The organism is Laedolimicola intestinihominis, from assembly GCF_040096155.1.
GTDB classification, from domain to species: domain Bacteria; phylum Bacillota; class Clostridia; order Lachnospirales; family Lachnospiraceae; genus Laedolimicola; species Laedolimicola intestinihominis.
Genome location: NZ_JBBMFE010000017.1, coordinates 1 through 56152, shown reverse-complemented (window position 1 = coordinate 56152; position 56152 = coordinate 1). Strand labels below are relative to the sequence as shown.

Genomic DNA, 56152 nt, shown 5'->3' with positions numbered 1-56152 from the left:
CCTGATTGCGTCTCTGGTGAGCAATTTCGCGGAGCTGGCTGTCGTTCAGCATGCGCTGAAGGGGATCAATGTGGCGGTTTGTATGCTGATGATTTACGCCATCGCGGGACTCTGGAAGAAAAGTGTAAAGAATATTGCGGCGTTCTGTGTGTTTGCGCTGGCCTTTCTTCTGTCGCTTTTTACAGATCTGTCCACCGTATATCTGGTGATTTTATCCGGTGTTCTCGGAGTGATTTTGAGCAAAGCGGGGTGGATGAAGTATGACTGAAATCTTGCGGATTATGTTTGAATTTTTTAAAACGGGCTTATTTGCAGTGGGCGGCGGACTGGCCACGATTCCGTTCCTAGAGGAAATGGGAAGGCATTACGGCTGGTTTACCATGGAGGATCTGTCGGTTATGATTGCGGTGTCGGAATCGACGCCCGGTCCTATCGGCATCAATATGGCCACTTATGTGGGGTATGCCCTGAAGCAGGTAGGCGGCGCGCTTCTGGCCACCTTAAGCCTGGTTGCCCCCAGCATCATTGTGATTTGTATCATCGCGAATTATTTTCAGAAATTCAAGGACGCGAAGCTTGTGAAAATGATTTTCGCGGGACTGAAACCGGCTGTGGTCGCTTTTATTTCGGCCGCGTGTCTGAGTCTCTTTGTCAGTACACTGCTCCATGCGGACGCATTGGCCCAGTGGGATATCGGAAGGCTGTGGAACTGGAAATGTATCCTTCTTTTGCTGGTACTGATGGGATTCCGCCAGAAATACCCCAAGGTGCATCCCATCGTGTTTATCGTGGGTTCCGCGGCAGCGGGCGTGATCTTTTCCTTTTAAAATCGGGCATTTTCATAAAAAGAGCCGTTCGGGGTGATCCGGACGGCTCTTTTGGGTGACATAACTATTGAGCAAAAGAAGAAAAGGTGTATTCGTACAGCTCCGAACGATAGAAGGATGAGGTGTAATAAAAGGGCTGATTCTTATCCAGATAGCGAACGGAAATACTGTTCAGCAGGGCGCGGCTGGTGGACTGCAGAACACGAATCTGTTCATCAGTGCCCTCCACAGCCCGCAGGCGGGTGGCGAAGCCGTGAACGTCATAGCCGCTTTTTTTGATGTAAGCGTCCAGCGAAGTGACCAGCGCATTCAGATCCGGATTGGGAAGATAGCGGGTAGCGATATAGCTGTACTGAAGCGCGATAGGCGTGCCATTTCCGGTGCGGAGACGGGCAATCAGATACAGCGTGTCCTCCGGCTGCAGCTGCAGTTCCCTGGAAATGGCGGGGATCTCCTTGGCGGTGATGACCCGGAATTCCAGAAGGGTGCTGCCGGGTACCATGCCGATACTGAGCATATCCTCTGTAAAGCTGAGTTTTTCCTGAATATTTCGGTTAACCGGGCGGGAAGAAACGAAAGAACCCTTTCCCGGAATTCGTTCGATAATACCTCTTACGGCCAGCTCGGCAAGCGTATTGTGAACCGTCTGGCGGCCAAAATGAAACATTTCCACAAGCTCTGCTTCGGAGGGAATCTGATCGCCTATCTTCAGGTTCCCTTTTTCAATCTCGGAAATCAGATAATTTTCCAGAGCCTGTTTTTTTGATGAGGGGCGTTTGTTGTTATTTGCCATGCATTCGTCCTCCTGTCTGTATCATAGCATATTTTAAAGAAAACGAAAATAATTATGTAGTAAAAAATGGAAAGCCGGGGAATTACCATGAAAATCATCAACTTTCTTCTCCGCGCCGTGTTTGGCGCTATCGGTATTCAGGTTATCAACGCTATCCTTCTATCCCAGAATGTTTCCGTTTTTGTGGGGTTAAATCCATTGACCATTTGTACGGCAGGAACCCTTGGAATCAGCGGGATTGGGCTGCTTTACGGAATCGCGGCCTTCGGAATTTTGTGAACCATTTACAATAGACAAACAGAAGAGCACGGGCTATACTTTAGCTACCGTCAGAGATGGCGGTTCGATCGATCAGAATTCTTACAAAAGACCGGCAGAACGTGAGCCGGTACTGTCTTGGTTTGTGTCAGACCATAATTCCTGAGTGGACAAGGGGTGGAAGGAGGACAAGGAGACATATTGCGTGAAAAAGGGGAAAACGAGAGAAAGAGGCCTGAGCCATTCCTTATGGCGGCGGTATTTCTGGGATTGGAGCTGTGGCTCAGTATGATGACCGGGCTGTTGCTGTGCTCAGGGATGTAGACGATGAGAGGAAGGCAGATGGCGGTCTGCAGCAGGGAAAGGGAGTATGTGCAGCGGTTTACGGAGTATGTGAACCGACGCCCGGCTTCATTGCTGGCAGTCCATGGGTTTACCGACAGCGGGGAGCTTTCCGCATATACGAAAGAACATCCGGTGGATCTGTTGCTTCTGTCAGAGGAGATAGCGGCGGAGCTGCCAAAGAAAAAAGAATATGGAACTGTCATTCTGTTATCGGGGGAAGAGTATCAGACCGGGCCCCAGACAGAATATCCGAGAATCTACAAGTACCAGTCCTGTCCGCAGATCTTAAGGCAGGCCATGGATTTCTATGCGGAACAGGCAGCGGTGGTTCCGGGCGTCATGCTTCGTACAGAAGGGATGAAGCGAATTGCCGTTTATTCGCCCGTGGGGAGAACCGGTAAGACGGGATTTGCCCTGGCTCTGGGGAAGGAGATTGCGAAGAAGAGACGGACGCTGTACCTGAATCTGGAGGAATATTCGGGATTTGCGGAATTGTATCCTGTGGATGGGGGCTGGACTTTATCGGAGCTTCTGTATTTTCTGAAACAGGGAAAGTCAGCCTTTGGTTGGAAGCTGGAGGGGATGATTCGTTCCATGGGGGAAATGGATTATATACCGCCCTTACGTTCTCCTGTGGAATATGAAACTGTGAAACGGGAGGACTGGAAGCAGCTTTTGGAACTGCTTGAAAAGGAGAGCCGCTATGAGGTGGTGATTCTGGATTTAAGTGAAGCCGTGGACGGCTGGTATGAACTGCTGGATGCGTGCAGCGGGATCTATACGCCTGTGGAGCCGGATGAGACCGCGAAGGCGAAAATGAAGCAGTATGAAGAGACGTTGAAGCTGCTTGAGCTGGAGCAGATACTGGAACGGACGCAGAAGCTTGAGCTGTCCGCCTATGACGGACTGGAATTACTGGTGAAGTCCGAAGGAAAAAGGTGGTGCGAGCCGTGAAGAGAAACAGGGAGGAACTGACCCGGGAGCTTCGAGGTCGTGTGCAGGGACGTCTGGATCTGTCGCGGGAACTGTCAGACGGGGAAGTACAGGCGCTGATTGACGAAGAGATTATGCAGAAGAGCCGGGAAGGGTATCTGATGCTGGAAGAGAGGCTGCGGCTGCAAAAAGAACTGTTTAACTCCATGCGGCGTCTGGACATGCTTCAGGAACTGATTGAAGATCCGGAAGTGACAGAGATTATGGTAAATGGACCGGAAAATATCTTTGTGGAGCGTGGCGGAAGGCTGACCCGGTGGGAAAAAAGTTTTTCATCCAAAGAAAAGCTGGAAGACGTGGTACAGCAGATTGTGAGCTTCTGCAACCGGAGCGTATCCAAGGCAAGTCCCATTGCGGACGCCCGATTGGCAGATGGATCCCGTGTCAATATTGTGCTGGATCCGGTGGCGCTGAACGGTCCGGTGATAACGATCCGCCGTTTTCCGAAAGAACCGGTACGGATGCGGCAGCTTCTGGAATGGGGCTCCATCAGTGAGGAAGCCGCAGCATTTTTGCGGAAGGTAGTAAAAGCCGGGTATAACATCTTTGTAAGCGGCGGAACCGGGTCCGGAAAAACCACCGTGTTGAATGCTCTGTCAGAGTTTATCCCGGCAGATGAGCGGATTATTACGATAGAGGATAATGCGGAATTACAGCTTGACCGGGTGGAGAATCTGGTGATACTGGAGGCCAGAAATGCCAATCTAGAGGGTGAACGTGAGATTACCATCCGGGATTTGATCAAAACATCCTTACGAATGCGCCCCGATCGGATCATCGTCGGTGAGATCCGCGGGGCAGAGGCTATCGATATGCTGCAGGCCATGAATACGGGGCATGACGGTTCCTTAAGCACCGGACATGCCAACAGTCCGACGGATATGTTGTCTAGGCTGGAGACCATGGTGCTGATGGGAATGGATCTGCCGCTTACGGCAGTACGGCGTCAGATTGCGTCAGGAGTGGACCTGATCGTGCATCTGGGGCGTCTCAGGGACGGCAGTCGAAAGGTGTTGGAAATTGTGGAGCTTACCGGAATGGAGCAGGGAGAGATCTGCCTGCGATCTCTGTTTCACTTTGAGGAGGAGCCGGGGCACGAAAAAGCAGAAAAGGTGGCGGGACAACTCAGGCGTACAGAAGAACTTTTGCATACGGAGAAGCTTCGGGCAGCGGGAATAAGAGAAGAATAGGAGAAAACAGATGGATTACCGCAGATATTATTTTCGCAGAGAAGAATATATTCGCTATGGACTGGAAGCGGCGGGGCTTAGCATGGTGATTGCGTTCTGCTTCTATAATTCTCCGGTGGCGCTGATTTTGGGAATTCCGGTAGCTTTCTGGTATTTTCGGGAGAAGAGGAAAAAGCTGTCGGAGCGGAGAAAGGCGGCCTTAAAGCTTCAGTTTAAGGACGCGGTGCAGGGAATGGCGGCGGCTCTGGCAGCAGGATATTCTGTAGAAAATGCAGTTCGGGAAACCGGGCGGGATCTGCGAATGATTTATGAGGAAAATGCGGATATGGTGCAGGAGCTGGCAGCTATGCAGCGGCGGATAGATTCAAATCAGACGCTGGAGGAAGCCATGCGGGATTTCGCGGAGCGAAGCGGAATTCCGGAAGCAGAAACCTTTGCGGAAATCTTTACGATGGGGAAGCGAAGTGGTGGCGATCTTATCGAAATTATGGAAGATACGGCCAGAACCATAGCGCAGACAGTGGAAACAGAACGGGCGATTGCGGCGACATTGGCGTCCAGGCGCTACGAGCAGAAGATTATGAATGGAATTCCCTTTGTGATTGTGTTGTACCTGCGGATAGGATGTCCGGGATTTATGGATCCGGTGTATGGAAATATCGTTGGAGTATGCGTGATGACAGGCTGCCTGCTTCTGTATCTGGGCGCCTGGTATCTGGGAAGGAGAATGCTGGAAATCGAGGTGTAGCATGAAGCTGTTAGAAAAGCTTAACCGAAGGCTGCTTGGAAAAGCCGGAAATGGGTATCCCGGAAAAGAAAACGTGGCGGAAAATTTTCGGATATTACATGCGGAGAAAAATGTAGAGGGCAGATTGGAGGCGTTTTATGGAGAGAAGCTGAAGCTTCTTATACTGATTTTGGGAGCCGGCGCAGTTCTGACGGCGGCGTTCTGGGTAAATGAACGCAGCAGTATGCTTATGGAAGAAGGACACTTTCTTCCGCGTAAGGAAAAAACGTATACCCGGGAAATCTGGGCAGTACCCGATAAGGAATCCGGAAAAGACAGGGAAGCCATTGTGGTAGAGGTAGAACCCCAGGGGCTGACAAAAGAGCAGGTGAAGGAACTGCTGGCGGAAGAAACAGCCCGCATGGAAAACTATATTATCGGAGCGAACAGTTCCCTGCAGGAGGTGCGGACGGATTTGAATCTGATTCGGGAAATCGAAGGTACGCCAGTCACCGTGGACTGGGAGCTGGACTCCTATGAAGTGCTGAATCTGGACGGGAGTATCCGCAAGGAGAAGGTAACAGAGGAGGGTACGATTGTAAGCTTAAGAGGCCGCCTGCGATGCGAAGATCAGGAAAGCATCTACGAGGCAAATGTTCGGGTACTCCCTGAGATACTGAGCCCGGCCCGGCAGTGGACGGAGGTACTCTCTCAGACGATTCAGAGCTTTCAGGAGAAGAGCCGTCTGGAGAATCGGAAAGAGTTGCCGGAAAATGTGGATGGAATAAATCTGAACTGGAAGGAAAAGAAAAGCTCCTCCGTGGCAGTAATTCCCATTCTGACAGTGATCAGTCTGATTCTGGTATATACGGCGAAGGATCAGGAGCTTAAAAAGCTGGTGCAGGAACGGGAACTGGAGCTTCGCCGGGATTACGCACAGGTGGTGAGTAAGCTGGTGTTGCTCCTGGGAGCCGGAAGCGCACTCCGGATGGCCTGGGAGACGATGGTGGCAGATTATCAAAAAAAACGGGAAGCGGGAGGACCGCGGCGGTATGTGTATGAGGAAATGGCGCTGGCCTGCCGGGAGATGCAGAATGGCGTTTCGGAAGGAAGGGCGTACGAGAATTTCGGACTTCGTTGTCGGCTGCCCTGTTACCTGAAGCTGGCCGCACTGCTGGAACAAAATTTGAAGAAAGGAAACAGAGGGTTAAGCGGTCTGTTAAGAGAAGAGGTGGCAGAAGCCTTTGAACAGCGGAAAGAGCTGGCGCGTGAGCAGGGTGAAAAGGCGGCCACCAGGTTACTTTTTCCCATGGTGTTGACGCTGGCGGTGGTGATGCTTCTTGTGCTTGTGCCTGCGGGAATGTCGATGCAGATGTAAAAGGAGGAAAGTAAAATGATGAGATTAAAACAGGGATGGAAAAATCTGTGGGAGGATCAGAGAGGAATCGGAACGGTGGAAATGATATTGATTCTGGTGGTTTTGATTGCGCTGGTACTGATTTTTAAGAGTAAGCTGACTTCCCTGGTAAATGAGATTTTTGACAAGATCACAAAACAAAGCCGTCTGGTATAAAAAGAGATGAAAAAACGGGGAGAAATTACCGTTTTTCTGAGTCTGATGCTGTCCGTACTGCTGTTTTTCTTTCAGGCTCTGTTTCAGTCTGCGGAAAATGCCCTGTTTCGAAGCCAGATGGAGGAGGCGCTGGAACTCAGTGAGTATTCAGTGCTTTCGGAATATCACAGGGAGCTTTGGAAGAGGTATGAACTGTTTTATCTGGATCTGAGCTATGGGGGCGGAGCGGAGAAGACGGAGTATCTGGAGCAGCGGGCAGAGGAATTCCTGAATCTGAATTTGAAGCCGGGAAAGGTGAAGGCTCTTGAAACCTGGGATTATGCAAGGGCCACTGATGGACGCGGAGAGGCGTATTATGAGCAGGCGGTGTCTGTAATGAAGGCAAAGAGGGGAGCATCTATTCTGGAAAGCTTTCAGGAGTATGCGGAATACGTACGGCAGGCTGCCGAGCAGGAGGAAAACTACCGGGAAGCGGATGACAGGGAAAGCAGGAATCTGGAAGAACTCAGCCGACGCCGGGAAGAAGAGGAAGAGGAAGGTACGCCAAATCCGGCGGAGCAGACAGAACGGTTAAAGGGGGGAAGTATCCTGCATCTGATTCTTAAAGATCCGGGAAGCGTATCCGGGAAACGCGCGGAGCTGGCCGGGGTTCCATCAGACCGGACGCTGCTTACGGGCTCCGGTGCAAGAGGAAAAAACGCATATGGAGTCTTGAATGACGCCTGGTTTCTGGCGTATCTGCTGGAACATTTTGGAAATGCGGCAGCTTGCCTTACAGGAGAAAAGGAGGGTGGGCCGTGGCTTGATTATCAGCTGGAATATCTTATTGCAGGCCGGGATTCGGATATTGCCAATCTGGAAGCGGTATGTGGAAGGTTATTGGCTATCCGGGAAGGAATGAACTATGCGTATCTGCTTACAGATTCCGCAAAGGTGGCGGAATGTACCGCTATGGCTACGCTGCTGGTAGGAGCGACACTGATACCGGGGCTGGTAGAGGCGGTAAAGCAGATGCTGCTTCTGACGTGGGCTTTTGCGGAAAGTGTTCTGGATCTGAGACTGTTGCTGAACGGAAAGCGGGTAGCATTCCGGAAAGATGCATCGACCTGGAAAATATCTCTGAGTAACGCATTGGAGCTGGGTGATTTATCCGGAATGGACGATAACGAGGATGCGGACGGACTGCTGTACCGGGATTATCTTGGAATCTTACTGACGTTGACCGGGCGGGAAAAGAAAAGTATGCGAAGTCTCGATGTGATCGAGGGCGCGGTGCGGGAAGCATCCGGCGGTCAGTGGTTTTATGTGGATCAGTGTATTGACTCCTTTCGGCTGCGGACCATATGCATGAAAGGGCAGGAGTATACGGCAGAGCGCCAATTTTGCTATGAATGGTAACAGAGGGAAAAGGGAGGTGTACCGGGATGTTCTTTCGTACAGAGATATGTCTGATTAAATTCAAAGCTCTCCAGGCAGTGGACGACGGTGGAACTGTTATTCTTGTAAATTCTGACAAATCTGTTTCTTACTCTGAGCGCGGAAGAACATCCCGGTGCATCTTCCGGAATAAGGGCAGCATGACCGTGGAAGCGGCTCTGGTTTTTCCGATTTTTCTGCTGGCTGTGACGGCGTTTCTTTATCTTCTGGTTCTGACGCAGCTGAAGATAGAGACGGGAGGAAGTCTGACGGATGCGGGAAAGGATTTGGCAGTGCTGGCGGAATATTCGGACACAGCCGGAGGCATGGGATCGACTGCAGCGGTTATACTATATGGAAAACAGGAGGTAAAGGCAGCTCTCTCCGGGAAAGTGGCGGCTGCTGTCTTAAAGGACGGAGCGGATGGACTATCTCTGCTTGGAAGCAGTTGGGATCCGGAAAAGTCCCTGATTACTCTGGAAATCTCCGGACAGGCTGTATTCCCGCCGGGAATTTCATGGTTTCATCCGGTTCGGATTCGGCAGAAACGGGTAGTACGGGGCTGGACAGGCTTTGGCGGACGGGAACGGTCGTCGAATAGTGAGAAAGAAGAAGTGGTATATGTAACGGATTACGGGACTGTCTACCATCGGGAACTGAGCTGCCGCTATCTGAAGCTGTCTATCCGACAGAGCGGACTTTCGGAAGTGGCGGATCTGAGAAATGAATCCGGCGGAAAGTATTATCCCTGTGAAAAATGCTGGAAGGAAGGAGCGGATCCTGTGTTTCTGACAGACGACGGCACGCGGTATCATCAGAGCCTGAACTGTTCGGCGATGGTACGCGGAATTCATACAATTCCGCGTTCAGAAACGATGCTGCCGCCCTGTTCCGTATGCGGAGGTTAAAAAATGTGGAAGGAATATTATGTGGCGATGCTGTTGCTGGTGAACGGTATATGGGACTTTAAGCGGCGGGAAGTCTGTATCCCGGTGATCCTGCTTTCAATGGTTGTGGGACTGGCAGTAAATGTTCGATTTCGGGAGCTGTCTGCGGTTGAAATACTGGGTGGACTGGGAATAGGAGTCGTGATGGTGATCCTGTCTTTTCTTACGAAGGGAGCCATCGGGATGGGAGACGGCTGGCTTTTGTGCGCCACAGGCGTGTTCCTTGGCGCGTCGGGGAATTTTGAACTGTTACTGACAGGAGCGCTAATCTGTGCGGCAGCGCTTGGAATCGGACTGCTTCTGGGTAAGGTACATTGGAAAGATTCGTTTCCGTTTGCGCCGTTTCTGTGTCTGGCGCAGTTCTGGAGGATGTTTCTATGAGTGCAGGGTGGAAAAGAGGAAGTTTTACGGTGGAAGCCTCGATTCTGATGCCGTTTTTGATGTGGATTATTTTCGTGATGCTGTGCCTGGGGCTGTTCTGGCATGATCGGAGTGTACTTTCTGCCTGCGCCTCGGAACTGGCAGGCAAAGGAGCGGCGCGGAAATATGAAACGGAAGCACATCTGGAAAGCTGGCTTTCCACAGAGGCGTCCGCTCTTGTAGAGGATCGTCTTTATCTTCTGAAGGTAACTGACATAACGGTGAAGGTGACGGCTGAACAGGTAACCGTGGCTTATGCGGGAAGCAGTCCGGTTCTGGGCGGACTGCAAACGAAGGAGCAGGAAAAATCCGGACGGAAAAATCCGGTCAACCTTCTTCGAAAAACCAGACTTTTAAAGGAACTGGCAGGAAAGGTGTGAAGAAATGGAGGTTAGTTACAGAAGGGAACTGGATCACAATTATCTGGTTCTGGAAGAAAAGGAATTTCAGGAGAATTATCAGGTAAATATGCTTCTGAAAAATCGGATTCCGGGGTTTCTGGAGTGCCGGATGACCAGGGTTGACAAAAAAGCGTTTTTTTACTATGAGATTACATCCAGACAGAATCTGAGACTGGTGCTGGAACGGAAGCGATTGAGCCTTACGGAGATGATAAGACTGCTGGAGGGGCTTGAGCAGGCGGCGCAGACCTGCGAGGAATATCTGCTGGATGGAGAACGGATTTTGCTGCAGCCGGATTTTATCTATCTGGATCCGGATGAATGGAAGATTTGGGTATGTTTTTATCCTTTTGAGAAGCAAGAGCTGGGTAGTCAGCTTTTGGGGTTGGCAGAGTATCTGCTGGATCATCTGGACCGGCAGGATTCCGGCGCAGTAACGCTTGGATATGAGTTTTACCGAATGGCAGGAGAGGAGAACCCTTCGATTCGCAAGCTTTTGGAAGAGTGGGGGAACGCGGAAGCAGGCGGTGCTCGGAGTGTGAGTGCGGAGGCGGCGGGAAATCAGGAAAATGAAGAAGGAAAATCGGTATTTTCCTATGAAAAATTCGGAGCCGATGGGACGGCAGACAGCTCCGGTGCCTGGGAGGGAGCGCGGGAAAACCGTCTGGCGGAAAACTTCCCGGAGTGGGTGGACGCTTCATCCGGTGGAACAGCCTGCCTTGCAGGCGTCCGGGAACCGGGACTCTTTCTACGAAGCGAGAGCGCAGCTTATCCGGATCTCCGCGTCGGTAAAGAGAGCTTTATGATAGGCAAGAAAAAAGACGCCGTGGACGGCTGGCTGAAAGCCCGTGGTATCTCCCGCATCCATGCCAAAATCTCCCGGGAAGAGGACTGCTACTATCTGACTGACTTAAATTCCACTAATGGCACCTTTCTGAACGGAGGCCGCCTGGGCGTTAACGAAAAAGCCCGTCTGCGACCGGGCGATTCCGTAGGATTCGCGGATATCCGGTATGTGGTGGAAGGGTAAAAGAAGCTTGTAAATAATACATAAATCCGCTATACTGAAGGGGCAGAAAGGCGGTGGAAAGAGTGGAAGAAATGAGTGATAAAGAATTGGTCACTGTTACGATTGACAGATATACGAGTTTACAGCGTATCAAAAAAGCGAATGGAGAAACTGTAAACGAGGAATTGGATTATCAAATCAAAACACTGATGGCCATGCTTGCTTCTATGGGAGTAAACGTAGAAGATTTGACTCTGTAGAATACAGAGGGAAAGACACATGAATCATACAAAAGATAAAAGAATAGAAAAGATAAAATTATGAGGATGCTGCAGATAACAAAAGTTATGCAGCATCCTCGAGTTTTTTAAAACCGGTATCCGAACTTATACCAGCTCTTTTACGATCGCCAGCAGCTTCTTCACATCCTCGATGCGGGTGTTGCCGGTAGCCTTGTCGATGATAGAGGAGTATACGTGCGGAATCACCTTCTCTACGCCGGCGTTCAGAACGATCTCCATGATCTCGCGGAAGTTATCCAGGTCGATACCGCCGGTCGGCTCCATGATGAAGTGGTTTCTTGCACAAGCCTCAGCTACAGCCTTCATCTCATCCTTGCACTTCAGTCCGCCCATGGGGAAGTACTTGATGGAGTTTCCGCCCATCTCCTTGATCATGGCGATAGCGGTATCTACCGGAACGATAGCCGGCTCTGCACACTCCTTGGACAGCGGGCCTGTGGAAATCTTCACGTAGCCAACCTTGCCACAGGGAGCGCACATGGAGTTCAGATGAATCTCATCAGTTCCCAGGTTCGCTCTAGTCCAGCCTACAGCGCAGAACGCCTGGTTGAAGTGGTTTGCCTTTACTTCCTTTGCGATCTCAGCTACTGCTCTCCACTGCGCCGGGTTTCCGCCGCCCAGACCTACGGAAAGGTTGCCCTCCAGCACGTCCATGTACTTCTTCATATCTTCTACTGCGCTCGGTACATCCGGATAATTTGCGGACAGAACGCCTACAGCCACATACTTCTCAGCTGCCTCGTAGATCTCCTTTGCGTTCTCCAGGCTGCCGCCCAGCACGTTTAAGCATACTCTGCCATTATAATAATTTAATCCCATTTTTATGCCTCCATAATCTCTTTTAATTTTGCAACGATCAGTTCCTTATCGCCCTCAACCAACGGTCTCGGGTCAAAATCCAGGCTTCCCAGACTCATAAATTCCGTACGGCAGCGGATAGTCGGCGTACCGGCCTTCAGCTTGCCCTCCAGTTCTGTGGCGGTCATGCCGGCCTTCTCCGGGTCAACGAATACACGCGCACGGAAAATCGCCCGTCCGGCCTCGTCCTGAATCTTCTGTGCCTTCAGGTTCGGGATCTGGTTGATCTCGTCCACCAGCCAGTCCACAATCTTGACATTCTTTTCTACTTCAGCTTTTTTGTCCTTGTTCTCATACTGCTCCAGAGCTGCCAGCAGTCCCATGATGGCCTCTTTTCCCACCTTCATGGCACGTCCTACACCGTGATACTGCTTCTTAATATAGGAAATGAGCTCTTTCTTACCGGTGACAAAGCCGGATGTAGTTGCTTCCAGAGCCTTGGCACCGCTGTAGCATACCAGGTCGGCGCCCATGGCGATGTACTTGCGGAAATCCTCTTCTGCAGCCGCGTCTACCAGCAGCGGCAGATTGTGACGATGGGCAATGTCGATCATGGTCGGCAGATCCAGCATACCCTTCTGTACGCAGTGATGGCTCTTTACATAGAGCAGCGCAACCGTCTTCTCATTGATTAACTCTTCCACATCTTCTACGACTACTTCCGTCGCGCAGCCTGCCTCCACGGGCACGCCGCCGCCCAGACGCAGCATGGTCTCGATGGGCGCGTTAAAATTGATGACATGACCCTTCTGAAGAATAATCTCATTGGCCAGTCCGGTGGAATCCGGCAGACGATCCATGATTGTCTTCTTTCCCTTGGAAATCATTCCTGCTACAGAAAGGGCAATTGCCGCAGACGCGCATACGGTTGGGCAGCTGTCCTCGCCGCCGGTATACTGAGAGATAATCTCTCCGGCCTTATCCATCAAATCTTCTACTACTACATAGGACTGTCCGCCCGCTACGGCTGCCTTGGCCACCTTGTCGCTGATGGTGGATACGCCCAGCACCGTCACGCGGCCACTGGCGTTGACGACCCGCGGAAGTCCGATTTCTTCATAAACTGTCATTCTGTCTCCTTGTGATAGGTTTCTATCAATAAATCATGAATAAAGAGGAAAATGCCGCTCAATCAGTTTTATGATCTTGCGGCACCTCCTTGAACTATATTGGAAAGTAATTGTATCTGTAAGTTATTGTACCGACAGGTATCGGCCGCCGTTTAGAAGATTCCCAGTAGGGATGTGATAACGGAGATGACAACAACGGACAGAAGAATCTTGGTGTAATGAGGTCCCTTTTTGCGCAGGTAAGCATAGATAATGAATACAGCTGCAAGAGGAAGCAGACCCGGAGCTACCATATCCAGGACATCCTGAACTACGACAGTGCTTCCACCGGAGAAGCTGAAGCTCAGCGGTGTGGACAGAGTAACGTAGCTTGCGGACAGCGCGCCCATCATGGTCAGACCGATAACATTTGCGGTAAAGATGATATTCTTCATACGTCCGCCGTGAAGCAGAGATACGATGGATTTCTTACCAAGTGTGTATCCCTGATGAATCAGGTAGTAGGAAATGAGAATCGTGATCAGCGGGTACAGAATCAGCGGCATAATTCCACCGAACGCAGAACCGTTGGATGCGAACGGAAGGAAGATGGAGAAGATAATCGGCATAACCGCTGCCCAGATAATAGCATCACCCATACCTGCAACAGGTCCCATCAGACCTGTCTTAATACCGGTGATAGCGTCATCTGTGATATTCTCACCGTTGGCCTTCTGCTCCTCCATGGAGATTACAATACCCTGGATAATAGCACCGAGGATACCCTCTGTGTTGAAGAATACCAGATGTCTCTTCAGAGCAGCACTCAGCTCTTCGTCAGTGTCATACAGTTTCTTCAGAACCGGGGTCATGGATGCACAGAAGACAAGGCTCTGAAGACGCTCGTAGGAGTTGGAGAGCTCTGCACCGGCATAGTAGATCCACATGGACTTGGTAATATCTTTTTTCGTCAGTTTCTTAGCGGGAACTGCGGGAGTTTCCTGAGTCATCTTTGTCTCTTCCATGGTAATTAAGCCTCCTCCTCTTTCATTTTGAACAGACCCATCAGCAGAGCTGCGCAGGTTGCGAAGATAGCAACTGCCATGGTTCCAAGGTTAAGATACATAACGGCGAAGAAACCGATAAGGAAGAACGGAATCAGATTCTTCTTTCCGATAACAGTCAGTGTGATAGCGAAACCAAGTGCCGGCAGGATACCGCCCATGATTTCGAAAGAGTGAGACAGCCAGGTCGGCAGAATCTCGATAAGCTTCTGAGCTACGGATACTCCGAAGTAATCAATGATGAATACGATCGGGAAACGGATGATGAAGCCTGCGATGGACGGATACAGGAATGCTGCACGCATAATTCCTTTTGTATCAGCCTTCTCTGCGTAGCTGTCAGCCATATGTACCCAGAAAGCGTTGGTGGTTCTTCTCAGCTGGTCAACGAATACGCCGAGAACGCCGAACGGGATAGCCAGAGCAATTGCAGTCTCAGTATTCATTCCGGCAGCCACGCCAAGCGGGATGGCGATACAGCCAGCCAGAGCCGGGTCGCTCGGTACATTTCCACCCGGGGTAGAAGTAACGCCCAGGTATACAAGCTGAAGACCGGCGCCGATCATCATGGACTGTGCCATTTCTCCGGTGATTAATCCAACAAATACAGCGATGGTAACGGGCTGCAGCAAAGCGGAGGACAGGGTATAGCCCAGACGCAGACGGCAGAACCAGTAGTAACAGCCCATAAAAATTGCTATTCCTAAAACACTCATAATTACACTCCTTCGTATGTGATTGAAACGTTAAAAAGTTATTTGTAACGCTTTAAGATATCGTCAAGCTTCATCGGAGTATCCTCCGGAATGGTCTGGAAGATAATGTCAGCTCCCTTGCCCTTCAGGTACTCCAGGGTTTCCACATCCGGATCGTCCAGTGTGATATTCTGGAACACAACCTTGCGGTTCGGTGCGCCGCCCAGGCCGCCGACCTGAATCTGCGGAACGGTAACACCGCCGTCATAGACCTGTTTCATGGATTTGAGATCCGGAAGCAGCAGCAGAACCTTTCCGGCGCCGAACTGATCTTCGTTCCAATGCTTGATGGTATCCTCAATACCGTAGCACTCTACCTTAACTCCTGCGGGAGCGGAAAGCAGATAAATCTGAAGCATGAATTCATCAGCTGCCAGTTCGTCGCTTACGACAACGATTTTGTTGGCGGAAGACTGATTAACCCATTTTGTCATAACCTGTCCGTGAATCAGACGGCTGTCTATTCTGCATAATACAATGTCTGCCATAATTATCTCTCCTTTTTCAGTGATTGTTCTACTTCTTCAATAACATCTTTTACGGCATCTTTTCCAGACTGCAGTACTGCGTCACAGTTTACTGTGCCGGTAAAAGTGATTTGTGAGCACGCTTCCAGAAGCATGGGGGCATTCAGACCGGAATATACTTTGATATGAAAATCGCGGCCCAGCTTAGCGCCCACATTGGTGGTCGTTCCGCCGAATACATCGGTGAGAATGATGGAGCCTTCCGGCAGTTTTTCCACTTCTGCTTTGACCTTTCCTAGGTACTCGGGAAGTGTCATTTCGGGAAGCAGGGGAACTTCGCTTACGAAGTCTACAGCGCCGAGAATCATCCGGACACCCTTTACCAGTGACATGCCCCAACCACCATGCGTCAGCAGTAAAATCTGAGGTTTGTTATCCACTTTCGTAACTCCTTTACTTAGTATTACAAGTGTGAAATGGCCATTTCTGTATTGCAGTTGAATTGTAGCACACTACAAAACGAAATTCAATATAGTAGTAAAACTTTGTATAAATTGACGAACAATGTAGTTTACTACAAAAAAATGGAAAATGGATCCAGAAGGAAATATAAAAGGGGAATACAGGAATACTTTGAAAAAATGCGGTGTTTATGATATGCTAAAAAGAAAATGTGTTTTTTTGAAAAATGAAGGAGCAGAGAAAGGATGAAAGAGCGGAAAAACGGGCTTTTTTCCGTCATGTCGCGGATTGAGGGAATGTCAAACCAGTTTACAAAAACAGACTGGAAAATCGTTCAATATATGAAGGAAAACATGCAGGAATTTGTCTCCTGCAGCGCTCAGGATCTGGCGACCCAGATTGGAGTGTCTGACGCCAGTGTTATACGATTTGCACAAAAAGTGGGATTTTCGGGATTGAATGAATTTCGCTACATTTTGCAAAGCGAGCTGGAGCGGGAGAACACAATTATCAATCAGAATTCCTATACATCCCTGATGCATGATTACAATACCCTGACGGAGACGCTTTTTAAATTTACGAAGCCAGAGTATGTGGACTTGCTGCGGAAAAAAATGCTGAAGGCCAGACGGATTTTTATCGCCGGAATGGATCTGAATAAAAATATTGCCGAGATGGCGGGACATAAATTTATGCTTCTTGGGCTGGATGTGAGGGTGATTACCACCTATGATACGCTGAAGCTGTTCGCAAATCTGGCGACGAAGGACGATCTGTTTATCGTTATTACCCTGTCGGGCGCTCACCAGATGCTGGCGGACGCGCTGGGACGAATCGTGCAGAACGAAAGTTATATTGTAGTGATTTCCAATTACGAGAGATCCTTGTGTTCGGCTTACGCGGATCTGACCTTCTTGATTCCGAAGACGAATCTGTTGGAAAACCACGATACGATTACACGGGAAATATATATCCTGATGCTGTTTGATATTATTTTCCTGAATCTGCTGGAGGAGGATGAGAAGTCCCATGAGGCCTTTCAGAAGATTGCGCCGTTTTCCAGCTGGAATCAGAAGGACAATGATTAAGAAATACAAGGATTAAAATAAAGAAAGAAAAGAGATATAACATGATATTTGAGAGTCATGCTCATTATGACGATGAGGCCTTTGACGCGGACCGGGAAGCGATTCTGGAGCAGTGTCAGAGGGATGGAATCGAATATATTGTAAATGTGAGCGCGAGCCTGAAGACGGTGAAGAGCACCCTTAAGCTGGCGGAGCGGTATCCGTTCATGTACGCGGCGGTGGGCGTTCACCCGGACGAGGTGGGCGAGCTGAATGACGAGAATTTTGCCTGGATGGCGGAGCAGTGCCGGAATCCGAAGACGGTGGCGGTGGGCGAGATTGGCCTGGATTATTACTGGGACAAGGAGAATCATGAGCTGCAGAAGAAATGGTTCCGGGCGCAGATGGAGCTTGCGAAGGAGACAGGCCTTCCCATGATCGTACACAGCCGGGAGGCGGCTGCGGATACGCTGGAGGAGATTCAGAAAGCGCAGGATGAGCGGCTTCGCGGCGTGATTCACTGCTTTTCTTATTCGCCGGAGATGGCCGAAGAGTATCTGAAGATGGGATATTATATCGGCGTCGGCGGCGTGGTGACATTTAAGAACGCGAAGAAGCTGAAAGAGGTGGTGAAAATGCTGCCCCTTGACCGGATTCTTTTGGAGACAGACTGTCCGTATCTGGCGCCGGAGCCCAACCGGGGTAAGCGGAATTCGTCGCTGAACCTACCCTATGTGGCGGCGGCCATCGGGGAACTGAAGGGCGTGGACGCGGACGAAGTAGTTCGGGTAACAAATCAGAACGCGAAGAAAATGTATTTTGAAGGCAGGATTTAAAATACAGATAGAAAATACAATAAAAGCTGATAAAAATCGACTTTGTGAAACAGTTTATTTGAGGAGAATCATATGAGCAGACCTGTTCCCACATTGGGAAACCCAAAGAATACCATCGAAATTTTAAATAAATACAAATTCGTATTTCAGAAAAAGTTCGGTCAGAACTTTCTGATCGACGAGCATGTGCTGAGCAAAATCATTCGCTCCGCGGAGATTACCGAGGATGATTTCGTTGTGGAGATCGGCCCGGGCATCGGTACTCTGACCCAGTATCTGGCGGCGTCCGCGCGGGAGGTGGCGGCCATCGAGATTGACGATGCGTTGATTCCGATTTTGAAGGATACCCTGAGTGCTTACGATAATGTGACAGTTATCCATGAGGACGTGCTGAAGGTAGACTTATGTAAGCTTGCGGAGGAGAAGAATGGTGGAAAACCCATCAAGGTGGTGGCAAATCTGCCCTATTATATTACGACGCCGATTATCATGGGCTTATTTGAAAATCATGTGCCGGTGGAGAGTATCACCATCATGGTGCAGAAAGAGGTAGCGGATCGGATGAAGACCGGCCCGGGCTCCAAGGATTATGGCGCGTTGTCCCTGGCCGTACAGTATTACGCGAAGCCGGAGCTGGTAGCCAATGTACCACCCAACTGCTTTATGCCAAGACCCCGGGTGGGCTCGGCGGTAATCCGTCTGACCCGTCATACGGAGGTTCCGGTGGAGGCGGAGGACGAGAAGCTGATGTTCCAGATTATCCGCGCCTCCTTCAACCAGCGCAGAAAGACCCTGGTCAATGGCCTCGGTAATGCGCCGGAGCTGCATATCCCGAAGGAAATGACCACAGAGGTATTGGAGGAGATGGGCTTAAGTGCCAGCGTGCGCGGCGAGGCGCTGACATTGGCACAGTTCGCGGAGCTGTCCAACCGCATTCTGGAAAAGAGAAAGAACGCATAGAAGAAAAATGATAAAGATAGAAGCATAGAACCGCTGATTTTCAGGCATGAATCTCCCGGGACAGGCATAGAATATTCTAGCAAACGGTAGAAAAGACTACTTTTCACAAGGAAAAAGGGAGGGATTCTATGTCTGACTATAAGCGGTTTGTCTCCTATATCTACGGATATAAGCAGGGCGAAAAGGGCGAGAGTACAGGCTTTGTGAAGGTAAATGCCAGAGGCGGGGAGTGCCGGATCTGGGTGCATGTGCGGGGATTCTACACCCATCATCAGGAGCCCTATCGGGTCTACGCCTTCAAGCAGAAGAAGGAAGGACTGGAGGGCCAGTATCTGGGCGAGCTGGAAAGCCGCAACGGTGCCCTGGAATGGGACGGTGTGACGAAGACGGACAGCCTGATGGGCGGCTTCAGCCTGGAGGAGAGCCGTGGCATCTACATAGAAGGCGGCAATCGGATCTATGCCGCAGAGTGGGATGATTATCCGGTGGATGTGGAGCGGTTTGTGGCGGCGGGAGAGAAAAAGAAGATCGCGCCGCCTGTCAAAAAGGAAAAGACTACAGGAGCTTTGGAAAATAAAGCGGAACGGGTGATTCCCTGGCAGCAGGCGAAGCCGGATATCAAAATCGTAGTTCAGAACAGGGACAATACGCCTGCCACTTCGCTGGCGGTTGATCTCCAGACCGAGCTGGACCGCCGCGCGACGGCCCTCTATGCGGCAGATCTTCCGATGGACGCACCGGAGCCGGGGCTGGAATCAGAAAAATCGGAATCCAAAACCGAAAAAGCAGAGACATCGTCCGAGAAAACGGAAAATCCAGAAAGCTATAAAAGCCCGGAAAAGCAGCCTCCTGTCGACCCTAAGGAAGAACAATGGGAATATCTGGTGAATCATTTCCCGGTCATGCGCTATCAGGATCGAAACGGCGGCGTAATCTCCAGCATCCGCCTGGGCAGCCGGGACTTAAACCGCGTCCCCAGAGACAAGTGGGAGCTTGGCAACAACAGCTTTTTGCTCCACGGCTTCTATCAGTATAAGCATTTGTTGCTGCTGCGCCGTGAGACTGAGGACTATATCGGATACTACCTGGGGGTACCAGGCGTCTACAACGAACGTGAACAGATGCTGGCGTCCATGTTTGGTTTTGAAGAGTTCCGTCTGATGAAGGGTCAGGAGACCAGAGACGGCAGCTTCGGCTACTGGTGCCGGACCCTGCGGTGAGAAACGGTGAGTGAACCGGCATAGGGCAGTTTCGAGAAAATCAGATTTAGCGAAGGAGAGAAAACTGCATGACAGCAGATGAAAAATACATGAAAGAGGCCCTGCGGCAGGCGAAAAAGGCCGAGGCACTTCTGGAAGTGCCCATCGGCTGTGTCATCGTTCAGAACGATAAAATCATTGCCAGAGGCTATAATCGAAGAAATACAGACAAAAACACCTTATCCCATGCGGAGCTGAATGCCATCCGCAAGGCCAGCAAAAAGACCGGCGACTGGCGGCTGGAGGACTGCACCATGTACATCACCCTGGAGCCCTGCCAGATGTGCGCCGGGGCCATCGTCCAGGCCCGGATGGGCCGTGTAGTCATCGGAGCCATGAACCCGAAAGCAGGCTGCGCCGGTTCCATCCTGAACCTTCTGGAAATGTCCGAATTCAACCATCAGGTGAATGTGGAACGGGGCGTATTAGAGAAAGAATGCAGCACCATGCTCAGTGAATTTTTCAAAAAGCTCCGGAAACAGAAGAAGCAGGTTGACAAAGTCAAAGATTAAAGCTATACTGAAAAAGATCGTCTGATCGGCGATCCCAAATATGTCATAAAGCTTCCGCGCAGCCGGGGATTTAGCGGTTCCCTGTACCTGCAATCCGCTACAGCAGGGGTGATGTTCTGCCCCGGACTTTATGGACAGTATGCAGCCCTTTGCAAGCAGCATAGACGCTTGGGTCTTGCGCAACAGGAATCTGTGAATCGAGTCAGGTCAGGAATGGAGCAGCTCTAAGCAGAACCTCTTGTGTGCCGCGAGGTCGCCTGAGCCGAGCCGGCTACAGAGGTAACGGTACTGTTTTCAGGGTTCAAAGCAGAACGCGCGGATTTAAAAAATAAGAAGCAGACAAAGCAATCGTATCAAAGGATACGGTTGTTTTTTTGTGCTCAAAATCTTATTGATAAAATAAATTTGAAAAAACATAAAATTGGGTCTTGCAAAATACCCCATGGGGGTATATAATGAACGCGAAACAGGGAAAGAGTAAGGAGTGAGCAGATGGAAAAAGACATGGGAAAGAACACAGAAAGCATGCAGACAGAAAAAAAAGAATGCTGCTGTTGCAGCCACAAAACCAAAGAGCGTACCGAGAAAGAATACAAGGATCTCCTGAACCGCCTGAGCCGCATCGAGGGCCAGGTCCGGGGCATCCGCAAAATGGTGGAGACCGACTGTTACTGTACCGATATCCTGGTGCAGGTGTCTGCCGTCAACGCGGCCCTGAACAGCTTCAATAAAGTGCTGCTGGCCAACCATATCCGCACCTGCGTAGCCGAGGATATCCGGGAAGGTAAGGACGAGACCATAGACGAGCTGGTAACCGTATTGCAGAAGCTGATGCGGTAAGGAACAGACAAGATGGAAAAAAGTCTGTCCACCCATTTTCCGGAAAAGGCAGGAAAACGGCGGCAGAAAAGAGGAGGCATAGATTATGAAACAATACAACGTAACGGGTATGAGCTGTGCAGCCTGCAGCGCCCGCGTGGAAAAAGCGGTGAATAAAGTACCGGGCGTCACAGCCTGCTCGGTCAGCCTTTTGACCAACTCCATGGGAGTAGAAGGTACTGCGGAGCCGTCCGTCATTATCGCGGCGGTGGAGGCAGCCGGATACGGCGCTTCGGAAAAAGGCGCGGAGAACAGCGGCGCGAAAGTGTCCGCCGCAGCCGACGATGATTTCCTGAAGGACACCGAGACCCCGAAGATTCGAAGAAGACTGATCGCGTCGCTGATCTTTCTGGCGCCGCTGATGTACCTGTCCATGGGCCATATGATGTGGGGCTGGCCGGTACCCGGCTTTATGGAGGGCAATCACGTGGCCATGGGACTGGCCCAGCTTCTTCTGACCGTTATCGTCATGGTGATTAATCAGAAGTTCTTTATCAGCGGCTTCAAGGGCCTGCTTCACGGCGCGCCCAATATGGACACTCTGGTAGCATTGGGCTCCGGCGCGTCTTTCGGCTACAGCACCTATGCGCTGTTCGCCATGACCGTAGCCCAGGTCCATATGGATATGGACGCTGTCATGGCCTACATGCATGAGTTCTATTTCGAGTCCGCGGCCATGATTCTGACCCTGATTACCGTGGGAAAGATGCTGGAGGCCCATTCCAAGGGCAAGACCACAGACGCCCTGAAGGGCCTGATGAAGCTGGCCCCGAAGACCGCGGTGCTGGTGCGGGACGGCGCGGAAGTGGAAGTCCCCATCGGCCAGGTACGAAAAGGCGATGTCTTTGTGGTAAGACCCGGTGAAAATATACCTGTGGACGGTATTGTCCTGGAGGGCAGCAGCGCAGTGAACGAATCCGCCCTGACCGGCGAGAGCATTCCGGTAGATAAAAATGTGGGCGACGCCGTATCCGCGGCGACCCTGAATCAGTCTGGCTTCATCCGCTGCGAGGCCACCCGTGTGGGCGAAGACACCACCCTATCCCAGATCATCCAGATGGTCAGTGACGCGGCAGCCACAAAAGCACCCATCGCGAAGATTGCGGACCGGGTATCCGGCGTCTTCGTACCGGCAGTTATCAGCATCGCGGCCGTGACCATTATCATCTGGCTGCTGGCAGGACAGAGCGTAGGCTTCGCGCTGGCACGAGGTATCTCCGTACTGGTTATCAGCTGTCCCTGTGCCCTGGGACTGGCGACACCCGTAGCCATCATGGTAGGAAATGGTATGGGCGCGAAAAACGGCATCATGTTTAAGACTGCCGCTTCTCTGGAAGCCACCGGCAAGACCCGGATTGTGGCATTAGATAAGACCGGAACCATCACCAGCGGCGAACCCAAGACCACCGACATCCTCCCGGCAGAGGGCGTCCAGGAGGCAGAGCTTCTGAAGCTGGCTTATACATTGGAGAAAAAGAGCGAGCATCCGCTGGCCCGGGCCATCCTGGAGACAGGCAAAGAACGCGGCGTGGACGATACCCTGGAAGTGGCAGACTTCCAGGCAGTACCGGGCGGCGGCCTGACCGGAAAACTGGACGGCACAGTTCTGACCGGCGGCAACCTGAAATATATCAGCGAGACCGCAGAGGTCTCCGACGCAGTCCGCAAGCAGTCAGAAAGATTGGCTGAGGACGGTAAGACCCCGCTGTTCTTCGCAAAAGACGGCAAGCTCATCGGCATCATTGCGGTAGCCGATGTCATCAAAGAGGACAGCCCCCAGGCAGTCCGTGAGCTGCAGGGCATGGGCATCCATGTAGTGATGCTGACCGGAGACAATGAGCGCACCGCCAAAGCCATTGGCCGTCAGGCCGGTGTGGATGAGGTCATCGCCGGAGTCCTGCCCGAGGGCAAGGAGAGTGTCATCCGGAATCTGAAGAAGAAGGGCAAAGTAGCCATGGTCGGCGACGGCATCAACGACGCCCCGGCCCTAACCCGCGCCGATATGGGCATCGCCATCGGAGCCGGTACGGATATCGCCATCGACGCCGCGGACGTAGTGTTGATGAAGAGCCGATTAAGCGACGTGCCCGCGGCCATCAGGCTCAGCCGTGCCACCTTACGGAACATCCACGAGAACCTGTTCTGGGCATTCTTCTACAATGTCATCGGAATTCCGCTGGCAGCAGGCGTGTGGATTCCGCTTTTCGGCTGGAAACTGAACCCCATGTTCGGCGCAGCGGCCATGAGCCTGTCCAGCTTCTGTGTAGTCACAAACGCCCTGCGTCTGAACCTGTTCAAGATGCATGACGCGAGTAAAGATAAAAAAATCAAGGCAAAGGCCGATCATAAGAAGGAGGAAACAACTATGACAAAGACCATGAAAATCGAAGGTATGATGTGCGGACACTGTGAGGCCACCGTAAAGAAGACCCTGGAAGCCATCGCAGGCGTAGAAGCAGCCGAGGTAAGCCACGAGGCCGGAACCGCGGTAGTTACACTGACCGCAGAGGTAGCCGACGACGTCCTGAAGAAGGCCGTCGAGGATAAAGACTACAAAGTAACCGACATCCAGTAAAACATTGATGTGAAATGTATCAAGTAAGACGATAAAAGGAGCTATGAAAAATGGAATACATCTATAAAACAAAAGGCACCTGTTCTTCCAAGATCCGCCTGGACATCAATGACGGCGTAGTCACCAATGTGGTCTACACCGGCGGCTGCGACGGCAACCTGAAAGCCATCCCCCGCCTGGTGGACGGCATGACCGTGGAGCAGATCGAGGAGAAATGCAAAGGCATTCACTGCGGCTTCAAGTCCACATCCTGCGCTGACCAGCTGGCCTGCGCGGCCAGAGAGGCTTACGAAGCAGAGAAGAAGCAAAAATAAGAGCAAAGACACATTCCGGGAAAAGCCGATACAAGAAGTGCGGCTTTTCCTTTTGCTTTTCCGGAAATTTCGCAAAGAAATTTGGTTTTGGGAATTGTAAAGTTATTTTATATGGAATATACTTTGGATAATACGGAAAAATCCAGAAAGAAAAGAGAGAACAGTATGGCAGAGACAGAACTTCGAATCCGCCGGGCGACACTGGCAGACGCGGAAAGTATTTTGGATATCTACAGACCTTACGTGGAGGAAACCGTCATTACCTTTGAGTATCTGGTGCCGAGCCTGGAGGAGTTTCGGGAGCGCATCGCCCATACCCTTGAGAAATATCCCTGCATCGTGGCGGAGCAGGACAGCGGGATCGTGGGTTACGCCTGCACTGGTGTGTTCAAGGACCGGGCGGCCTACGACTGGGGCGTGGAGACGACCATCTATGTGAAGAAGGACTGCAAGCGGGGCGGCATCGGCAGGAAATTATATACAGCATTGGAAAAGGTATCGGCAGCCCAGCATATCCTGAACCTGAACGCCTGCATCGGCTATCCGGAGGTAGAGGACGAGTATCTGACCCGGGACAGCGCCCATTTTCACGAGCATCTGGGATACCGGCTGGTGGGAGAGTTCCACAAGTGTGGGTACAAGTTCGGCCGCTGGTACGATATGATCTGGATGGAGAAACTGATCGGCGATCACACGGCAGAGCCGAAGCCGGTGGTACCGTTTCCGGAGTTGGACGAGCTGACGCTGCATAAGTGCGGCATCGAATAGGAGATGAATTTACAATGATCAGACATGCGGAAATACAGGATTTAACGGCCATCGAGGCCGTATACGCCCACGCGCGGAAATTCATGGAGGAGACCGGCAACCCGAACCAGTGGGGCAAGAACCACCCGCCCAGGGCGACGCTGGAGAACGCGATCGCGGCCCGGAAGCTCTATGTGCTGGAAGAGGACGGCGCGATTCACGGTTCCTTCTACTTTGCCATCGAGGAGGAGCCCAATTATCGGAAGATTGACGACGGCTCCTGGCTGTCCGATGTGCCCTACGGCGTGATTCATATGGTGGCCAGCGACGGCACGATTCATGGATTTTTACAGCAGATCGTGGCTTTCTGTGAGTGGCAGACGAAGCATCTGCGCATCGACACGCACCATGACAACAAGGTCATGCAGCACGTGATCGCCAAGAACGGCTTCAGCCGCCGGGGTATCATTTATCTGGTAAATGGGGACGGTTCCGCCCGCATTGCTTATGAGAAGCTGGGAGAATAAGCGGCCATGAAGCTTTTACTGACGGCGATTAACGCCAAATACATCCATTCCAACCTGGCAGTCTACAGCCTCCGGGCTTCCGCCGGATCCATCCGGGATCAGGTGAAGCTGGCCGAGTTCACGATTAATCATCGGACTGAGGAAATCCTGCGGGATATCTACCGGAAAAAGCCGGACGTGCTGTTCTTTTCCTGTTATATCTGGAATATGGTATATGTGACGGAGCTGACCGCCGAGTGCAAAAAGGTTATGCCGGGAGTGCCCATCTGGCTTGGCGGGCCGGAGGTATCCTACGACGCGGAGCAGTATCTCCGGGAGCACCCGGAGGTGGACGGGATTCTCTGCGGCGAGGGAGAAGAGAGTTTTCGGAGATTGGGAGAATGTTATGTAAACCGCGAGGCGGACGTGGAGCATTTGTTGCAGATACCGGGGCTGGTGTTTCGAAGAAATCTGACTCCTCAAAAGAAAAACGAAGAAACCGTTCCAAGTTTTACAGAGCACTCAAACAAGAGTTATGTAAACTACGGAGCGGAAGCGTGGGAGGTGGAGCAGATTCAGACGAATCCCCCGGCGCCCCTGGTGGATCTCTCCACCCTCCCCTTCCCCTATCAGGAGCTGACCGACTTTGAAAACCGCATCATCTACTACGAATCCAGCCGCGGCTGCCCCTTTTCCTGCAGCTACTGCCTTTCTTCCATAGATAAGAGCGTGCGTTTCCGGAGCCTCGAACTGGTGCTGCCGGAGCTGCAGTTCTTCCTGGATCGGAAGGTGCCCCAGGTGAAATTCGTGGATCGCACCTTCAACTGCCGAAAGAGCCACGCCATGTTCATCTGGCGATACCTGTTGGATCATGACAACGGCGTGACGAACTTCCACTTTGAGATCACGGCGGATCTGCTGGATGAGGACGAGCTTGCGCTTATCGCGCGGATGCGGCCGGGTCTGATTCAGCTGGAAATCGGCGTCCAGTCCACGAACCCGCGGACCCTCGAAGCCATTTGCCGAAAGACAGACCTAGACGGGCTGCGGGCTGTGGTGGCGAAGGTACACGCAGGGAAAAACATTCATCAGCATCTGGATCTGATCGCGGGTCTGCCCTTCGAGGATTACGAGAGTTTCGGACGCTCCTTTAACGATGTCTACGCCATGCGGCCCGACCAACTGCAGCTTGGCTTCCTGAAGGTCCTGAAGGGTTCCCGGATGCACCGGGAGGCGGAGCAATACGGCATCGTCCGCCGGGCGCTGCCGCCCTATGAGGTCTTATGTACGCCCTGGCTGCCCTTTTCTGACGTGCTGCGCCTGAAAATGGTGGAAGAAATGGTGGAAAACTACTATAATAGTCATCAATTCGATGAGACGCTGGATGCCCTGGTTTCCAGGTTTCCGTCGCCCTTCGCGTTCTTTGAGCAGTTGGCGGAGTTTTACGAGGAACGGCACGCGGAGCAGCGAAAGCATTCCCGGGTGCAGCGGTATGAGTTGTTGCTGGCCTTCGCGCAGAAATCATTTCCGGAGGAGGAGCAGTCCTTCCGGCAGCTTCTGACCATCGATTACTATCTGCGGGAGCGGGCCAAGGCGCGGCCTTCCTTCGCGCCCGACCAGGCGGCGTATAAGGAGCAGCTTTCAGAGATCCTGCGGCAGACAGGGAAGCAGAATCATGTGGAGGCGGTGCCCGCAGGAGACGGACAAGTCAAATATCTGGTCTTCGATTATGAGAACCGGGAACCGCTGACCCACGCCGCGAGGGTGATAGAATATAAAGAATAATAAAATCAGACTAAAACAGCGCAAACAGAAGGCTTGAAGGAATTTTAGTGCTAAGATACAGAAACAAGGCGCAATCAGCCCAGACAAGGACAGAGTATGCGCGCGGTAGTGAATGATACAACAGAACGGAGAACATACGATTATGATAAAAAACTACATCGCCCTGGATCTGGAGACCACCGGCCTTCACCCCTCCGAGGACCGTATCCTGGAAATCGGCGCGGTAAAAGTAGTGAACGGAGAAATCACGGATCGCTATGAGACCCTGGTGAATCCGGGCATGGCCATCAGCCCCCGCATCCAGGAACTGACCGGCATCAATGACGCTATGGCGGCGACCGGAAAGGATACGAAGACAGCCATCACAGAGTTGCTGGAGTTTTGTGAAGAACTGCCGCTTCTGGGCCACAATATCCTTTTCGACTACAGCTTCGTAAAGAAAAACGCGGTCAATCTGGGCCTGACCTTCGAAAAGGACGGCGTGGACACTCTGAAAATCGCCCGGGCGCTGCGGCCGGATCTGGAGCATAAAAACCTGCCTTACCTGTGCGCCTATTATAAAATCGAGCAGGAGCGCGCCCACCGGGCATCCGACGACGCCTGCGCGGCTATGGAGCTCTACAGGCGGCTGGCGATGGAATTTCCGGACAGCCCCGAAGAACTTTTTGCGCCAAAGCCCCTCATTTGCAAGGTAAAAAAGCAGGGTCCGATTACGCCTGCGCAAAAAGGATACTTGAATGATCTGATAAAATATCATAAAATAAGCTTAAGTGTGCAGATTGACACATTGACTAAAAACGAAGCGTCAAGAATCATAGATAAAATTATTTCCGAGCATGGGAGGATTTTAAGATGAACTGGTACGATAAGAAAAGCCGAAAAATCATTTCCACGATTATCATCGTTATCGTGGTTCTGGCCATGATACTGCCGATGCTGACCTACGCGCTGTAAGAGTCTTTCGGGCAGGAATGCATCGTGGCGGAGAATCCGGCAAAACAGGATTCTATTTTGGAAAAAAGAGGAGATATTATGAAAAAGAGACAGTTACTGACAGCGGCTGTACTTTGCGCAGCCTTTCTGGCGGGCGGCACCACTGCGCTGGCGGCTGACAATTCAGCCATTCACAGCGGCGTCTATGTGGACGGCATCGACCTGTCCGGCATGACCCGGACCGAAGCGCTGGACGCCCTGAACAGCTATGTGGATGAGATGGGCGAAGAGACGCTGACCCTGCACATCGGCGACAATGAGCTGACCCCGACCCTGGGCGAGCTGGGACTGATCAGCACCAATGAAGACGAGATTCTGGAGGAAGCCGTACAGCTTGGCAAGACCGGCAATATCATCAGGCGTTACAAGGACCGTAAGGATTTGGAGCATGAGAACAAGAATTATCAGCTGACCTGGGCGCTGGATGGCGAGCTGGTCACGGATTATGTAAACAATCAGTGCAAGAAATTTGATCAGGAGGCCGTGGACGCGACCCTGAAGCGGGAAGGCGGTTCCTTCCGGATTGTGGACGGACAGACCGGCATTGTGTTGGACGCGGACAGCTCCATTACCCTGATTACCGATTTTATAGAAAATGAGTGGGATCACACCAACGGTTCTCTGGATCTTCCGGTGGAGACCGATTATCCGAGAGGAACGGCGGAGAAACTCAGTAAGGTCAAGGATGTGCTTGGCACCTTTACCACCAGCTACAGCACCTCCGGCGCGGCCCGCTGTCAGAATATTGCCACCGGAACCGCCCATATTAACGGTACGGTGCTGTACCCGGGAGACACCTTCTCCGCGTATGAGGCAGTCAGTCCATTCTCTGAGGCCAACGGCTACGCTATGGCAGGATCTTACCTGAACGGCAAGGTGGTAGACAGTCTGGGCGGCGGCATCTGCCAGGTATCCACCACCCTGTACAATGCAGTTCTCCGGGCGGAGCTGGAGGTGACAGAGCGTTCCAACCATTCCATGATCGTGACCTACGTGGAGCCTGCGGACGACGCAGCCATCGCGGGAACTTATAAGGATTTGAAGTTTAAGAATACACTGGACGCACCGGTCTATATTGAGGGCGTGACCAGCGGCAAGCAGGTGACTTTCACCATTTATGGACAGGAGACCCGTCCGTCCAACCGGACTCTGAAGTTCGAGAGCGTCACTTTGAGCACCACGGAGCCGGGTGTACAGATTATCGCGGACGCGGGTCAGCCCATCGGCTATATCACCCGTGAGAGCGCGCACAAGGGCGTGGTAGCGGAGCTGTATAAGCATGTCTATGTGGGCGGTAAGGAAGAGAGTGTCACCAAGGTCAATAAGAGTAACTACAAGGCGACGCCCCGGACGATTACGGTGGGTATCGCGGGCGATCCGGATCTGTCCAATGAACTGCAGGCAGCCATTGCCACCCAGGATGAAGCTACGGTCAACGCGACCCTGGCGTCCTGTGTCGCGAGAATGCAGTAAGGGATACACACAAAGGAGCGGACAGCATGAAGGTCGGAAAAGTTTCAGAGACAATTTTAAAGAGAAGTATTTTTAAGCAGATACATACGAAGCGGGACGAGGTGCTTCTGGGCGCCGGCGTGGGCGAGGACTGCGCGGCTATGAAGCTGGCTCCCGGCGAGATTTTCGTGATTTCCACCGATCCCATTACCGGAACGGTGAAGGATATCGGCACTCTGGCTATCCAGATTACCGCAAACGATCTGGCCAGCAGCGGCGCGGAGCCGGTGGGCGTCATGCTCACAGTGCTTCTGCCCGAGGAGATCGAGGAGGCCGACATTAAGCAGATGATGGGCGAAGTGGAAGAAGCCTGCGCCCGGTTCCATATCCAGGTCATGGGCGGCCACACCGAGGTCACCCGGGCAGTCAATCAGCCCATTATCAGCGTCACAGGCGTGGGCAAGGTGCAGGAGGGACATCTGGTATCCACCGCGGGGGCAAAGCCCGGTCAGGATATCCTGGTGACCAAATGGATTGGCGTGGAGGGCACCTCTATCATTGCCAAAGAGAAGGAAGAGGAGCTCCGGAAACGTTTCCCGGCGGCATTCGTGGAGACGGCCAAGGGCTTTGACCGGTATATTTCCGTGGTAGAAGATTCTAAGATTGCGGTGAAGCACGGCGTCAGCGCCATGCACGACGTGACTGAGGGCGGCATCTACGGCGCGCTTTGGGAGGTGGCGGAGGCGTCCGGCGTCGGCCTGGAGATCGACCTGAAGGCTATTCCTATCCGTCAGGAGACCGTGGAGATCTGCGAGTGCTTCGAGCTGAATCCTTACTATCTGATTTCCAGCGGCTGCATGCTGATGGCGGCAGACCGGGGACACGATCTGGTGCGGGAGCTTGAAAAGGCCGGCATTCCGGCGGCGGTCATCGGCAAAGCCACCGACGGCAAGGCCAGGCGCATCGTAAACGGCGAGGACGAGAGCTTTCTGGAGCGTCCGAAGACAGACGAATTATATAAAATCTATGAATAAGATTCCGGGGTGTTCCTGATTCAGACGCCCCGGCTTATAATAATATCCTGACGGGAGGGCGAAAGCAATGAGAGAAAAAATTTTGACATTCATTGAGAAAAACAGCCGCGTGGATTTGGCGGATCTGGCAGTGATGCTGGGAGTAGAGGAGGCGGCGGTCGCCAATGAGATCGCGGATATGGAAAAGGAAGGTATTATCTGCGGTTATCATACCCTGATTAACTGGGATAAGACCAGCGAGGAGAAGCTGACAGCCCTGGTAGAGGTCAAGGTTACCCCCCAGCGCGGTTTCGGTTTTGATAAGGTGGCGGAGCGCATCTACAATTACGCGGAGGTGGACAGCGTCTACCTGATCTCCGGCGGCTTTGATTTTATGGTGATGATCGAGGGCAAGACCATGCGAGACGTGGCGCAGTTCGTATCCGACAAGCTGTCGCCGCTGGATTCCGTTCTCAGCACTGCCACACATTTCATATTGAAAAAATACAAAGACCATGGTTCAATTATGGCACATGAGAAAAAAGACGAAAGGATGCTGGTGACACCGTGAGAAACCCATTATCAGACAAAGCAGTTTCAATTCCCTGGTCCGGCATCCGTAAATTCTTTGATGTGGTAAATGAGATGCCAGACGCCATTTCCCTGGGCGTGGGCGAGCCGGATTTCGATACCCCCTGGCATATCCGCGACGAGGGTATCTATAGCCTGGAAAAAGGCCGGACCTTTTATACCTCCAACGCAGGCTTAAAGGAGCTGCGTGAGGAAATCGTGCGCTATCTGGAGCGCCGCATTCATGTAAGCTACGACCCGCTCCGGGAGGTGCTGATTACCGTAGGCGGCAGCGAAGGCATTGATATGGCCTTCCGTGCCATGCTGAATCCGGGCGACGAGGTGCTGATTCCCCAGCCCAGCTACGTATCCTATGAGCCCTGCTGTGTGCTGGCCGACGGTGTGCCGGTGATCATCGAGCTGAAGGAGGAGAATGAATTCCGCCTGACTGCCCGGGAGCTGCGGGACGCCATCACAGACAAGACCAAGATTCTGGTACTGCCGTTCCCGAACAATCCCACCGGCGCGATTATGACCCAGAAGGATCTGGAGGAAATCGCCGAGGTCATTATCGAGAAAGACATTTACGTGCTGTCTGATGAGATTTATTCCGAGCTCAGCTACGCGGGCGACCATGTATCCATCACCAGTATTCCGGGCATGCGGGAGCGCACCGTGCTCATCAACGGCTTTTCCAAGGCCTATGCCATGACCGGCTGGCGTCTGGGCTATGCCTGCGGACCGGCGGAGATTCTCAGCCAGATGACGAAGCTCCATCAGTACGCGATTATGTGCGCACCCACCAACAGCCAGTACGCAGCAGTAGAGGCTCTGAAAAACGGCGATGAAGACGTGGCGATGATGCGGGAGTCCTACGACCAGAGACGCCGTTTCCTGGTACATACCCTGCGGGAAATGGGACTATCCTGTTTCGAGCCCTACGGCGCGTTCTATATCTTCCCGAGCATCCAGGAATTTGGCATGACTTCGGAAGAATTTGCTACCCGGTTCCTGATGGAGGAGAAGGTGGCCGTGGTTCCGGGAACAGCCTTCGGAGCCTGCGGCGAGGGATTTCTTCGAATCTCCTATGCGTACTCTCTGGAAGACCTGAAAGAAGCCACAGGCCGTCTGGCGCGCTTTGTGACGAAGCTGCGGGCGGAAAAGGGAGCGAAATAATGGCGTTCAATATCGTACTTTTAGAGCCGGAGATTCCGGCCAACACAGGCAATATCGGAAGAACCTGTGTGGCGACGGGTACCCGCCTGCATCTGATTGAGCCGCTGGGATTCCGGTTAAGTGAAAAGGATTTGAAGCGGGCCGGTATGGATTACTGGCCGCAGTTGGATGTGACAACTTATGTAAACTACGAAGATTTCCTGAAAAAGAACCCGGGGGCGCGTCCCTATATGGCGACCACCAAGGGGCCGCGGGTCTATACCGAAGCGCAGTTTGAGCCGGACTGCTACATTATGTTCGGTAAGGAGAGTGCCGGTATTCCCGAGGAGATCCTTCTGGAAAATCAGGAACGGGCTATCCGTATTCCCATGCTGGGCGACACCAGATCCCTGAACCTGTCCAACTCCGTGGCCATCGTGCTCTATGAGGCCCTGCGCCAGAATGATTTCCCGGGCATGCGCCTGGAGGGACACCTGACCAGATACGATTGGAAATAAAGAGACTGAAAAGGAATAAAGGCAATGAAAAAGCATTCACTTCGGATGAAAATGGCATATCGGTTGGGAGCAGCCGCCCTTGCGCTTTCGCTTGGGTTTACTTCCTATGCAGTGCCGGATCAGAGCGACGTGGATGATATCCAGAACGAGATCGATAAGACACAGGACGAGATTGACAAGACCCAGAGTGAGATCGATGCTACGAAGGATAAGAAGGACCGGCTGCAGCAGGCCAAGTCTGAGATGGAGGATTATCTGAAGAAGCTGAACCAGCAGTATTCCAGTCTGGAGAGCCAGATTTCCGAGTTAAATAAGCAGATCGAAAACAAAAAAGCGGAGATTGAGCAGGCGAAAGGAGAGCTGGAGGCGGCGAAGGCCACCGAGGAAAAGCAGTATGCGGACATGAAGGCGCGAATTCAGTACATGTATGAGAATCCTCAGAGCTCCTTCATCGAGATTCTGCTGGAGTCCGGCGATTTTGCCGGCGCCCTGAACCGGGCGGATTACGCGGCGCGGATCAGCGCCTACGACCGGGATATGCTGGAGGCTTACGCGGCCCACAAGGCCGAGATTCAGGAGCAGGAAGAGAAGCTGGAGGCTGAAAAAGAAGCCCTGGACGAAATGCAGGCTTCCGTAGAGAAGAAGCAGAGTGAGGTATCCGCCCTGGCCAGCAGTACATCCGGTAAAATCAGTCAGCATGTCAGTGATATCGCAGCAGCCCAGGCCGATCTGGACGGCAAGAGCAATACGCTGGCAGGCCAGCAGGAAGTGCTGAAGCAGCTGATAGCAGAGAAGAAGAAAATCGAGGCTCAGATCGAGGCGTCAAAAGCAGCCGAGATCATTGGTTCCCTGGGCGATGTAACCGGTGTAAGGACCACGGATTTGGAATATACCCAGTATGGCGCGTACAGCGCAAGTGACGATGAGGTAAAGGCGTTGGCGACGCTGATTTACTGCGAGGCAGGTAACCAGGGGGCGGAAGGCCAGCTGGCTGTGGGCGCTGTCGTTATGAACCGTATCCGGGATCCCCGTTTCAGCCAGGGCGATATCATGAGCGTGATCCGGGCTTCGGGTCAGTTCTCTCCCGTTACTTCAGGCCGTTTTGACCTGATGCTGACCGACGGCGCGGATTCCGTCACCGAATCCTGCTATAATGCTGCCCGCCGCGCTATCGCGGGCGAGTCCAACGTGGGTAACCGGACCTTTTTCCGGACTTATGCCAATTATCCGTCCTTAAGCGGACTTGTAATTGGCGCGCATATTTTTTCCTATACCTGGAATTATTCATCCTGACAATGAGGTCGATGCACAGAAGAAAAATCTCCTGTGCAACGGCTTTTTTTGTAAAAAATTAAAATAATCATATATAACCTATTGACAAAGTAGGTTAAAGGGCGTATGATTGCAACATCAAAACGACGTGAACAGTAAAAAAGGAGGATTATTATGAGAAATTTAAAATGGCTGAAGAAATCAACCGCATTACTGCTGACCATCGCACTGGCAGGAAGTCTGGCAGCATGCGGAAGCAAGGCAGACGAGGCTCCGGCAGCAGAGACCACACAGGAGACTGAGGCAGCTGCAGAGGAGACCACGGAAGACGCGGCAGCTGCAGAGGAGCCGGTGGCTGCAGAGATCGACAAGGACGCATTTGACGCGCTGCTTGCAGAGGGTATCGTAGCAGACGACGCTGACATCGCGGCAAGCGAGTGGGCTACCGCGGTAAAGGAAGCTGGCGTACTCCGCGTAGGCGGAACCAGAACCTCTTTCCTGTTCAGCCAGCTGGATGAGACAGACAACGGCATCCGCGGCTTTGATGCAGGACTGTATCAGCTGCTTGCACGCTACATCCTGGGCGATGAGAGCAAGTATGAGCTGACACAGGTAGATTCCAGTACCCGTGAGTCCGTTCTGACAAGCGATCAGGTAGACGCTGTATTTGCTACCTACTCCATCACAGACGCACGTAAGGAAGTCATTTCTTTCGCCGGACCTTACTACACATCCAAGCAGGCAGTCCTGGTAAAGGCAGGCAATACGGATATCACTGGCGTAGACGACCTGGCTGGCAAGATTGTAGCGACACAGTCCGGTTCCACGGGCCCGGACATCCTGGCTGAGTACGCGCCGGAAGCTACCGTTCAGGAGTTTGCCAACGACCAGGAAGCGCGTACCGCTCTGGAGCAGGGTCGTGTAGACGCATACGTAACTGACTACACACTGCTTCTGAACGCCATCGTAAAGAACCCGGGTGTTTATGAGATCGCAGGCGACACCTTCGGACCGGAGGACAACTACGGTATCGGACTTCCGCTGGATTCCGACGGCGTAGCATTTGTCAACGACTTCCTGAAGAAGATCGAGGACAATGGAACCTGGGCACAGCTGTGGAAGATCAGCCTGGGCGACCGCACCGGCATCGAGACCGTACCGGAGGCCCCGGTAATCGAGTAATTGAACCAAAGCCTAAAATAAAGACAGGGAGAAGGACCTTCAGTAGTTCTGAAGGTCTTTTTCCGCAGGAGGAATCCATATGGGTATTCAGGAACTTCTTTCCCAATACGGAGACAAATATATACAGGCACTGTTCGTCACCTGGAAGCTGACGGCAGTGTCCTTTGTGATCGCATTTCTGATAGGCATTCTCATTACCGTCATGCGGGTATGTCCCGTGAAGCCGCTCAGGTGGGTCGGAGACTTCTATGTGCAGATCTTCCGGAACATCCCGGGCGCGACCCTGCTTATTATGCTGGTCTACGCGCTGCCCTATCTGAATATGGTGCTTTCTTATTACACCTGTGTGTTGACGGCCACATCCCTGCTCCCGGCGGCGTTTTGCTCCGAGTACCTGATGGCCGGCATGAATACGGTGAGTATCGGACAGATCGAGGCGGCGCGGGCTCTCGGTATGTCCTTTGGCAAGATTCTGAAAAATGTAGTCATTCCCCAGGCCCTTCGTTCCAGCGTGCTTCCCATGACCAATCTTCTGGTGGCGACCATGCTGACGACGGCGCTGGCTTCCCAGGTGCCCATGAACCCCACGGATCTGACCGGTCTGGTGTCCCATATCAATACCAGAGCTGTGGGCGGCGTGACGGCTTTCCTGATTTCTGCGGTGCTGTACTGCGCGACGGCCGTGGTGATCGGACAGATCGGCAACCTGATTGACAGGAAAGTGAGGATTTTGCGATGAACAACGGACAGACATCCATACGGGACGCGCTCTATGAAGCGCCGGGCCCGAAGACACGCAGAGGAATCGCGGTGGGCACCGTGGTGGTGCTCCTGCTTCTGGCGGCGCTGATCTACGGCGTCATTCGTCAGTTCGCCATCAACGGACAGCTGGATGCCCGGTACTGGTCCTTTTTCACCCGGTATACCACCTGGCGGTTTATTGGAAATGGTCTTGCGGGTACTCTGACAGCTGCGCTGACGGCAGGCGTGATCACATTTTTCGCAGGTCTCCTTCTGATGCTTGGCAGAATCAGCGGCGTCAGGCCCCTGGAATGGCTCTGCACTGCGCTCATCGAGTTCAGCCGCGGCGTGCCGACCCTTTTGTTTATCTATTTCTTTTTCTTGGTGGTGCCCCAGCTTGGCATTAAGCTTCCGCCTCTCTGGAAGATTGCCACGCCGGTGGCCATCTCCGCGGCAGGCGTGGTGGCCGAAGTGCTTCGCTCCGGCGTCAACGCGGTGCCGAAGGGACAGACCGAGGCGGCAGTATCTCTGGGTATGCGGAAAAACAGCGTCTTCTTCAAGATTGTATTTCCCCAGGCCCTGCGTTACGTGGTTCCGGCCCTGATTTCCGAGGTGGTCATCGTGCTGAAGGATACCACCTTCGCTTATGTGGTAAACTACGCGGACCTGATGCAGAACGCAAAGGTACTGATCAGCAATTACGACGCGCTGCTTTCGGTTTATCTGGTGGTTGCAATTATCTACATTTTGATCAATTATATATTAAATAAGATTTCTGTGGCCATTGCCGGAAGAGGAAACAAGACAGAACCCGTGAGGAGCAGATAAGTTATGGAAGAGAACAGAACTACAGTAAATAAAGTGCCGGTTATCGAACTGCGGCATGTAGATAAACATTTCGGAGAGCTGCACGTATTAAAGGATATCAATTTATCCGTGAAAAAGGGCGAGGTCGTCGTAGTCATCGGCCCCTCCGGTTCCGGTAAATCGACCCTGTGCCGGACCATCAACCGCCTGGAGACCATTGACTCCGGAGAAATCCGCATCGACGGAACGAAGGTTCCGGAGGAAGGACGTAAGCTGGCTGAGCTTCGCTCCCAGATCGGCATGGTATTTCAGTCCTTCAACCTGTTTGCCCACAAGACCATTCTGGACAATGTGACCATCGCGCCGATGGATGTACTGCATAAGCCGAAGAAAGAGGCCCGGGAGGAAGCCATGGAGCTTCTAAAACGGGTCGGCGTAGACAATCAGGCTGCGAAAGTACCGGCTCAGCTTTCCGGCGGCCAGCAGCAGCGTGTGGCCATCGCCCGCGCTCTGGCTATGCATCCCAAGGCAATTCTTTTTGACGAGCCCACCAGCGCCCTGGATCCGGAGATGATCGGCGAGGTACTGGACGTCATGACAGAGCTTGCGAAGGAGGGCATGACCATGGTGATCGTCACTCACGAGATGAATTTCGCGAGAAAGGTGGCCGACCGGGTCATCTTCATGGACGGCGGCAGCATCATCGAGGAGGGCGCACCGGAGGACTTCTTCGAGCATCCGCAGACCAGGCGGGCTCAGGATTTCCTGAATTCAGTGAAGGCCCATTAAGGCGTCGGTTACGGACAGAAAAAGGGAAGAGAGGAACTACACATGTGTGAATTATTTGGTCTGAACAGTGCCGAAAAAGTAAATTGTAACGAGCTTCTGGGAACCTTCTTCAGCCACGGAGAGACCAATCCGGACGGCTGGGGACTGGCTCTTTTTGACGGCAATTCCGCGTCCATCGAGAAGGAACCCATTTCCTCTGCGGAAAGCGTCTATCTGAAGCATCGTCTCAGCGATGAGATCGTCGAGGACGTGGTTCTGGCCCATATCCGCAAGGCCTCCAAGGGTGGGCTGGAGTATAAGAACTGCCATCCCTTCAAGAGACGGGACGCCTCCGGACGGCTGTGGACGCTGATTCACAACGGCACCATTTTTGAGAGCGCCCGGGTGGACGCCTACATCGGGAAGCAGCACGGCGGTACTGACAGCGAGCGGATCCTGTACTACCTGATTGACCAGGTGGACGCGGCCATCGCGAAAAAGGGCGGGGCGCTGACGGATAAGGAGCGCTTTGAGACGGTCAATCAAGTGATTCGCGATATTACGCCGGAGAATAAGGTCAACCTGCTGATTTACGACGGCGACTTGTTCTACGCTCACACGAACTTCTATGAGACCCTGTTCCGCCTGCAGAAAGGCGACACCCTGGTGGTAGCCACCAAGCCCCTGACCGACGACCCGGCCTGGGAAAAAGTCCCCATGAGCACTCCGCTGGCCTACCGGAAGGGAAGGCTGGTCTTCGAGGCAGAGCAGCATCCCTATGAATTTATTGATAAGGTACCGCGGGACAGCGAGTATCAGAATGTAAAATAGAAGACAGAGCATAAAAAACGGCTGTATTCGTATTTGGTCATGCGAATACAGCCGTTTTTAGGTACTCTTAATTTTCTTTTATATTTTGCCGAAGCTGTGTCAGACGATCTGCCACAAGCTGAGCAAAGGTGAACTGGATCGTAGTGATGGGCAGAAGGGTATGGTTCCATGCGCTGGGCATATGGAGCGTCACAACTTCGGAAACCTTATGACGAAGCGGATGCTTGGCAATTCCGGATACCAAAATAATATAGGGACGCTTCTCGGGTGGCAGATCAGTCACGAGAGAAAGGAAATCCCGATGGGAAGGATTGGCGATAGAAAAAAGGAAAACTACGTCTGTATTTTTCAGAATATGCAGAGTCTCCATCTCCTGGGAAGCGAAAAGCATGTGGCAGGGGGAACCAAGTACAGTTAGACAAAAAGAAAAGGTCTGGGCGGTACACATGCTGCTTCCATAGCCGGAAGCGTAGATGTTGGTTGCATTGAGAATCCGCATGACCAGAGAGTCCAGCAACTCATCCGGAAGCGCCTGTCTGGTCCGCATTACATTATCACACATAAGATGCGCACAGTCATCCGTATCTTCCTGGAGCTGAATGGATGATTTATTCGAGGGAGGAAGATTTGCGATATATCCCCCGGTCATAGACAGACGAAAATCCGCAAATCCGGAAAATCCGGCTTTCTGGCAGAAACGGCTGATAGCGCTCTGCGACACTTTATATTTGGATGCGATTTCCATAGAAGAGTTGGTGCTGAAAGAATAAGGATCTTTCTGAACCAGTTCATATATTTCAAGTTCTTTTGGCGTAAGCGTGTCTTTGCAAGCCTCAATTTTATCCCATATATTCACGTTATTTTACCTCATAAAATTAAATTCTTTTAGAATTATAACATTTAAATTTAACATATTCAAGTGCTGTAAATGAGAATCAACCGAGCGGAATGCATAAAAATGATAAATAATTTTTGTTGAATGTGCCAGTCAAAAAGATGTTGAATGAATCATCCAAACATGTTACAATCTGGTTAGTGAATGAGAGAACCAAAAAGGGAGGGTCAAAATGGTTCAGTTTGAAAGCGAAAAGATTTCACCGGCCATTACCCGGATCAAGGACGGAAGCGATGTGTGCGAGTACCTCATCGAGGGAAGCGAGCGGGCAGCACTGATTGACACCGGATATGGAATCGGAGATTTAAAGGGATTTGTAGAGACATTGACAGAGAAACCGTACGACGTATTCATTACCCATGGTCATGTGGATCATGCAGCGGGAGCATCCCAGTTCCCGGAGGTAAGAATGAATCTGGCGGATATGGATGTGGAGAAAGAGCACTGCACCGTAGAGTTCCGGAAGGAAATGGTGAAGAGCCACACGAAGCTGAATGTGGAGGATGCGGATTTCGTACCGCAGCGGACAGAAAGCTTTACCGACCTGCAGGACGGCGAAGTCTTTGATCTGGGCGGACTGACACTTCGATGGATTCATGTGCCGGGACATACAAAGGGCATGATGGTGGCGCTGGTAGAAGAGGAGCGCACCGTATTCTTCGGAGACGCCTGCGGAGTCGGCGTACTGCTGGCACTGCCGGAATCCGGTACCGTGGAGGGCTATCTGAAGAGCCTGAAGAAGCTGAAGGGCTTCGAGGATAAGTACGACACCGTACTTCGTCAGCATGGCACTTACTGTTCCACCAAGCGTGTATTGGATGACAATATTGAAAACTGTGAATTGATTCTGGCCGGTACAGACGACAAAGTTCCGGCAGAGGTCATGGGAAAGGCCTGCTACAGAGCGCGGAAATTTGATCCGGCGACCGGAGCGCGTCTGGACGGACATGAAGGAAATATTTTATACGATCCGGAACGGATTCGATAAAACATAAAAGAGAGAGTATTGGAGGAAAATGTTATGGCAAATGGTATCTTACACTTCCGTGTGGACGACCGAATGATTCACGGAATCGTGGCAACTGATTGGGTTCCCGCTTACAATGCGACCCGTGCGATGGTTATCGATGGACCGGCTTCTACGAACGACATTGTCCGCTCTGGACTGAAGATGGCTTGTCCGGCCGGCGTGGCCCTGTCCGTACTGGCGCCGGAAAAGGCTGTCGAGAATATCAAGGCAGGCAAGTACAGCGCACAGAGAGTGTTCGTAGTATTCCGTTATATTAAGACCGCTTATGAAGTATTCAAAGCAGGCGTGGAAATCCCCCAGCTGAATCTGGGCAATGTAACCCAGAACAAGGGCGAGACCACCACTCTGGATAAAACAGTCCGTGTCTCCGATGAGGAACTGGCGATGCTGCGTGAGATGGCAGCCGCAGGCGTGAAGATTACCGCACGCTTCCGTTTCTCTGATAACGAGACCGAGCTGAATGGAAAACTGAATTAAAGTCGCAAGACTTTGATATATCGAAAGGAGAAAGAGAGTTATGTTTAATCCGCTACAAGTAATTTTATTGGCGCTGCTGGTAGGCGTCTGGACATGGCAGAAATACAATCTGCAGATGTTCTACTACGCATCAGTAGCTTATCTGGGCTTTTTCACTGGCCTTATCATGGGAGATGTGACCACAGGTATGCTGGTCGGAGGTTCCATGTGTCTGATGAGTCTGGGACTGTTCGGAGCAGGTGGCTCCAGCGTTCCGGAGTATCAGGTAGGCTGTATCGCAGGCGCTGCATTTGCAATCGCCATGGGTAAGAGCGGCCAGGACGCTGTCACCACAGCGCTTACCGTAGGTGTTCCGGTAGCTGCTCTGGGTACTCAGCTGGACGTGCTGGGCAAGACTTCCGGTTCCATCTTCGTTCATAAGATGATGGCATGCTCCGAGAAGCAGGACTGGAAAGGCATGGGCGTCTGGATGTGGGCTTCCCAGATTCCGTTCATCGGCGTATGGGTACTTCCGATTATCCTGCTTACTACCGTAGGTTCCAGCTATGTAGAGCTGGTTATCAACGCTATCCCGGCATGGCTGAACGCAGGCCTGAATGTAGCCAGCGGAATGCTTCCGGCACTTGGTTTCGCTATTCTGCTTCGTCAGATGCCGCTGAAGAAATACGGATATTTCCTTCTGGCTGGTTTCGTAATGGCTTCTTACCTGGGCATGAGCATGCTGGCTATCGCAATGGTTGGCGTAGTAATCTGCATGTTTATCTTCCAGATGAAAGAGGAAAATGACAAGCGTACTGCAACTGCAACAGTACAGGGAGGAGATAACGAAGATGAGTGAGAATAATAACGTTTTAAGCAAAAAAGATATAAATCAGGTTCTGAGACGTTATGTACTTTCCCGTCAGACCTGCTTTAACTATGAAACCATGCAGTCCGGTCCGTGGGTATGGTCCATGCATCCCGCTATGAAGAAGATTTATCAGGACGATCAGGTTCTGACTGAAAAGTACAGAAGCTATTTTAAATTCTTCAACTGCCATCCATGGTTTGGCCAGCTGATTATGATGGCTACCCTGGCTGTAGAGTCCACAAAGGACGAGCATGCCACAGAGACCGCGCTGGATGTACGTACTTCCTTGATGGGACCGCTGGCAGGCCTGGGCGACGCTATCGTATGGGTACTGCTTCCGACCGTACTGGGCGCGATTGCAGGATATCAGGCACAGAACGGCAGCATGTTCGGTACTGTTCTGGCTGTAGCAGTCAACATCGCACTGTGGCTCGTATTCTGGAAACTGGCTTATCCGGTATATAAGACAGGTGTAACCTTTATCACAGAGAAGAGCGCTTCCTTAAGAAACCTGACCGAGGCTTGCTCTATCCTGGGTATCATCGTTCTGGGAGCCATGGTTGCTTCTACTGTAAATGTCAACATCGCTTACTCCTGGACCGTCGGAGACCTGACACAGAACCTGGGCGACCTGCTGAATACCATCATTCCCTGCTTCGGAAATGTGGTTGTAACAGGACTTCTGTACTGGGCACTGGGCCGCAAGAAGATGACCTCCGGAAAGCTTATCTGGATTGTCATTATCGTAGCAATTATTCTGGGAGCGCTTGGAATCTGCGCATAACAGATACATAGGAAAGTGAAGGGAAGCTGCTGCATGGATATGCGACAGCTCCTTTTAAAAAGGAGGAAATTCTCATGAGAGCAGCAACCTGTCGAAAAGAGATTACACCGACCGGGAAATTCTTTCCCTGTCAGCTGATGGGACATGCGATTCGAACTGACGCGGCAGTGGGAATCATGGATCCCCTGTGGGCCACATCCATTCTTCTGGAAATCGGAGAGACGAAGCTTGTCTGGGTGACTGTGGAGCTGATTGGTCTGGATCGGGATTATACAGAAAAATTACAGAAAACCATAGCGGAAAAATATGGAATGCAGAAAGATAATATTGTGATCTGTTTTGTACATACCCATTCCGCGCCGGAGTATCAGGAGGTCGCTTTGTTTGGCGGACCGGGCGCGGTGCCGGGGTATATGGATTTCGTGGCAGAGCAGATTCTGGCGAGCGTGGACGGCTGCTTTGCGGCAAAACTGCGTGAGGTAGAGGCTTACGGCAGAACTGTACAGATCGAGGGCTGCTACGGCAACCGGAACGGAAAAGATAAGCCCTGCGATAAGGCATTTACTAGTATCAGCTTCCGGGACGGCGATGAGGTCGTGGCGGGCGTAGGCAGCTTTGCGTGTCATTCTACGGTACTTGGTCCGGATAATCTGCTGGTGAGCAGCGATCTGGCCGGATATGTGGCAAGAGCGCTTGAGAAGGAATGGGGCGTCTATCCGGTGATTATGATCGGTGCGGCCGGCGATGTGAGCAACCGTCTCTATCGCCAGGGCAATGACCTTAAGGAGCTGAACCGGGTCGGCTCGGAGATGATGAGCCAGGTGATTTCCGCGCCGGAGACGAAGCTCCAGATCGCGGAGCCGAAGGTGCATACCTTCCATTTTGAGGAAACCTATTACCCGGAAAAGGCGAAAAAGCAGGCCCAGTATGATGAGATTGCGCAGAAGATCGAGGCGGCGAAGACCTTTGACGAGAAGAAAGTATATTCCTCCGCATTGGCCATCGCGAAAAACGGGCTGGAATGCAAGCCTTTCCATCTGGATTTAAACAGTGTATACTTGGAAATGGTGGATCTGAAGATTCTGACTGTTCCGGCGGAGCTGTTTTCCAGATTCGGCGTACAGTTGAAAGAGGCTATGAACTGTGTATGCCCCATCTGCTGGTGCTACAGCAATTATAATGTGAGTTATCTGGGAAATAAGGAGGATTACGGCGCGTCCTTTGAGACAGCGGCATCCGATATTCCCATTGGAACGACCGAGAAGATTGTGGAGGAACTGAAAACCTTTATTCAGAAAGTAGGAGAAAAATAGTATATGAAGCTTTTAATCATTAGTCATGGAGATTTTGCAGCAGGAATTACAAGCACCTTAAAGACCTTTTTCCAGATCGAAAATGTCTATTCCGCCTGTGTCACACAGGAGGGCGGAACCGGCGATCTGCTGGACAAGGTACACGGATATCTGGATCAGTGGGGAGATGAGCTGGTGGTTATCTGCTCTGACTTAAAGGGCGGAAGCGCGAACCAGGCGGTATTGCCGTTGCTGGAGAGACCGAACACCTTCCTGATTTCCGGTATGAATCTGTCTCTGCTTTTACAGCTTGGCATGGAGCCGGAGGTGACGGCGGAGGGCATCCGGGAGATGCTGGAGGCTGCAAAGGAAGATATGACATTTATCAACGATATGGCTCTGGGCCAGATGGATGAGGATGACGAGTAAGGCATGATGAGACAGGAACAGCTTGCGGAGACGGCCCGGAGGATCCGGCTGGTTGCAGTGGATCTGGATGGAACGGGACTGACGGACGAAAAAGAGTTTACACCCTATACCAGAAGAACCCTTCAGGCGCTGATCGACAGGGGATACCAGGTGGTTCCGACTACCGGGCGCTCCTACTACGGTCTGGTGGAGAACCTGCTGAAGCTTGACGGCGTGAAGTACGCGATCACGGCGGACGGCGCCTTTGTGACGGAGCATGAGACTGGGACGCGGATCTGGGAGAAGACGATTCCCTGTGAGACAGCGGCTTCCCTGGCGGATGAACTGCTGGAGGATGGCAACTGCGTCTATTATCACAGAAATGACGCGCGCTGCACCCATGTGATGGCGTGTACGGATCGGGAACTGTATGAGAACCATATCTGGCGTCCCGGGTTCCCGGATCCGAAAGGCCTGGTGACGGAGCATTTCGGCGACTGCATTCGTGAACTTAACGAGGACGTGGTGAAGATCGGTCTGTTCTTCGACCTGGAAGCCTACAGCTTTGAGCGCTATGAGGGGCTGATGCAGGAAAAATATCCTGAGATCAGCTATTTCCGCGCGGATCGGAACAGCCTGGAAATCACAAGCTGCGAGACCAGCAAGGGTAAGGCCCTGGCCTTCCTGGCTGGCCGCCTGGGTCTGGACCCGTCGGAAATCTGCGCCTTCGGCGACAATGGCAACGACGTGGAGATGCTGCGTTACGCAGGCCTCGGTGTCGCCATGGGCAACGCCATCCCGGCCGCGCAGGAAGCCGCAGACCACATCATCGGCACCAATAATGAAGAGAGTGTGGCGAAATTCATAGAGGCATATTTTCTGAAATAAGTCTGAAATAAGCCATAAAAATTGCTTGACAAACATAACTTCATCAGGTACAATATCACTGTTGTGACACATGAAAGTTATGTGAAAGCAATTTGCCCAGATAGCTCAGTTGGTAGAGCAGAGGACTGAAAATCCTCGTGTCACTGGTTCGATTCCGGTTCTGGGCATGTACTGAGCACTTAGCGAGGTGTTTTCGAGTTTAGTGTGAAGACACACCTGGACACTTAGCGAAGTGTTTTCGAGCTAAGTGACCATGGTGTTTCCATGTAAATATTCTCATAGCGTCTGCGGGTGTAGTTCAATGGTAGAACACCAGCCTTCCAAGCTGGATACGTGGGTTCGATTCCCATCACCCGCTTATTTTTATGCCTAAATTTAAGTAGAGCAGGTGATGGGAATCGAACCTTCGGTTCGTTCTCTGCTCCGGTCGGTGTTAAACAGGTGCCGCTGGCACATTCTTTTTTAGTTTTAAAACCCCGATTGACGGCGCCAGAACATTGCAGTAAACTATTCGTGATTAGAAAGAACGAGGAGGACGCAGCTATGGCAATTTCATATGGAAAAATGGTAATCATCGGCGCTGGCAAGGTGGGAAGCGCGATTTTGAATTCGGTTCTGCGGATGAATATCCTGGATGAGATCGTGGTGGTGAACCGCAACCAGAAAAAGGCCCTGGGCGAGGTGCTGGACGCCAGCCATACCACGGCGTTCGCCTACAGCGCCAACGCGAACATCCATGTGGGCGGCTACGAGGAGTGCGCGGACGCCCAGATCATCGTGGTGACTGCAGGTCCCAGCATCCAGCCGGGTAATTCCCGTGACCGTATGGTGCTGCTTGAGAAAAATGTCAACGTCATGAACGATATTATGGAGCAGATCACCCGCTATACCCGGGAGGCTATCATCATCGTGGTGTCCAATCCGCTGGACATCCTGACCTACATTGCCCAGAAGAAATTCGACTACCCGGCCAATAAGATCTTCGGCACCGGCACTTTGCTTGACACCGCACGCTTCAATAAGATGCTGGGCGACCTCTGCGGCGTGGACGCCAAGAACGTGACAGGCTTCGTGCTGGGAGAGCACGGCTCCACCTCCTTTATCCCCTGGAATACTGTGAACATCGTGGGTGTGCCGTTTTCGGAATTTGAGAAACAGTTTGAATTAAAGGAAAAACTCGACAAAGAAAAGCTGCTCCATGATACGAAGGTCATCGGCCTGGACATTGTAGAGCTGAAGGGCTACACCAGCTCCGGCGTGGCCTTAAGCGCCTGCCGTCTGATCGGCAGCATTGTCCGCAACGAGAAATCCGTGGTGCCTGTCTCCACGGTGCTGTCAGGCCAGTACGGCCTCACCGGAGCAGCCATGAGCCTGCCCTGCGTCATTTCCAAGAACGGCATCGACCGGGTACTGGAGCTGCCCCTGGACGAGCAGGGAAAGAGCGACCTGCAGAAGTGCTATGAGCATCTGCGGACGGCCATCGAGAGCGTGTATACAGAAGCATGAGCCATTATGTACCGCCAGTCATAAAGAGGACTGGCGGTAATTTTATGTAACAGTTTGATGGATATAAATTTATGCATTACTAAGAATTTCTCAGGAGTTACGTAGTCATATTTTAAATAGGTAATCTGGGTAAAAATTTGGTAAATTCCTGTATACAATGTATAAATCTATATACAGACCTGACGGTATATGATATAATGCCCTTTGGTAACAATTTACAACAATAGAATAATATGCAAAATAGGTTTTCATGCGTCAAGTGTTCAGCGGATGGGGAGTTGCCGCCGAAACGAAAAGTTCGTCTTACGGTATGGAGACCGCACCCGTTGCAGCAATATAAGATTAAATGAACAGCGTCTCATATTGTGAAGGGATATTTTCGTCATATGTTCTGTCACAGCCTGGAGGTGCTGTTTTTATGATGGATTATGAGAAAATCAAGGCCGGAGTCCAGCTTATGCTGGAGGGAATCGGCGAGGATGTAACAAGAGAAGGTTTATTGGAGACACCGGATCGGATTGCGCGTATGTGCGCTGAGATCTACGGCGGCCTGTACGAGGATGCGTCGGTGCATCTGAAAAAACAATTCACAGTCGAGCGGAACGACATCGTAGTAGAGAAGGATATCACCTTCTATTCCGTGTGCGAACATCATTTACTCCCCTTTTACGGAAAAGCACATATCGGGTATATACCGAACGGTAAGGTAGTAGGCTTAAGCAAGCTGGCCCGTACCGTAGATGTATTTGCCAGAAGACCCCAGATTCAGGAAAAGCTCACGTCCCAGATCGCGGACGCGCTGGAGGAAAGCCTGGATCCCCAGGGCGTTATCGTCATGCTGGAGGCTGAGCACATGTGTATGACCATGCGCGGCATCAAAAAGCCCGGCAGCAAGACCGTCACCATGGTGACCACCGGCTGCTTTGAGAACAATTTTGAGCTGCAGAATCGTTTTCTGAGCATGGTGCGTCAGTAATGGGCGGCATGGAGCGCGTAAACCGGATCTGGAATCACCCGGCCTATCAGGAGGCCCTGGGAAAGCTGACGGCCTACGAGGCAGAGCGGGAATTCTGCCGCCATACGCCGGAGCATTTTCTTGCTGTGGCCCGCCTGACTTATCTGCTTGCCTTGGAACAGGGGGTAGAAGCTGATAAGGAAATCATCTATGCGGCCGGACTTCTGCACGATATGGGCAGATACCTTCAATATGAAAATGGGATGCCCCACGACGAGGCAGGCGTGAGGCTGGCCGGGCCCATTTTGCAGGACTGTGGTTTTTCGGAAGGCGAGAGCGCTGAAGTGCTGAAGCTCATCGGAAGCCACCGGACCAAAAGCGACAAGGCCGACCTGCCGGGATTGTTCTACCGGGCGGATAAGCTGTCGCGGAGCTGTTTTCTGTGTCCATCCCAGGAGGACTGCAACTGGCCGGAGGAAAAAAAGAACCTGGAGATTCGATTATAACCCGGAAAGGAGAGTGGCTGTTCCTGATAACTGGAAGCGCTGAGCGCCGAGGGCACAGAACAGCTACAGTGAAAATGTATGAAAATCGGAACCAAAGAATTCGACGTAAAGAATAAAACCTATATCATGGGAATCCTGAATGTGACCCCGGATTCCTTTTCCGACGGCGGCAAATGGAATCACATGGACGCAGCGCTGGCCCATGCGGAGGATATGATCCGCGAAGGCACCGCCATTCTGGATATCGGCGGTGAATCCACCCGTCCCGGACACCAGCAGATTACCGAGGACGAGGAAATCCAGCGGGTAGCTCCGGTCATCGAAGCAGTGAAAGCCCGCTTCGATGTCCCTGTGTCCATCGATACCTACAAGGCAAAGGTGGCAGCCGCAGCCATCGAGGCAGGCGCCGATCTGGTTAACGATATCTGGGGCCTGAAATACGACCCGGAGATGGCCGGACTCATCGCTCGCACCGGAGTGGCCTGCTGTCTGATGCACAATAAGAACAACACCGAGTACCAGGATTTCTACCCGGATATGCTGCGGGAAACCGCAGAGTGCGTAAAGCTGGCGAAGGAGGCGGGTATCGCTGACGATAAGATTATCCTTGATCCGGGCGTAGGTTTTGGAAAAAATTACGAGCAGAATCTGGAGACCATTTTACATATGGAGCGGTTCCATGAGCTGGGATATCCCATGCTGCTTGGCACATCCCGTAAATCCGTGATCGGTCTGACCCTGGATCTTCCGGCAGATCAGCGGGTGGAGGGAACGCTGGTGACTACTGTGATGGCTGTGATGAAAAAGTATGCCTTTGTCCGGGTTCACGACATCAAAGAAAATCAGCGCACGATCCAGATGACCGAGGCGATTCTGAGAGCAGGAGAGAACTAAATGGATAAAATACAGATCAAAAACCTGGAAATATTTGCCAATCACGGCGTATTCCCGGAGGAAAATAAGCTGGGACAGAAATTTGTCATTTCCGCGACCCTTTACACTTCTACCCGGAAGGCGGGGAAGACGGACGATTTAACTGCCTCCATTCATTACGGCGAGGTCAGCCAGTTCATCACAAAATTTGTTCGGGAGCACACCTGGAAATTGCTGGAAACGGTGGTGGAGCAGCTGGCGGAAGCCATGCTTCTGCAGATTCCCCATCTGGAAAAGGTGGAGCTGGAGATTAAAAAGCCCTGGGCTCCGGTGGGACTGCCTCTGGAGACTGTGTCTGTCTCCATTGAGCGGGGCTGGCATACCGCCTACATCGCCATGGGTTCCAATATGGGCGACAAAAAAGCTTATCTGGACATGAGCGTGCTTGGACTGCAGCTCACGAAAGGCTGTATCGTAGAGACAGTGGCCGATTATCTGGCAACAGAGCCCTACGGCTACACGGAGCAGGACGAATTCCTGAACAGCGTCATGAAGATCCGGACTATCCTGCCGCCCCATGAGCTCCTTGATCGTCTCCACGAGCTGGAGCAGGAGGCCAACCGGGTCCGCGTGATCCACTGGGGTCCCCGGACGCTGGATCTGGATATTCTATTGTACGACGACCTGATTCTCGATGACGAGGAGCTTCATATTCCCCATATCGAGATGCACAAGCGAGATTTCGTGCTGATTCCGTTGGCACAGATCGCGCCATGGGTGCGGCATCCGGTATACAACCAGACGGTGCAGGAGCTGCTGGACAGATTAAAATAAGAAAAGCGGCAAGACTTTCTTTGTGATATCCTGAAAACCGCTTGATTTTTCATCTGGATATGGGTACAATATTATCAAATCACGATTTACCAAATCACGATTTGATAATGAGGGGAGGGCACGCCTATGTTTGTCGGAAGAGAAGCTGAGATGAAATTTTTACAGGATAAATACGCGGAGGACGGTGGTCAGCTTATTGTGCTGTATGGCAGACGGCGTGTGGGAAAAACAGAAACACTGCGTGAATTCTGTAAGGATAAGCCGCATGTATTCTTTTCCTGTACGCAGACCACGGAACGCGTGCAGCTCCGTAACTTTTCGGGCCGGATGCTCAAGGAGAATATTCCGGCACGGAACTACATTTCTGAATTTTCCGACTGGGAAAAGGCGTTTCGTGCGGTGCAGGATCTGCCCTATGGCGACCGGAAAAAGTTGCTGGTGATTGACGAATTCCCGTATATGTGCCGTGGAAATAAAAGTATTCCCTCTATCCTGCAGAATCTATGGGATGCAGAGCTGCGAAGCAGCAATGTAATGATAATTCTCTGCGGCAGCGCCATGAGCTTTATGGAGAAGGAATTGCTGTCGGAGAAAAATCCTCTTTATGGGAGAGCCACAGGCATTTACAGGATGAGAGAAATGGGCTTCTACGATGCCGCAAAGTTTTTTCCTGATTATTCGGATCGGGATAAGGTGCTGGCCTATGCCGTTCTCGGCGGTATTCCGCATTATCTGCGTCAGTGGAATCCGAAACGGTCCGTAGATGAAAACATAAAGCAAAACATTCTGACAAAGGGCTGTATTCTGTACAGTGAGGTGGAATTTCTGCTCCATCAGGAACTGCGGGAGACACCAATCTATAACTCTATTATCGAGGCAGTGGCACTCGGCAACACAAAGCTGAATGACATCAGTCAGAAATCGCTTGTGGAGGACACGTCCAAAACCAGTGTGTATTTGAAAAATCTGATGGAACTGGGTATTGTGGAGCGGGAGTTTTCCGTGGACGCAAAAATTAAAGAATATGGAAATTCGGGTCGTGGAATCTATCGGCTGACAGATAACTTCTTCCGCTTTTGGTATGCCTTTGGTTTTGCGAATTTCTCTCAGCTTGAGGATGGCGATGTGGATGGCGTGTATGAATATGTGGTGAAACCTGCACTCCATGAGTTTGCCGCCTTTGCGTTTGAGGATGTTTGCCGGGAATTTGTGCGTGAAATGCAGAAGAAAAATGAACTGCCTTTCCGATATGCCAAAATGGGACGATGGTTTGGTAAAACCACGGTTCGGGACGAAAAAGCGCAGGGTGGTCTGCGGACGGCAGAAACTGAGATTGACCTGCTGGGTATAGACAGAGAGGCAAAGGAATATCTTGTTGGAGAGTGTAAATTCAAGGGAGCGCCATTTTCTTACTCAGAGTATCTTAATACCCTGGCAAAGCTTGCTCCTGAAAAAGAGAAAGCTAGGTTTCACTATGCGCTATTTTCGGAAAACGGGTTTGACGCTAAAATTGCGGCTCATGCTGCAGAAAATGAAACACAGCTCTATACACTTGACCAAATTGTCCGTTACAAATAAACCGGTATCTGACACCTGTATCATAAAAAGACATTCAGCACTGACAATAAAAAGCAAGACAGGACTGTATCATGGAAATTCAGGATACGTCCTGTCTTGCTTTTGGCTATAAAGAAACGGAGGAGGAGGGATTTGAACCCTCGCGCCGGTGCTACCGACCTACTGGTGTTCGAAGCCAGACCCTTCAGCCACTTGGGTACTCCTCCATTGCTGAGAACCAGCGACTAATAGTATAATATATTTTCCGGCGCATTTCAAGAGCGGGATTTCAAAATCGCCTGCCTGTGTTATGGTACAGAGGAGCTGATTTATATAAAAGAAAACCATTTTGGTGCTTCACTACATTCTATAAGTGTAAGATAAAATTCTTATAAGTCGACTTAAAGAAGAAAGGTAAAAGGATAACCATTTATGAATGATCATGAAATCGAGCAGTTTATCCTTACATATGGCTGTGATATTCTGCGCTTTTGCCGGATGACTGCCGGCGGAAGCGAGGCAGGAGACGATCTGTATCAGGATACCATGCTGAAGCTGACTGAAAAAAAGCAGACATTACTGCTTGGCCCGCACACGAAAAGTTATGCCTTATCCACAGCCTTGTTTCTCTGGAAAAACAGCAGAAGAAAATACGCCGCCAGAAACCGCATACTTCCTATGGAAAGTGTGGAGGCGCTGGAAGATACCGGCTGGCAGTGTCCGGCTCAGGCCAGTGTCATTTCCCCGGAGCAGGAGCTTTTGCAGCAAAATGAACTGGAGACGGTACGAGGTGTTGTTGCCGCTTTGCCTGAGAAATATAAGCTGCCCGTTTACCTGTTTTATTCTGCCGATATGCGGATCTCTGAAATAGCAGAAATTCTGCACATTCCGGAGGGGACGGTAAAAACAAGGCTCAGAAAGGCGAAAAATTTATTAAAAGCCAGATTGGAGGCACTCGGTTATGAACGATGAGAGACTGGAGCAGCTTTTAAAGCAGGCCCTTATTCCTGAAATTAAGGAGGACGATTTGAAAATGAAGAGAAAGACAAGAAGTTCATCTGTAACTCATAAAACTGTTCCAAGAAGAACGATAAAAAATCGGAGGCACCTTCCGGCAGCAGTGGCTGTGGCAGCACTTCTCATAGCCTCATCTGTTACTGTCTTTGCTGCCTGGCGCGCTCTCTCTGCCAGGGACGTGGCAATGGCCAATGCGGACGAGCAGCTGGCATCGCATTTTGAGCAGAGCAATTGGCTTTCAGAATATGAGACACAGCACTGCAGTGATTATGATATCACACTTCTGGGTGTGGTCTCCGGTAACGAAATCTCCGAACATTTATCCAAGGATGATCAGGGCAAGGTGGATGGAGACAAGACCTATATTGCGGTAGCTATCGCCTACGCAGACGGAAAGCCCATGCCGGATGTGCAGAGCGACAACTTCGAGCGCACACAATTTTTTGTATCCCCCTATATTCATGGCCTCAATCCGGAAAAATATAATGCCTATACCTTAAGCGGCGGCGTTACCTGCTTTGTCTCAGACGGGATCCAGTACCGGCTGGTGGAGACTGACAATGTGGAATACTTTGCGGACTACGGCATCTATGTGGGAGTGTCCGATGGCGATATGTATAATAATCAGGCATACATCTATGATACGGATACCGGTGAAATACTCAGGAGCGAGACCTATCAAGGGGTAAATGCCCTGTTTGACTTGCCGGTAAACACTGCAAAAGCAGATTCTGTAAAAGCTTCCGGAATTATTGCCGACATCAATGATTCGGAATCGAACGGAGGATATCTTTGGATATTATCGGAGGGCGACCGGTGGCTCAACAGCCTTACGACGGAAAATATAAATGAAAAAGCCAAACCGGTGGAAGACTCCAGAAAAACCGTTACCGCAGAGGAATTTATCTTTGAGGAATCCGGAGAAACATCGGCTGACGCGGATACGGCTGCTGCAATTATGAAGGAATATTTCCCGGACGGCGCCGGAATGAGTGCCATCATGGAAAAACATACGGCCGCCATGGACGATGCCTGGGTGGAGACCTATACGCTGAATCCGGATGGAACGATTACCTGTCTGAGATATGTTCCCAGATAGCGTCCTTTAAAAGTCATAAGAAACCATATCGTATACACTGAGTTCTAACAGTAAAAAAAGAAAACGGGTACAAGCCGGCAACGCTGGGTTTGACTGGTGTTTTGTATTTAGTTACCTGCAAAAGTTAGGATATATTTCCCATAAATTTTCAAGTCCAGTCCTCCATAACAGTCTCCCGCAAAGCCAGCGTTCCGCCGTGCTCGATTACATAATCCGCATATTCCCGTGCCTCTTCGACCTGTCCGATCTCTCGCAGATAAGCACTGAGCAGTCCGGCGAACATCACCTGTTCATAAGGAACCCGCGGCTGCGTAGTCTTGAGCCGTTCCACGGCCTGTTCCTGCCGCCCTTCCAGCCAGTCCAGACGGGCCCAGAGCGCCGTGCTTCGCTTCAGCAGCCGTCCGCCCTGTTCCACGATACTGCGGTAGCGCACGGCGTCCTTATCCTGATAAGCGTAATGTGCCTGGATATTCAGGGAAAGCTGCCGGTAAATCAGGGCATTTCGTTTGGACCTCCAGCCGTTTTTCATATAAAGATCCGCCACATCCACCTGTCCGCAGGCTAGCAGCGCTTCTACATAAAGCTGCTCAAAGAAGCGCCGTTGTCGTCTGGCTACATTCCGAGCCTGCTTCTGATTTTTGTATATATCGTAGGGGACATATCGCGTTCCTTCATCGGCGATACGAAGGAGGCGCTTGGCGTCACAGCCCATATACAGAATATTCCGGAGTGCCTTAAAATTTTTCACCCCTGCAGCGCCGCCCCGGATCACAGCCAGCAGCCCGGAAACCAGAATAATCAGATACATCAGCCAGTTTTTCTCCCAAAACCACCCGTCGACTCGATAAGTAAATCCGGCTGTCGTCACTGTCCGCGAAAACGGCGGTCCCAGCAACACACTCGTAAGCATCATCAGCACGATAATTGCCGCAAAGTACAAAGTTAGATTCTGACGCACAGCGCGTTTCACATTTTGATAATAGGTAGTCAGTTCAGTCATAATTATCACCCTTTTTCGAAAGAATATAATTTAATTATAACGCATTTTCAGGAAGAAAATATGATTTTTCTCTTAAAAATTGGCATAAAAATCTGCCCGGGCGATCCGTCTCAACCCCTTGTGAGAATCCCCAATCTATGCTAAACTAACCATAAGTATTGCCATGCACCCTCAGCATCGGAGCACACACTACAGATGCATGGCGCGCAAATTAAATATATGGAGGCATGCAATATGAAAAGAATCGGAATGCTGACCAGCGGCGGAGATTGCCAGGCACTGAACGCGACCATGCGCGGAATCGTAAAGGGTGTATGCAACGCACTGGACGAGGTAGAGCTTTACGGCTTTGAAGAAGGCTATAAGGGCCTGATTTACGGAAATTACCGGATGCTGACCCCGAGAGATTTTTCGGGAATCCTGACCAAGGGCGGAACCATCCTGGGAAGCTCCCGCCAGCCCTTCAAAATGATGCGGGTGCCGGATGAAAACGGACTGGACAAGGTGGAGGCCATGAAGCACACCTACCACAAGCTGCGCCTGGACTGCCTGGTGATTCTGGGCGGAAACGGAACCCAGAAGACTGCCAACCTTCTTAGGGAGGAGGGCCTGAATATTATCCATATGCCGAAGACCATCGATAACGATATCTGGGGCACGGATATGACCTTTGGTTTCCAGAGCGCAGTGGATATCGCTACGGATTGCATCGACTGTATCCATACCACGGCAGCCTCCCACGGCCGTGTATTCATCGTGGAGGTTATGGGACACAAGGTAGGACAGCTGACCCTGCACGCAGGTATCGCCGGAGGAGCGGATATCATTCTGATTCCGGAGATCCCCTACAGCATCGACAGCATCTGCAAGGCCATCGAAGCCCGTAACAAGCAGAAAAAGGGCTTTACCATCCTGGCTGTAGCCGAGGGCGCGATTCCCAAGGAACGCGCGGAAATGAGCAAGAAGGATTTGAAGAAATTCATGGAGACCTACAAGTATCCGACCGTGTCCTACGAGATCGCGGATCAGCTGACCAAGCGCTTAGGCACCGAGGTGCGCGTCACCGTTCCGGGTCACACCCAGCGCGGCGGCAGCCCCTGCCCCTATGACCGGGTCCTGTCCACCAGACTGGGCGCGGCGGCTGCACAGGCCATCGTAGACGACGCTTATGGGTGCATGATTGGTATTGTCAATGGAGAATGCCAGCGGATCCCGCTGGAGGAGTCCGCAGGCAAGCTGAAGTTTGTAGACCCAAATTCTTCCATTATATCAGAAGCGAAGATGATCGGCATCAGCTTCGGAGATTAAAACAACAAAGGGGAATTGATACATGTCGTATATGGCCCTCTACCGGAAGTTTCGACCTACAGAGTTCAGTGACGTCCGGGGACAGGATCACATTGTAACCACATTAAAAAATCAGATTAAAGCAGACAGAATCGGACATGCCTACCTGTTTTGCGGTACCCGCGGTACCGGAAAAACAACGGTTGCGAAGATCTTCGCCCGGGCGGTGAACTGTGAACACCCGGTGGACGGCAATCCCTGCGGAACGTGCGCGGCGCGCCGCCCGGCTGCACGCG

Annotated in this window: 63 protein-coding genes, 3 tRNA genes, 1 other RNA gene and 1 riboswitch (1 of these 68 cut by a window edge); of the genes, 57 read left to right on the top strand and 10 right to left on the bottom strand. The window is 51.7% G+C overall.

Annotated features, from left to right (window positions below; genetic code table 11):
* Together WMO29_RS14770 and WMO29_RS14765 are read left to right on the top strand one after the other, a co-directional pair.
* Positions 1-268: the 3' portion of a chromate transporter gene (locus WMO29_RS14770; RefSeq protein WP_349165311.1), read on the top strand. Its footprint begins 278 nt before the window's first position; only the last 268 of its 546 coding nucleotides appear in the window; the start codon falls outside the window, past its left edge; its stop codon occupies positions 266-268.
* The gene (locus WMO29_RS14765) at positions 261-827 is read left to right on the top strand and encodes a chromate transporter (protein WP_349165310.1); all 567 of its coding nucleotides are present in this window, start codon (positions 261-263) and stop codon (positions 825-827) included. Before WMO29_RS14770 ends, WMO29_RS14765 begins: the two co-directional genes overlap by 8 nt.
* 64 nt (positions 828-891) lie before the next feature.
* On the opposite strand, the gene WMO29_RS14760 is transcribed toward WMO29_RS14765, so the two are convergent.
* Positions 892-1620, bottom strand: coding sequence for a GntR family transcriptional regulator (locus tag WMO29_RS14760; RefSeq protein WP_349165309.1), 729 nt, complete (start codon positions 1618-1620; stop codon positions 892-894).
* Between the two features lie 87 nt (positions 1621-1707).
* On the opposite strand from WMO29_RS14760, the gene WMO29_RS14755 reads away from it, so the two are divergent.
* The 12 genes from WMO29_RS14755 (at position 1708) to WMO29_RS14700 (ending at position 11159) form a co-directional block, all read left to right on the top strand.
* Positions 1708-1899, top strand: a complete 192-nt coding sequence (locus WMO29_RS14755) for a pro-sigmaK processing inhibitor BofA family protein (protein WP_349165308.1) — start codon at positions 1708-1710, stop codon at positions 1897-1899.
* A gap of 306 nt (positions 1900-2205) precedes the next feature.
* Positions 2206-3177, top strand: a complete 972-nt coding sequence (locus WMO29_RS14750; protein ID WP_349165307.1) for a P-loop NTPase family protein — start codon at positions 2206-2208, stop codon at positions 3175-3177.
* Complete coding sequence (locus WMO29_RS14745) at positions 3174-4406, top strand: TadA family conjugal transfer-associated ATPase (protein ID WP_349165306.1); 1233 nt, start codon at positions 3174-3176, stop codon at positions 4404-4406. The genes WMO29_RS14750 and WMO29_RS14745 overlap by 4 nt, the downstream gene beginning before the upstream one ends.
* 10 nt (positions 4407-4416) lie before the next feature.
* Positions 4417-5154, top strand: a complete 738-nt coding sequence (locus WMO29_RS14740; RefSeq protein ID WP_349165304.1) for a type II secretion system F family protein — start codon at positions 4417-4419, stop codon at positions 5152-5154.
* 1 nt (position 5155) lies between these two features.
* The gene (locus WMO29_RS14735; protein WP_349165303.1) at positions 5156-6511 is read left to right on the top strand and encodes a type II secretion system F family protein; all 1356 of its coding nucleotides are present in this window, start codon (positions 5156-5158) and stop codon (positions 6509-6511) included.
* 18 nt (positions 6512-6529) lie between these two features.
* Positions 6530-6706, top strand: coding sequence for a Flp1 family type IVb pilin (locus WMO29_RS14730; protein ID WP_435391193.1), 177 nt, complete (start codon positions 6530-6532; stop codon positions 6704-6706).
* 6 nt (positions 6707-6712) lie between these two features.
* Positions 6713-8104 (top strand): DUF5702 domain-containing protein, encoded by a 1392-nt coding sequence (locus tag WMO29_RS14725; protein ID WP_349165301.1) that lies wholly within the window; start codon positions 6713-6715, stop codon positions 8102-8104.
* Positions 8105-8130: 26 nt separating this feature from the next.
* Complete coding sequence (locus WMO29_RS14720) at positions 8131-9030, top strand: hypothetical protein (protein WP_349165300.1); 900 nt, start codon at positions 8131-8133, stop codon at positions 9028-9030.
* 3 nt (positions 9031-9033) lie between these two features.
* Complete coding sequence (locus WMO29_RS14715) at positions 9034-9450, top strand: prepilin peptidase (protein WP_349165299.1); 417 nt, start codon at positions 9034-9036, stop codon at positions 9448-9450.
* Positions 9447-9869: a TadE/TadG family type IV pilus assembly protein gene (locus WMO29_RS14710; protein WP_349165298.1), complete on the top strand. Its 423-nt coding sequence runs from the start codon at positions 9447-9449 to the stop codon at positions 9867-9869. The genes WMO29_RS14715 and WMO29_RS14710 overlap by 4 nt, the downstream gene beginning before the upstream one ends.
* Before the next feature lie 4 nt (positions 9870-9873).
* On the top strand, positions 9874-10920 hold the full coding sequence (locus WMO29_RS14705; RefSeq protein ID WP_349165297.1) for a DUF6382 and FHA domain-containing protein: 1047 nt from the start codon (positions 9874-9876) through the stop codon (positions 10918-10920).
* Between the two features lie 62 nt (positions 10921-10982).
* The gene (locus WMO29_RS14700; protein WP_349165328.1) at positions 10983-11159 is read left to right on the top strand and encodes a hypothetical protein; all 177 of its coding nucleotides are present in this window, start codon (positions 10983-10985) and stop codon (positions 11157-11159) included.
* Between the two features lie 126 nt (positions 11160-11285).
* Here WMO29_RS14700 and dagF read toward each other — a convergent pair whose 3' ends face one another.
* The 6 genes from dagF to WMO29_RS14670 all read right to left on the bottom strand — a co-directional run bounded on the left by dagF (position 11286) and on the right by WMO29_RS14670 (position 15834).
* Positions 11286-12020 (bottom strand): 2-dehydro-3-deoxy-phosphogluconate aldolase, encoded by a 735-nt coding sequence (dagF, locus tag WMO29_RS14695; protein WP_349164280.1) that lies wholly within the window; start codon positions 12018-12020, stop codon positions 11286-11288.
* Positions 12021-12022: 2 nt separating this feature from the next.
* A complete protein-coding gene (locus WMO29_RS14690) occupies positions 12023-13129 on the bottom strand; it encodes a DgaE family pyridoxal phosphate-dependent ammonia lyase (RefSeq protein ID WP_349165296.1) in 1107 nt (368 codons plus the stop codon).
* Between the two features lie 152 nt (positions 13130-13281).
* Positions 13282-14133: a PTS system mannose/fructose/sorbose family transporter subunit IID gene (locus WMO29_RS14685; RefSeq protein WP_349165295.1), complete on the bottom strand. Its 852-nt coding sequence runs from the start codon at positions 14131-14133 to the stop codon at positions 13282-13284.
* 5 nt (positions 14134-14138) lie between these two features.
* Positions 14139-14888 (bottom strand): PTS mannose/fructose/sorbose/N-acetylgalactosamine transporter subunit IIC, encoded by a 750-nt coding sequence (locus tag WMO29_RS14680; protein WP_349165294.1) that lies wholly within the window; start codon positions 14886-14888, stop codon positions 14139-14141.
* Between the two features lie 38 nt (positions 14889-14926).
* Entirely contained in the window at positions 14927-15415 is a 489-nt protein-coding gene (locus tag WMO29_RS14675) for a PTS sugar transporter subunit IIB (protein WP_158363890.1), read from the bottom strand.
* 2 nt (positions 15416-15417) lie between these two features.
* The gene (locus WMO29_RS14670) at positions 15418-15834 is read right to left on the bottom strand and encodes a PTS sugar transporter subunit IIA (protein ID WP_262670820.1); all 417 of its coding nucleotides are present in this window, start codon (positions 15832-15834) and stop codon (positions 15418-15420) included.
* Positions 15835-16101: 267 nt separating this feature from the next.
* On the opposite strand from WMO29_RS14670, the gene WMO29_RS14665 reads away from it, so the two are divergent.
* The 24 genes from WMO29_RS14665 (at position 16102) to WMO29_RS14550 (ending at position 38598) form a co-directional block, all read left to right on the top strand.
* Positions 16102-16944, top strand: coding sequence for a MurR/RpiR family transcriptional regulator (locus tag WMO29_RS14665; RefSeq protein WP_349165293.1), 843 nt, complete (start codon positions 16102-16104; stop codon positions 16942-16944).
* A gap of 41 nt (positions 16945-16985) precedes the next feature.
* Complete coding sequence (locus tag WMO29_RS14660) at positions 16986-17759, top strand: TatD family hydrolase (RefSeq protein WP_349165292.1); 774 nt, start codon at positions 16986-16988, stop codon at positions 17757-17759.
* A gap of 72 nt (positions 17760-17831) precedes the next feature.
* On the top strand, positions 17832-18719 hold the full coding sequence (gene rsmA / locus WMO29_RS14655) for a 16S rRNA (adenine(1518)-N(6)/adenine(1519)-N(6))-dimethyltransferase RsmA (protein ID WP_349165291.1): 888 nt from the start codon (positions 17832-17834) through the stop codon (positions 18717-18719).
* A gap of 128 nt (positions 18720-18847) precedes the next feature.
* Positions 18848-19939, top strand: coding sequence for a DUF6128 domain-containing protein (locus WMO29_RS14650; protein ID WP_178040129.1), 1092 nt, complete (start codon positions 18848-18850; stop codon positions 19937-19939).
* Between the two features lie 68 nt (positions 19940-20007).
* Positions 20008-20490 carry a tRNA adenosine(34) deaminase TadA gene (tadA, locus tag WMO29_RS14645; protein ID WP_178040130.1) on the top strand — a complete coding sequence of 161 codons (483 nt, stop codon included), beginning with the start codon at positions 20008-20010 and terminating at the stop codon, positions 20488-20490.
* 54 nt (positions 20491-20544) lie between these two features.
* Positions 20545-20809: signal recognition particle sRNA large type (ffs, locus tag WMO29_RS14640), an RNA gene on the top strand.
* 173 nt (positions 20810-20982) lie between these two features.
* A complete protein-coding gene (locus WMO29_RS14635) occupies positions 20983-21330 on the top strand; it encodes a metal-sensing transcriptional repressor (RefSeq protein WP_435391191.1) in 348 nt (115 codons plus the stop codon).
* An 85-nt stretch (positions 21331-21415) separates the two neighbouring features.
* Positions 21416-23944 (top strand): heavy metal translocating P-type ATPase, encoded by a 2529-nt coding sequence (locus tag WMO29_RS14630; RefSeq protein WP_349165290.1) that lies wholly within the window; start codon positions 21416-21418, stop codon positions 23942-23944.
* 50 nt (positions 23945-23994) lie between these two features.
* Positions 23995-24258, top strand: a complete 264-nt coding sequence (locus WMO29_RS14625) for a TIGR03905 family TSCPD domain-containing protein (RefSeq protein WP_178040132.1) — start codon at positions 23995-23997, stop codon at positions 24256-24258.
* A 165-nt stretch (positions 24259-24423) separates the two neighbouring features.
* Positions 24424-25026, top strand: a complete 603-nt coding sequence (locus tag WMO29_RS14620) for a GNAT family N-acetyltransferase (RefSeq protein ID WP_178040133.1) — start codon at positions 24424-24426, stop codon at positions 25024-25026.
* Positions 25027-25040: 14 nt separating this feature from the next.
* Entirely contained in the window at positions 25041-25532 is a 492-nt protein-coding gene (locus WMO29_RS14615) for an N-acetyltransferase (protein WP_178040134.1), read from the top strand.
* Positions 25533-25538: 6 nt separating this feature from the next.
* Positions 25539-27296 carry a B12-binding domain-containing radical SAM protein gene (locus tag WMO29_RS14610; RefSeq protein ID WP_349165289.1) on the top strand — a complete coding sequence of 586 codons (1758 nt, stop codon included), beginning with the start codon at positions 25539-25541 and terminating at the stop codon, positions 27294-27296.
* A 142-nt stretch (positions 27297-27438) separates the two neighbouring features.
* Positions 27439-28152, top strand: a complete 714-nt coding sequence (locus WMO29_RS14605; protein ID WP_349165288.1) for a 3'-5' exonuclease — start codon at positions 27439-27441, stop codon at positions 28150-28152.
* 176 nt (positions 28153-28328) lie between these two features.
* Positions 28329-29762 (top strand): VanW family protein, encoded by a 1434-nt coding sequence (locus tag WMO29_RS14600; protein ID WP_349165287.1) that lies wholly within the window; start codon positions 28329-28331, stop codon positions 29760-29762.
* Positions 29763-29788: 26 nt separating this feature from the next.
* On the top strand, positions 29789-30775 hold the full coding sequence (locus WMO29_RS14595; RefSeq protein ID WP_178040137.1) for an AIR synthase-related protein: 987 nt from the start codon (positions 29789-29791) through the stop codon (positions 30773-30775).
* 67 nt (positions 30776-30842) lie between these two features.
* Positions 30843-31325: an Lrp/AsnC family transcriptional regulator gene (locus WMO29_RS14590; protein WP_158363919.1), complete on the top strand. Its 483-nt coding sequence runs from the start codon at positions 30843-30845 to the stop codon at positions 31323-31325.
* Entirely contained in the window at positions 31322-32500 is a 1179-nt protein-coding gene (locus WMO29_RS14585) for an aminotransferase class I/II-fold pyridoxal phosphate-dependent enzyme (protein WP_178040138.1), read from the top strand. Before WMO29_RS14590 ends, WMO29_RS14585 begins: the two co-directional genes overlap by 4 nt.
* Positions 32500-32997, top strand: a complete 498-nt coding sequence (locus WMO29_RS14580; protein WP_349165286.1) for a tRNA (cytidine(34)-2'-O)-methyltransferase — start codon at positions 32500-32502, stop codon at positions 32995-32997. The genes WMO29_RS14585 and WMO29_RS14580 overlap by 1 nt, the downstream gene beginning before the upstream one ends.
* Positions 32998-33021: 24 nt before the next feature.
* A complete protein-coding gene (locus tag WMO29_RS14575) occupies positions 33022-34290 on the top strand; it encodes a cell wall hydrolase (protein ID WP_349165285.1) in 1269 nt (422 codons plus the stop codon).
* 153 nt (positions 34291-34443) lie between these two features.
* A complete protein-coding gene (locus WMO29_RS14570) occupies positions 34444-35451 on the top strand; it encodes a glutamate ABC transporter substrate-binding protein (protein ID WP_349165284.1) in 1008 nt (335 codons plus the stop codon).
* A 79-nt stretch (positions 35452-35530) separates the two neighbouring features.
* On the top strand, positions 35531-36190 hold the full coding sequence (locus tag WMO29_RS14565; RefSeq protein WP_349165283.1) for an amino acid ABC transporter permease: 660 nt from the start codon (positions 35531-35533) through the stop codon (positions 36188-36190).
* Positions 36187-37020: an amino acid ABC transporter permease gene (locus tag WMO29_RS14560; protein ID WP_349165281.1), complete on the top strand. Its 834-nt coding sequence runs from the start codon at positions 36187-36189 to the stop codon at positions 37018-37020. Before WMO29_RS14565 ends, WMO29_RS14560 begins: the two co-directional genes overlap by 4 nt.
* 3 nt (positions 37021-37023) lie before the next feature.
* Complete coding sequence (locus tag WMO29_RS14555; RefSeq protein ID WP_349165280.1) at positions 37024-37788, top strand: amino acid ABC transporter ATP-binding protein; 765 nt, start codon at positions 37024-37026, stop codon at positions 37786-37788.
* A gap of 42 nt (positions 37789-37830) precedes the next feature.
* On the top strand, positions 37831-38598 hold the full coding sequence (locus tag WMO29_RS14550) for a class II glutamine amidotransferase (RefSeq protein WP_349165279.1): 768 nt from the start codon (positions 37831-37833) through the stop codon (positions 38596-38598).
* Positions 38599-38665: 67 nt separating this feature from the next.
* Here the strand turns inward: WMO29_RS14550 and WMO29_RS14545 are convergent, their stop codons facing one another.
* Entirely contained in the window at positions 38666-39454 is a 789-nt protein-coding gene (locus tag WMO29_RS14545) for a MurR/RpiR family transcriptional regulator (RefSeq protein WP_349165278.1), read from the bottom strand.
* A gap of 211 nt (positions 39455-39665) precedes the next feature.
* Here WMO29_RS14545 and WMO29_RS14540 point away from each other — a divergent pair, with 211 nt between their 5' ends.
* The 15 genes from WMO29_RS14540 (at position 39666) to WMO29_RS14470 (ending at position 51474) form a co-directional block, all read left to right on the top strand.
* Positions 39666-40481, top strand: coding sequence for an MBL fold metallo-hydrolase (locus WMO29_RS14540; RefSeq protein WP_349165277.1), 816 nt, complete (start codon positions 39666-39668; stop codon positions 40479-40481).
* Positions 40482-40514: 33 nt separating this feature from the next.
* On the top strand, positions 40515-41000 hold the full coding sequence (locus WMO29_RS14535) for a PTS sugar transporter subunit IIB (protein WP_349165276.1): 486 nt from the start codon (positions 40515-40517) through the stop codon (positions 40998-41000).
* Between the two features lie 40 nt (positions 41001-41040).
* Positions 41041-41838: a PTS mannose/fructose/sorbose/N-acetylgalactosamine transporter subunit IIC gene (locus tag WMO29_RS14530; RefSeq protein WP_349165275.1), complete on the top strand. Its 798-nt coding sequence runs from the start codon at positions 41041-41043 to the stop codon at positions 41836-41838.
* The gene (locus WMO29_RS14525) at positions 41831-42634 is read left to right on the top strand and encodes a PTS system mannose/fructose/sorbose family transporter subunit IID (protein ID WP_349165274.1); all 804 of its coding nucleotides are present in this window, start codon (positions 41831-41833) and stop codon (positions 42632-42634) included. The genes WMO29_RS14530 and WMO29_RS14525 overlap by 8 nt, the downstream gene beginning before the upstream one ends.
* 74 nt (positions 42635-42708) lie before the next feature.
* Positions 42709-43947, top strand: a complete 1239-nt coding sequence (locus WMO29_RS14520) for a neutral/alkaline non-lysosomal ceramidase N-terminal domain-containing protein (RefSeq protein WP_349165273.1) — start codon at positions 42709-42711, stop codon at positions 43945-43947.
* 3 nt (positions 43948-43950) lie between these two features.
* Positions 43951-44355: a PTS sugar transporter subunit IIA gene (locus WMO29_RS14515; protein WP_349165272.1), complete on the top strand. Its 405-nt coding sequence runs from the start codon at positions 43951-43953 to the stop codon at positions 44353-44355.
* Positions 44356-44358: 3 nt separating this feature from the next.
* The gene (locus tag WMO29_RS14510; protein ID WP_349165271.1) at positions 44359-45222 is read left to right on the top strand and encodes a Cof-type HAD-IIB family hydrolase; all 864 of its coding nucleotides are present in this window, start codon (positions 44359-44361) and stop codon (positions 45220-45222) included.
* Positions 45223-45316: 94 nt separating this feature from the next.
* Positions 45317-45389, top strand: a tRNA-Phe gene (locus tag WMO29_RS14505).
* A 120-nt stretch (positions 45390-45509) separates the two neighbouring features.
* A tRNA-Gly gene (locus WMO29_RS14500) sits at positions 45510-45580 on the top strand.
* 185 nt (positions 45581-45765) lie between these two features.
* Positions 45766-46728: an L-lactate dehydrogenase gene (locus tag WMO29_RS14495; protein ID WP_349165270.1), complete on the top strand. Its 963-nt coding sequence runs from the start codon at positions 45766-45768 to the stop codon at positions 46726-46728.
* Positions 46729-46962: 234 nt separating this feature from the next.
* Positions 46963-47059, top strand: a riboswitch (THF riboswitch).
* A gap of 87 nt (positions 47060-47146) precedes the next feature.
* Positions 47147-47704: a GTP cyclohydrolase I FolE gene (gene folE / locus WMO29_RS14490; RefSeq protein ID WP_178040147.1), complete on the top strand. Its 558-nt coding sequence runs from the start codon at positions 47147-47149 to the stop codon at positions 47702-47704.
* The gene (locus WMO29_RS14485; protein ID WP_349165269.1) at positions 47704-48189 is read left to right on the top strand and encodes an HD domain-containing protein; all 486 of its coding nucleotides are present in this window, start codon (positions 47704-47706) and stop codon (positions 48187-48189) included. Before folE ends, WMO29_RS14485 begins: the two co-directional genes overlap by 1 nt.
* A 78-nt stretch (positions 48190-48267) precedes the next feature.
* Positions 48268-49083 (top strand): dihydropteroate synthase, encoded by an 816-nt coding sequence (folP, locus tag WMO29_RS14480; RefSeq protein ID WP_349165268.1) that lies wholly within the window; start codon positions 48268-48270, stop codon positions 49081-49083.
* A complete protein-coding gene (folK, locus tag WMO29_RS14475) occupies positions 49084-49896 on the top strand; it encodes a 2-amino-4-hydroxy-6-hydroxymethyldihydropteridine diphosphokinase (RefSeq protein WP_349165267.1) in 813 nt (270 codons plus the stop codon).
* Between the two features lie 126 nt (positions 49897-50022).
* Complete coding sequence (locus WMO29_RS14470) at positions 50023-51474, top strand: ATP-binding protein (protein WP_349165265.1); 1452 nt, start codon at positions 50023-50025, stop codon at positions 51472-51474.
* A gap of 117 nt (positions 51475-51591) precedes the next feature.
* Here WMO29_RS14470 and WMO29_RS14465 read toward each other — a convergent pair.
* Positions 51592-51680 (bottom strand) — tRNA-Ser (locus tag WMO29_RS14465).
* Positions 51681-51885: 205 nt separating this feature from the next.
* Between WMO29_RS14465 and WMO29_RS14460 the strand changes: the two genes are divergently transcribed.
* Both WMO29_RS14460 and WMO29_RS14455 read left to right on the top strand, forming a co-directional pair.
* Positions 51886-52425, top strand: coding sequence for an RNA polymerase sigma factor (locus WMO29_RS14460; protein WP_178040161.1), 540 nt, complete (start codon positions 51886-51888; stop codon positions 52423-52425).
* Entirely contained in the window at positions 52415-53569 is a 1155-nt protein-coding gene (locus WMO29_RS14455; protein WP_349165264.1) for a hypothetical protein, read from the top strand. Before WMO29_RS14460 ends, WMO29_RS14455 begins: the two co-directional genes overlap by 11 nt.
* Positions 53570-53717: 148 nt before the next feature.
* Here WMO29_RS14455 and WMO29_RS14450 read toward each other — a convergent pair whose 3' ends face one another.
* Positions 53718-54569, bottom strand: a complete 852-nt coding sequence (locus WMO29_RS14450; protein WP_349165263.1) for a hypothetical protein — start codon at positions 54567-54569, stop codon at positions 53718-53720.
* Positions 54570-54803: 234 nt separating this feature from the next.
* Here WMO29_RS14450 and WMO29_RS14445 point away from each other — a divergent pair, with 234 nt between their 5' ends.
* Together WMO29_RS14445 and WMO29_RS14440 are read left to right on the top strand one after the other, a co-directional pair.
* The gene (locus WMO29_RS14445) at positions 54804-55877 is read left to right on the top strand and encodes a 6-phosphofructokinase (RefSeq protein ID WP_349165262.1); all 1074 of its coding nucleotides are present in this window, start codon (positions 54804-54806) and stop codon (positions 55875-55877) included.
* A gap of 22 nt (positions 55878-55899) precedes the next feature.
* On the top strand, positions 55900-56152 hold a 253-nt coding region (locus tag WMO29_RS14440; protein WP_494337553.1), incomplete at its 3' end, for a DNA polymerase III delta subunit-related protein.

Coding starts and splice junctions, on each gene's coding strand:
- WMO29_RS14765 (WP_349165310.1), top strand. CDS start 261: ATGACTGAAATCTTGCGGATTATGTTTGAATTTTTTAAAACGGGCTTA.
- WMO29_RS14760 (WP_349165309.1), bottom strand. CDS start 1,620: ATGGCAAATAACAACAAACGCCCCTCATCAAAAAAACAGGCTCTGGAA.
- WMO29_RS14755 (WP_349165308.1), top strand. CDS start 1,708: ATGAAAATCATCAACTTTCTTCTCCGCGCCGTGTTTGGCGCTATCGGT.
- WMO29_RS14750 (WP_349165307.1), top strand. CDS start 2,206: ATGAGAGGAAGGCAGATGGCGGTCTGCAGCAGGGAAAGGGAGTATGTG.
- WMO29_RS14740 (WP_349165304.1), top strand. CDS start 4,417: ATGGATTACCGCAGATATTATTTTCGCAGAGAAGAATATATTCGCTAT.
- WMO29_RS14735 (WP_349165303.1), top strand. CDS start 5,156: ATGAAGCTGTTAGAAAAGCTTAACCGAAGGCTGCTTGGAAAAGCCGGA.
- WMO29_RS14730 (WP_435391193.1), top strand. CDS start 6,530: ATGAGATTAAAACAGGGATGGAAAAATCTGTGGGAGGATCAGAGAGGA.
- WMO29_RS14725 (WP_349165301.1), top strand. CDS start 6,713: ATGAAAAAACGGGGAGAAATTACCGTTTTTCTGAGTCTGATGCTGTCC.
- WMO29_RS14720 (WP_349165300.1), top strand. CDS start 8,131: ATGTTCTTTCGTACAGAGATATGTCTGATTAAATTCAAAGCTCTCCAG.
- WMO29_RS14715 (WP_349165299.1), top strand. CDS start 9,034: ATGTGGAAGGAATATTATGTGGCGATGCTGTTGCTGGTGAACGGTATA.
- WMO29_RS14710 (WP_349165298.1), top strand. CDS start 9,447: ATGAGTGCAGGGTGGAAAAGAGGAAGTTTTACGGTGGAAGCCTCGATT.
- WMO29_RS14705 (WP_349165297.1), top strand. CDS start 9,874: ATGGAGGTTAGTTACAGAAGGGAACTGGATCACAATTATCTGGTTCTG.
- dagF (WP_349164280.1), bottom strand. CDS start 12,020: ATGGGATTAAATTATTATAATGGCAGAGTATGCTTAAACGTGCTGGGC.
- WMO29_RS14690 (WP_349165296.1), bottom strand. CDS start 13,129: ATGACAGTTTATGAAGAAATCGGACTTCCGCGGGTCGTCAACGCCAGT.
- WMO29_RS14685 (WP_349165295.1), bottom strand. CDS start 14,133: ATGGAAGAGACAAAGATGACTCAGGAAACTCCCGCAGTTCCCGCTAAG.
- WMO29_RS14680 (WP_349165294.1), bottom strand. CDS start 14,888: ATGAGTGTTTTAGGAATAGCAATTTTTATGGGCTGTTACTACTGGTTC.
- WMO29_RS14675 (WP_158363890.1), bottom strand. CDS start 15,415: ATGGCAGACATTGTATTATGCAGAATAGACAGCCGTCTGATTCACGGA.
- WMO29_RS14665 (WP_349165293.1), top strand. CDS start 16,102: ATGAAAGAGCGGAAAAACGGGCTTTTTTCCGTCATGTCGCGGATTGAG.
- WMO29_RS14660 (WP_349165292.1), top strand. CDS start 16,986: ATGATATTTGAGAGTCATGCTCATTATGACGATGAGGCCTTTGACGCG.
- rsmA (WP_349165291.1), top strand. CDS start 17,832: ATGAGCAGACCTGTTCCCACATTGGGAAACCCAAAGAATACCATCGAA.
- WMO29_RS14650 (WP_178040129.1), top strand. CDS start 18,848: ATGTCTGACTATAAGCGGTTTGTCTCCTATATCTACGGATATAAGCAG.
- tadA (WP_178040130.1), top strand. CDS start 20,008: ATGACAGCAGATGAAAAATACATGAAAGAGGCCCTGCGGCAGGCGAAA.
- WMO29_RS14635 (WP_435391191.1), top strand. CDS start 20,983: ATGGAAAAAGACATGGGAAAGAACACAGAAAGCATGCAGACAGAAAAA.
- WMO29_RS14630 (WP_349165290.1), top strand. CDS start 21,416: ATGAAACAATACAACGTAACGGGTATGAGCTGTGCAGCCTGCAGCGCC.
- WMO29_RS14625 (WP_178040132.1), top strand. CDS start 23,995: ATGGAATACATCTATAAAACAAAAGGCACCTGTTCTTCCAAGATCCGC.
- WMO29_RS14620 (WP_178040133.1), top strand. CDS start 24,424: ATGGCAGAGACAGAACTTCGAATCCGCCGGGCGACACTGGCAGACGCG.
- WMO29_RS14615 (WP_178040134.1), top strand. CDS start 25,041: ATGATCAGACATGCGGAAATACAGGATTTAACGGCCATCGAGGCCGTA.
- WMO29_RS14610 (WP_349165289.1), top strand. CDS start 25,539: ATGAAGCTTTTACTGACGGCGATTAACGCCAAATACATCCATTCCAAC.
- WMO29_RS14605 (WP_349165288.1), top strand. CDS start 27,439: ATGATAAAAAACTACATCGCCCTGGATCTGGAGACCACCGGCCTTCAC.
- WMO29_RS14600 (WP_349165287.1), top strand. CDS start 28,329: ATGAAAAAGAGACAGTTACTGACAGCGGCTGTACTTTGCGCAGCCTTT.
- WMO29_RS14595 (WP_178040137.1), top strand. CDS start 29,789: ATGAAGGTCGGAAAAGTTTCAGAGACAATTTTAAAGAGAAGTATTTTT.
- WMO29_RS14590 (WP_158363919.1), top strand. CDS start 30,843: ATGAGAGAAAAAATTTTGACATTCATTGAGAAAAACAGCCGCGTGGAT.
- WMO29_RS14580 (WP_349165286.1), top strand. CDS start 32,500: ATGGCGTTCAATATCGTACTTTTAGAGCCGGAGATTCCGGCCAACACA.
- WMO29_RS14575 (WP_349165285.1), top strand. CDS start 33,022: ATGAAAAAGCATTCACTTCGGATGAAAATGGCATATCGGTTGGGAGCA.
- WMO29_RS14570 (WP_349165284.1), top strand. CDS start 34,444: ATGAGAAATTTAAAATGGCTGAAGAAATCAACCGCATTACTGCTGACC.
- WMO29_RS14565 (WP_349165283.1), top strand. CDS start 35,531: ATGGGTATTCAGGAACTTCTTTCCCAATACGGAGACAAATATATACAG.
- WMO29_RS14560 (WP_349165281.1), top strand. CDS start 36,187: ATGAACAACGGACAGACATCCATACGGGACGCGCTCTATGAAGCGCCG.
- WMO29_RS14555 (WP_349165280.1), top strand. CDS start 37,024: ATGGAAGAGAACAGAACTACAGTAAATAAAGTGCCGGTTATCGAACTG.
- WMO29_RS14550 (WP_349165279.1), top strand. CDS start 37,831: ATGTGTGAATTATTTGGTCTGAACAGTGCCGAAAAAGTAAATTGTAAC.
- WMO29_RS14540 (WP_349165277.1), top strand. CDS start 39,666: ATGGTTCAGTTTGAAAGCGAAAAGATTTCACCGGCCATTACCCGGATC.
- WMO29_RS14535 (WP_349165276.1), top strand. CDS start 40,515: ATGGCAAATGGTATCTTACACTTCCGTGTGGACGACCGAATGATTCAC.
- WMO29_RS14530 (WP_349165275.1), top strand. CDS start 41,041: ATGTTTAATCCGCTACAAGTAATTTTATTGGCGCTGCTGGTAGGCGTC.
- WMO29_RS14525 (WP_349165274.1), top strand. CDS start 41,831: ATGAGTGAGAATAATAACGTTTTAAGCAAAAAAGATATAAATCAGGTT.
- WMO29_RS14520 (WP_349165273.1), top strand. CDS start 42,709: ATGAGAGCAGCAACCTGTCGAAAAGAGATTACACCGACCGGGAAATTC.
- WMO29_RS14515 (WP_349165272.1), top strand. CDS start 43,951: ATGAAGCTTTTAATCATTAGTCATGGAGATTTTGCAGCAGGAATTACA.
- WMO29_RS14510 (WP_349165271.1), top strand. CDS start 44,359: ATGATGAGACAGGAACAGCTTGCGGAGACGGCCCGGAGGATCCGGCTG.
- WMO29_RS14495 (WP_349165270.1), top strand. CDS start 45,766: ATGGCAATTTCATATGGAAAAATGGTAATCATCGGCGCTGGCAAGGTG.
- folE (WP_178040147.1), top strand. CDS start 47,147: ATGATGGATTATGAGAAAATCAAGGCCGGAGTCCAGCTTATGCTGGAG.
- WMO29_RS14485 (WP_349165269.1), top strand. CDS start 47,704: ATGGGCGGCATGGAGCGCGTAAACCGGATCTGGAATCACCCGGCCTAT.
- folP (WP_349165268.1), top strand. CDS start 48,268: ATGAAAATCGGAACCAAAGAATTCGACGTAAAGAATAAAACCTATATC.
- folK (WP_349165267.1), top strand. CDS start 49,084: ATGGATAAAATACAGATCAAAAACCTGGAAATATTTGCCAATCACGGC.
- WMO29_RS14470 (WP_349165265.1), top strand. CDS start 50,023: ATGTTTGTCGGAAGAGAAGCTGAGATGAAATTTTTACAGGATAAATAC.
- WMO29_RS14460 (WP_178040161.1), top strand. CDS start 51,886: ATGAATGATCATGAAATCGAGCAGTTTATCCTTACATATGGCTGTGAT.
- WMO29_RS14455 (WP_349165264.1), top strand. CDS start 52,415: ATGAACGATGAGAGACTGGAGCAGCTTTTAAAGCAGGCCCTTATTCCT.
- WMO29_RS14450 (WP_349165263.1), bottom strand. CDS start 54,569: ATGACTGAACTGACTACCTATTATCAAAATGTGAAACGCGCTGTGCGT.
- WMO29_RS14445 (WP_349165262.1), top strand. CDS start 54,804: ATGAAAAGAATCGGAATGCTGACCAGCGGCGGAGATTGCCAGGCACTG.